Annotated in this window: 39 protein-coding genes and 1 pseudogene; 24 read left to right on the forward strand and 16 right to left on the reverse strand. The window is 46.1% G+C overall.

The features are described from left to right. Positions 1-114: 114 nt before the first annotated feature. Both BUB94_RS13190 and BUB94_RS13195 read left to right on the forward strand, forming a co-directional pair. Complete coding sequence (locus BUB94_RS13190; RefSeq protein ID WP_073237895.1) at positions 115-486, forward strand: tyrosine-type recombinase/integrase; 372 nt, start codon at positions 115-117, stop codon at positions 484-486. Between the two features lie 157 nt (positions 487-643). Continuing rightward, positions 644-976: a hypothetical protein gene (locus BUB94_RS13195; RefSeq protein ID WP_073237808.1), complete on the forward strand. Its 333-nt coding sequence runs from the start codon at positions 644-646 to the stop codon at positions 974-976. A gap of 65 nt (positions 977-1,041) precedes the next feature. Here BUB94_RS13195 and BUB94_RS13200 read toward each other — a convergent pair whose 3' ends face one another. Together BUB94_RS13200 and BUB94_RS13205 are read right to left on the reverse strand one after the other, a co-directional pair. Further along, complete coding sequence (locus BUB94_RS13200; RefSeq protein ID WP_073237811.1) at positions 1,042-7,221, reverse strand: DEAD/DEAH box helicase; 6,180 nt, start codon at positions 7,219-7,221, stop codon at positions 1,042-1,044. A gap of 9 nt (positions 7,222-7,230) precedes the next feature. After that, complete coding sequence (locus BUB94_RS13205; protein WP_139260237.1) at positions 7,231-10,050, reverse strand: hypothetical protein; 2,820 nt, start codon at positions 10,048-10,050, stop codon at positions 7,231-7,233. Positions 10,051-10,625: 575 nt separating this feature from the next. On the opposite strand from BUB94_RS13205, the gene BUB94_RS13210 reads away from it, so the two are divergent. Genes BUB94_RS13210 through BUB94_RS13250 form a run of 9 tightly spaced genes read left to right on the forward strand, consistent with a single transcriptional unit; the run spans position 10,626 to position 20,751 of the window. Further along, a complete protein-coding gene (locus BUB94_RS13210) occupies positions 10,626-11,222 on the forward strand; it encodes a restriction endonuclease subunit S domain-containing protein (protein WP_073237817.1) in 597 nt (198 codons plus the stop codon). Between the two features lie 14 nt (positions 11,223-11,236). Further along, complete coding sequence (locus BUB94_RS13215) at positions 11,237-12,787, forward strand: type I restriction-modification system subunit M (protein ID WP_073237821.1); 1,551 nt, start codon at positions 11,237-11,239, stop codon at positions 12,785-12,787. Between the two features lie 6 nt (positions 12,788-12,793). After that, on the forward strand, positions 12,794-13,792 hold the full coding sequence (locus BUB94_RS13220) for an SMODS domain-containing nucleotidyltransferase (protein ID WP_073237824.1): 999 nt from the start codon (positions 12,794-12,796) through the stop codon (positions 13,790-13,792). After that, positions 13,785-14,657, forward strand: coding sequence for an S-4TM family putative pore-forming effector (locus tag BUB94_RS17525; RefSeq protein ID WP_073237827.1), 873 nt, complete (start codon positions 13,785-13,787; stop codon positions 14,655-14,657). The genes BUB94_RS13220 and BUB94_RS17525 overlap by 8 nt, the downstream gene beginning before the upstream one ends. Before the next feature lie 4 nt (positions 14,658-14,661). Further along, the gene (locus tag BUB94_RS13230; RefSeq protein WP_073237830.1) at positions 14,662-15,954 is read left to right on the forward strand and encodes a restriction endonuclease subunit S; all 1,293 of its coding nucleotides are present in this window, start codon (positions 14,662-14,664) and stop codon (positions 15,952-15,954) included. Between the two features lie 11 nt (positions 15,955-15,965). Beyond that, a complete protein-coding gene (locus BUB94_RS13235; RefSeq protein ID WP_073237833.1) occupies positions 15,966-19,061 on the forward strand; it encodes a type I restriction endonuclease subunit R in 3,096 nt (1,031 codons plus the stop codon). Beyond that, positions 19,061-19,771 (forward strand): M48 family metallopeptidase, encoded by a 711-nt coding sequence (locus BUB94_RS13240; RefSeq protein ID WP_073237836.1) that lies wholly within the window; start codon positions 19,061-19,063, stop codon positions 19,769-19,771. Before BUB94_RS13235 ends, BUB94_RS13240 begins: the two co-directional genes overlap by 1 nt. A gap of 12 nt (positions 19,772-19,783) precedes the next feature. Further along, positions 19,784-20,527, forward strand: coding sequence for a hypothetical protein (locus BUB94_RS13245; RefSeq protein ID WP_073237838.1), 744 nt, complete (start codon positions 19,784-19,786; stop codon positions 20,525-20,527). Between the two features lie 14 nt (positions 20,528-20,541). Then, positions 20,542-20,751: a hypothetical protein gene (locus tag BUB94_RS13250; protein ID WP_073237842.1), complete on the forward strand. Its 210-nt coding sequence runs from the start codon at positions 20,542-20,544 to the stop codon at positions 20,749-20,751. A gap of 2 nt (positions 20,752-20,753) precedes the next feature. Here BUB94_RS13250 and BUB94_RS13255 read toward each other — a convergent pair whose 3' ends face one another. From BUB94_RS13255 to BUB94_RS13280, 6 genes are all read right to left on the reverse strand, one after another. Next, positions 20,754-23,255, reverse strand: coding sequence for an SNF2-related protein (locus tag BUB94_RS13255; protein WP_073237845.1), 2,502 nt, complete (start codon positions 23,253-23,255; stop codon positions 20,754-20,756). Position 23,256: 1 nt separating this feature from the next. Then, a complete protein-coding gene (locus BUB94_RS13260) occupies positions 23,257-25,188 on the reverse strand; it encodes a hypothetical protein (RefSeq protein WP_139260239.1) in 1,932 nt (643 codons plus the stop codon). Further along, the gene (locus BUB94_RS13265) at positions 25,185-26,414 is read right to left on the reverse strand and encodes a hypothetical protein (RefSeq protein ID WP_139260241.1); all 1,230 of its coding nucleotides are present in this window, start codon (positions 26,412-26,414) and stop codon (positions 25,185-25,187) included. The genes BUB94_RS13260 and BUB94_RS13265 overlap by 4 nt, the downstream gene beginning before the upstream one ends. A gap of 153 nt (positions 26,415-26,567) precedes the next feature. Beyond that, positions 26,568-27,170 carry a hypothetical protein gene (locus BUB94_RS13270; RefSeq protein WP_254793742.1) on the reverse strand — a complete coding sequence of 201 codons (603 nt, stop codon included), beginning with the start codon at positions 27,168-27,170 and terminating at the stop codon, positions 26,568-26,570. A 118-nt stretch (positions 27,171-27,288) separates the two neighbouring features. Then, entirely contained in the window at positions 27,289-27,498 is a 210-nt protein-coding gene (locus tag BUB94_RS13275; RefSeq protein ID WP_073237857.1) for a hypothetical protein, read from the reverse strand. A 621-nt stretch (positions 27,499-28,119) separates the two neighbouring features. Next, positions 28,120-29,337 (reverse strand): hypothetical protein, encoded by a 1,218-nt coding sequence (locus BUB94_RS13280; RefSeq protein WP_139260243.1) that lies wholly within the window; start codon positions 29,335-29,337, stop codon positions 28,120-28,122. Positions 29,338-30,260: 923 nt separating this feature from the next. Between BUB94_RS13280 and BUB94_RS17530 the strand changes: the two are divergent. The 6 genes and pseudogenes from BUB94_RS17530 to BUB94_RS13305 all read left to right on the forward strand — a co-directional run. Further along, positions 30,261-31,565 (forward strand): annotated as a pseudogene (locus tag BUB94_RS17530) (glycoside hydrolase family 43 protein); the annotation flags it as partial. A gap of 165 nt (positions 31,566-31,730) precedes the next feature. Next, entirely contained in the window at positions 31,731-32,339 is a 609-nt protein-coding gene (locus BUB94_RS17535) for a carbohydrate-binding protein (RefSeq protein WP_371585965.1), read from the forward strand. A gap of 328 nt (positions 32,340-32,667) precedes the next feature. Further along, positions 32,668-33,327, forward strand: a complete 660-nt coding sequence (gene grpE, locus BUB94_RS13290; RefSeq protein WP_073161490.1) for a nucleotide exchange factor GrpE — start codon at positions 32,668-32,670, stop codon at positions 33,325-33,327. 117 nt (positions 33,328-33,444) lie between these two features. Further along, positions 33,445-35,346: a molecular chaperone DnaK gene (gene dnaK / locus BUB94_RS13295; RefSeq protein ID WP_073237865.1), complete on the forward strand. Its 1,902-nt coding sequence runs from the start codon at positions 33,445-33,447 to the stop codon at positions 35,344-35,346. Positions 35,347-35,567: 221 nt separating this feature from the next. Then, positions 35,568-36,713: a molecular chaperone DnaJ gene (gene dnaJ / locus BUB94_RS13300; protein ID WP_073161492.1), complete on the forward strand. Its 1,146-nt coding sequence runs from the start codon at positions 35,568-35,570 to the stop codon at positions 36,711-36,713. A 158-nt stretch (positions 36,714-36,871) separates the two neighbouring features. Beyond that, positions 36,872-37,447: a flavodoxin family protein gene (locus BUB94_RS13305; protein ID WP_073161493.1), complete on the forward strand. Its 576-nt coding sequence runs from the start codon at positions 36,872-36,874 to the stop codon at positions 37,445-37,447. 382 nt (positions 37,448-37,829) lie between these two features. On the opposite strand, the gene BUB94_RS13310 is transcribed toward BUB94_RS13305, so the two are convergent. Next, positions 37,830-39,863 carry a glycoside hydrolase family 30 protein gene (locus BUB94_RS13310; RefSeq protein ID WP_083538289.1) on the reverse strand — a complete coding sequence of 678 codons (2,034 nt, stop codon included), beginning with the start codon at positions 39,861-39,863 and terminating at the stop codon, positions 37,830-37,832. Positions 39,864-40,024: 161 nt separating this feature from the next. Here BUB94_RS13310 and BUB94_RS16530 point away from each other — a divergent pair, with 161 nt between their 5' ends. Beyond that, entirely contained in the window at positions 40,025-41,881 is a 1,857-nt protein-coding gene (locus tag BUB94_RS16530; RefSeq protein WP_073237868.1) for a glycoside hydrolase family 43 protein, read from the forward strand. A 101-nt stretch (positions 41,882-41,982) separates the two neighbouring features. On the opposite strand, the gene BUB94_RS13320 is transcribed toward BUB94_RS16530, so the two are convergent. Continuing rightward, on the reverse strand, positions 41,983-42,183 hold the full coding sequence (locus tag BUB94_RS13320) for a hypothetical protein (RefSeq protein WP_073237871.1): 201 nt from the start codon (positions 42,181-42,183) through the stop codon (positions 41,983-41,985). 235 nt (positions 42,184-42,418) lie between these two features. Between BUB94_RS13320 and BUB94_RS13325 the strand changes: the two genes are divergently transcribed. From BUB94_RS13325 to BUB94_RS13345, 5 genes are all read left to right on the forward strand, one after another. Beyond that, positions 42,419-43,039, forward strand: coding sequence for a TetR/AcrR family transcriptional regulator (locus BUB94_RS13325; RefSeq protein WP_073237874.1), 621 nt, complete (start codon positions 42,419-42,421; stop codon positions 43,037-43,039). A 2-nt stretch (positions 43,040-43,041) separates the two neighbouring features. Next, the gene (locus tag BUB94_RS13330; protein ID WP_073237877.1) at positions 43,042-43,356 is read left to right on the forward strand and encodes a TfoX/Sxy family protein; all 315 of its coding nucleotides are present in this window, start codon (positions 43,042-43,044) and stop codon (positions 43,354-43,356) included. A 39-nt stretch (positions 43,357-43,395) separates the two neighbouring features. Beyond that, entirely contained in the window at positions 43,396-43,671 is a 276-nt protein-coding gene (locus BUB94_RS13335; protein ID WP_073237880.1) for a zinc ribbon domain-containing protein, read from the forward strand. Positions 43,672-43,698: 27 nt separating this feature from the next. Further along, on the forward strand, positions 43,699-44,043 hold the full coding sequence (locus BUB94_RS13340; protein WP_217653139.1) for a DUF3795 domain-containing protein: 345 nt from the start codon (positions 43,699-43,701) through the stop codon (positions 44,041-44,043). A 64-nt stretch (positions 44,044-44,107) separates the two neighbouring features. Then, positions 44,108-44,662, forward strand: a complete 555-nt coding sequence (locus tag BUB94_RS13345; RefSeq protein ID WP_083538287.1) for a LiaF domain-containing protein — start codon at positions 44,108-44,110, stop codon at positions 44,660-44,662. 23 nt (positions 44,663-44,685) lie between these two features. Here the strand turns inward: BUB94_RS13345 and tgt are convergent, their stop codons facing one another. Genes tgt through BUB94_RS13375 form a run of 6 tightly spaced genes read right to left on the reverse strand, consistent with a single transcriptional unit; the run spans position 44,686 to position 49,573 of the window. Next, positions 44,686-45,825 (reverse strand): tRNA guanosine(34) transglycosylase Tgt, encoded by a 1,140-nt coding sequence (gene tgt / locus BUB94_RS13350; RefSeq protein WP_073237886.1) that lies wholly within the window; start codon positions 45,823-45,825, stop codon positions 44,686-44,688. A 26-nt stretch (positions 45,826-45,851) separates the two neighbouring features. Next, entirely contained in the window at positions 45,852-46,799 is a 948-nt protein-coding gene (locus BUB94_RS17390; protein WP_083538288.1) for a DapH/DapD/GlmU-related protein, read from the reverse strand. Further along, on the reverse strand, positions 46,799-47,761 hold the full coding sequence (locus tag BUB94_RS13360; protein ID WP_073161503.1) for a diacylglycerol/lipid kinase family protein: 963 nt from the start codon (positions 47,759-47,761) through the stop codon (positions 46,799-46,801). The genes BUB94_RS17390 and BUB94_RS13360 overlap by 1 nt, the downstream gene beginning before the upstream one ends. Positions 47,762-47,776: 15 nt before the next feature. Next, the gene (locus BUB94_RS13365; protein ID WP_073161504.1) at positions 47,777-48,295 is read right to left on the reverse strand and encodes a gamma carbonic anhydrase family protein; all 519 of its coding nucleotides are present in this window, start codon (positions 48,293-48,295) and stop codon (positions 47,777-47,779) included. A gap of 1 nt (position 48,296) precedes the next feature. Further along, complete coding sequence (locus tag BUB94_RS13370; RefSeq protein ID WP_249506585.1) at positions 48,297-48,728, reverse strand: acyl-CoA thioesterase; 432 nt, start codon at positions 48,726-48,728, stop codon at positions 48,297-48,299. 14 nt (positions 48,729-48,742) lie between these two features. Then, positions 48,743-49,573, reverse strand: a complete 831-nt coding sequence (locus tag BUB94_RS13375; RefSeq protein ID WP_073237901.1) for a pyridoxamine kinase — start codon at positions 49,571-49,573, stop codon at positions 48,743-48,745. Between the two features lie 157 nt (positions 49,574-49,730). Here BUB94_RS13375 and glgB point away from each other — a divergent pair, with 157 nt between their 5' ends. Next, positions 49,731-51,947, forward strand: coding sequence for a 1,4-alpha-glucan branching protein GlgB (gene glgB / locus BUB94_RS13380; RefSeq protein WP_073237892.1), 2,217 nt, complete (start codon positions 49,731-49,733; stop codon positions 51,945-51,947). Positions 51,948-52,129: the final 182 nt, after the last annotated feature.

Here is a 52,129-nt window from a genome sequence, read left to right on the forward strand (position 1 = left end):
ATTAAATTTTAGAAAATAGCCCATTTTTTGTTTAATTTAGGCGAAAGTCAACAAAAAAGGGTGGCGAAGCCACCCACACATGTTGATGAAGAGCCTAAAAAAATTGATGAATCTGTGGCGGCATTAGTACGCGACCACATTGCCGAGCGCGGCAACGTCAGCGATGACATGCCTATATTTATTTCCACGTCTAATAATAGTTCTGAAGATGGAAGGATTCCGGCCAAGAGCCTCAGCCGATTGATTAAAGGATACTTGGTCAAGGCAGGAATCAATTCTACACGAATCACCGCACACAGTCTGCGACATACTAGCGCGATGCTTAAGCTCAGATCCTGCAACGGCGACCTCAAGGCTACTCAGGAATTTTTAAGACATTCCTCCCCCACCGTCACGATCCGTTACCTTCAGGAATTGGATGCAGCTCGCGACACGTCATCCACCGACGTCATGAGCATGATTCGGAATGCAGGAAGCCACCCTTAACAGGGTGGTTTTATTATTTCACCAATAATTATTTTAATGAGAATAAATAGGTATTAGTTCGCATTGAATATAAGCGGATTGTAAGTTTCACCCGCTTTCACCATATTTTTGATTTTGTCACTAAAGTGTCAAAATATTTAGCTATCTTCACCCCGCTATGCAGATTCTTATCAGCTCACTCAGGAATTATTCCATCAACCCTAACAAGCTTGACCTACAGTTCGTCATGCAGAGACTCGCTGAACTCAGTGTCGCCTACTATACTGAAAAAGCATATCCTCCCAAGCGAAAACTCAAGGTCATGAAGGAACTGTTCACGGAAGCTCTTAAGATTGGATTCTGGCCGTCTGTCCTTCAGGGTGAGCACAATGATAATTTCAAGGTTAAGGTTGACGCTTACCTGGTCAAGGTCAACAAGGATGTATCCAAGGCCGCGGATGCTATGGTGAAGCAAAGCAAGTATTTGATTGATCGGCTTTGCATCAAATAAAACCAAAGCACCCTCGCCATCACTGACGAAGGTGCTCCAGGTAATTGTAAACGATCTATTTTACCCTATACAATTAAGTTTATATTATCGTTTCTATTTTTTTGCCAAGCAACGGTGTACAAAATACCATCATTTCTACGCTTATTAAATAGTTTGAGATCCTGAGTAACATTATCTTCAAACTGTTCAAGTCTTAGATTGGCGTGTAAACGGTCAAGAGACCAACCCCATGCAACACCGGCATCAGGGCGAATCTCACAGGTGTATTCGTTACCCTTTATCTGCAGATAGCGCGGGTGTAAGTTATTGACCATCTCAATATCTGGTTCAAACCCTACGATTTGATCAAAACATTTCTTCAAGAATTCATTTCTGCGTGACGCTAATGTAAAGTCTGCATCGAAGTCGTTGTAGCCATAGACATTAGATCCACGAATCGCAGCAAGATTAAGTTTTAACTTATTGATATTGAGATTCCATTCCTTTGCAATTGACGCAACAAGGTTTGCAAGAATAATACATCCCAGCGGTGTATTCAAATACTTATCCGCATAGGTAATTTCAACGTTCTTATCCTCAGAAAATACAGACTGAGCGTCATTCCATTTATCCTGACGATAGCTGCGCATGACGTCAAATATGGTTGATGCTGAAGCACTATAATCCTTTATTTTTAGGTCGAACATACCTTCGTCGCTGCTATTTAGCTTTGCAAGAATATTTTCAATCTTCAAAGGAGTGAAATCAAGGTTTCCATCGTAATTGGATGAGAATATGACGCCGGTACCCCAATCATCATTAAGCGTGGTCAATACATCCTTGCCGAAGTAAATCCTCTTGCGACCATCATTATGTGTTACCGCGAGTATAGGCTTCAAACCATCTAAATCCAGTTTGCCATATTCGAACTTGCTGCTGTACAGCAGTCCCAATAATGGAGTGATTTCAAAACGGCTTAATCCATTGATGTTTAGTCTCTTCGCTGTAACATAGCAGCAATCAACCATTCTAGCTTTAAGCTGGTCAATGTGATGCTTAAACGTAAATGAATCATAATCCCATTTGCTCAAGTCATCGTCAACAAAAAGCTTCAATGATTTAACGGAACTGTCGCGGCATACGCGATAGAATTCAGTAGCCCAGTCAGAAGTTATTGTTTCTGCATCAGCAAATGCAGAGTTCACTTCTTCAGGCACATTTCTTCTGCTGAATTCCATTTCAAGCCAATCATAGGCTTTCTGTCGGTCCAAATAGTTTAGGTACCATTGAGAGGATCTGTCAACCAAACAGTGAGTACATGCCTTGTTGCAACACTTTTCACGTAAAGCATTTCTTGCTAGGTTGAAGACCTCATTCTTGTAATCACGCAGTAGCGGAGAATATCCTGCACCACCTAGAGCTGTATCGTATATGAAGATAGAATGGTACTGTCTGCTATAGCCAAAATCAATTTCACCGTCATTGACACCTAGGTATTCTGCAAGCTTACGGCTAATAATAACACCCAGAGAATACAAGGTGGTTGCATCATGGATTTCGCGGTCATACTCATCATAGAATTTGACTTCAACGAAATCTGTCTGATAACGACCTACAAGCAGGACATTATGACGGATTCTTGCTCCATCATGATCCGCACCTTCGCAAATTGCGCCTGTTTCAAGATGTTTATGGCTAATAAAGCGCTTTTTCGCAGCATCATCTGTTTCAGATTCCATGCGTCCACAATAAGGACATAGCATAAATCCAGCCTGATGGGTTCCACTGTTATAGAATAGAATTTCAGATTCATCAGTAGAAGCTCTCAATGCAACTTTAACACCCGATTTCTTTTCCGGCCATGGTTCCATCTGAAGCAGCAAAGGCTGAGCAAGAGACATAGCATTGTCGTTGCGAATGGTTCGAGTGGGTCTTACACCTCCAAGCCAGTCTACGGAAAAGCCTGCTGGTTCTACAATTTCTGTGAATTTGGCGGTTTCATCGCCATTTGTTCCCTTCAAGCCAGCCATACTTGTAGCATGGCATTTGGGGCACTTGGTTAATGGAGACCCATATACTATCTGGGAATAGCCGCATTTCTGACAGTTCTGTATGATGTATCGCTTTGCCTCATCAAACTTTGACTTCATCGCGATTCCGCTAGACTGATAACACCATTCATTAATAACAACTTGTTTGCCAGGAGCATACATTGAAATAGCTTGACTCAGGTGCTGCGTGGGTAGCGTTTTCCTTCGTCCACCATTCCTCTTTGCCGTATTATCGCTACATGCGTTATTGAATTCAACAAGTCCTGTAGGGATGCCAGCAGACGGCAAGAAATTCTGTTCTGCCAAGTAACCTAACAAGAATGAATCCTTAAAGTTCTTGATTCTTCCTTCAATAGCAGTACGCGCGGCTTGTGTTCCTGTTCCTGCCTCTGCTGCTTCGCGCGATGCCAATAGAGCGCTCAAACGGTTGTCATATATTGCGTAAACTGTATCAAGCTGCACCAAGCACTTATCTATTGATTCAAGCAAAGATTGTGTGCTAAGACATGATCCAGCAACAAGTATTTTATGATGTTTATCTAATTCATCAAATACTGCATGTGATGTCGGCAATGATTGTAAGAAATCGCTGAATTGAGTATACCCAGAATGTCCTTCTGCAAAGAAGTCCGATACATGGTCTTTGACTCCCATACCACCTTCATTCTGAATGAAGGTTTCAAATAGGAATGCATTAATATGTCGCTGTATAATCTGAGGGCTTGTCAGTTTAACATCAGGAATCTCGGTCGTGTGTTTCAGAGGCCATATTGGATTTCGCCAAGCATGGATTCCAACCGGATTCGGAGTACAGAAAGTCAGCGTTAAAGCCTTGGTTTCTCCACGACGACCTGCACGACCTGCGCGCTGTTGGTAATTGGCAGGCTTAGGCGGTACAGAATTCATCACAACAGCAGAAATACCCTTCAAGTCCACACCCATTTCCATAGTGGTGGAGCAAGAAAGAATGTTCAAATGTCCTTGATTGAATTCCTTTTCATAATTTTCAAGAACCGCTGACTGTTGCTGAGCGGAATGTTCACCGGCCATGAATATGGATGCGGGAGACATAATCTGGTAATGCAGGTTACTAACAACACCAGCTTGCTTCTGTGCAACCCAATTTTCATCTATCCATTGGTAGACTTCATCATTTGTTACGCGCGTTGCTTGACCATCTGCAGATCTTTTCTTACCACCCGCATACGGAAAATAAGGAAATTTCATCGGCTCACTATTGACCTTAAATCTTTCAAAGTTTTCCGGTGTAGCATAGCCTCTCATACGCGGACTGTAGCCTCGGAATAGAGTGTCAACAACTACGCTATCAACAGGACATTGCCATCCTTTTTCAACAATCTGGATTTTAACCTTTGAACGGTCCAGCAGATTGATTCGATACCCCTTCTGATTTGGGTCCGTTTCCTCAAGCAATGAGTCTCGGATAGTTCGCCATGCCTTTAACAATACCGTATTGATCAGAGTTCGTTTTTCATTATTCAATTCTGAAATGTCTTTTATTCCCAAGGCAGCCATCAACAAAAGAACTAGCTTAGGTTGGCGCGACAAAACTTTACCATCTTGGCTAAGCTGAGGCCACTTCTTATTGCTTTCAAATGTTGATTCTGTAACGTCGTAAATATCCTTGGTAAATGAATTTTGCACAAGGAAACTAGTTGAAGACGTGGGAATCATGTAGTATTTGCCACCACGAATCTGGTAATCCACGCATATTTTGAGGTAGTCTCGCCAATCTTCGTCTGTAAATGGATTCTGGCCATCTTCTAGCTTATAGTAACCCAATTCTTCTGGTAACTTAGCATTGGCAAGAGGTGGATATACTACATGAACTAGGCCAAGGTTCTCTAACGTGTTACTACTTCTAGGAATCCATCCGAATTGATCAAGGAATAGCGCGTCAAGATACACATCCTTTTCTGCATTGGATCCATCCTTTGTAGAAGCTTCATTCAACCTAGCGTTTTTAAGGTGTTTATAAAGGTGACCCAAATCTGCATTGGATTCAAAAGATGTCCTAATTTCGGACCAAGCTTCTGGTTCGGCATTCGGAGTAGAGCTTCCCGACATCTTTGCTTGGAGTTCCTCAAAATCTCTTCGTTGACGAGCTGTCAGTGAATCTTTTCTGCTAAGGTAATCATTGTAGTCTTCTAATTCTTCTTCACTTAATCCTTGAGGTACAAACTTATCTTGTCGACTAGTCGCAAGTTTCTGATATATCGCTGAACGAATCCAATTTCGTTCAACGTCATGGTTAATTCCCATGGCTGATTTTGCTGTTCCTTGCCTACTATCAGTAAATGTAATGTACTTTCTACCGCTATAAAGGATGTCTTTATCTTTATTTACGGCATCCTGATTCATTGGCGTTGCATTGTCAAGAACCGTTGTCGCCAAGAATCGTCCTTGAAGGTTTGCGCTGGCGCGCAGGTAGAGCAACTTATTTCTTACAGGAACTCCACAACACGGACATAGGTCGCGACCGGAATTTGTATCGTGAACAGCTTGAAATACCAATGCGCTTGGGTTATCAATACGATCCTTAGAAGACGCTACAACTTTACCGTTTGCGGTGTCAAATTCAAAGTATAGTGGATCAATTTTTCTAGGATTAGTTTTCTGCGGCATTCCGTAGATAAACATTTCCCATCCCTGATCATGAGAAGAAATATTATCGTCAGAATCCTCTTCTAGCTCTTCGCTATCAATATCGAATGGGTTGTCATCAAGGGAGACCTCATTGGTTTTTAAGCGATACCCTTCCTTGACATGATTCTCACCAACAACCAATAATTCGCCACAGTCTGCGCAGCTGGCAACTTCAACCATATTGCTTCCGCAATGCGGGCATTTGGCACTTTGGTAAGTAGTAAATGTGCCTAATTTCAGAGATTTTTCATTCTTGTGGGAGCATTCTGGATTAACGCAGGTGAATACACCATTAATCGCGCGTATGAAGAAGTGCGCGCGCGTAGGAAGCAGTGCTAGTGGTTTGCCTGTTGGCGACAATCCTGGAATTTCGGAGCTTAAATCATCAATCAAGGATAGCCAAGCTCCCCTATCATCAGAGGACATTCCTGTTGCTTGGGCAATATCCTTTGCTGACAATGCAGGTTCATTATTCAATTTTTTGCGCAGTTCATTGACTGATGCGGGCGTCAATCGGCATCCGTGTTTCTTATTGAATTGATCAATGCTCTGCTGTAATTTGGTCTTATCAAGCTCAGGAATGATTCGCTGACCGTTAATAACAAGGATTTGTGAAGGATTCTTGCCAGTAAGTTGAGAAACAATACCAATAAGTTTATTGGTGGAATCCTTGTCACCCATGGTTGCAGAGGTCACGGCAAAGTTAACATCGTCAACAGTTACGCCAAATGCATCTATAACACGACGGAGTTGCAAAGCCAATTCTGTAGCAGAAGAACCGCTATATGTATGAGCTTCGTCTAATAGAATCCAACGTAATCTTCCCTTAGACTTTTCAAGCAAGGACTGATCGCTTGAACGAACCATCATGTAGTTTAACATGGTTGGGTTCGTAAACAGAATCTGAGGCGGGTGTTCTCGCATTTCCCTACGGGTACACACCTGGGGGAATTCACCGGCCGTTTTGCCAGTTTCTTCCATTTCTCCATTGTAAATGGCGTATGTTACGGGCTTAGGAAGAGCCTTACTCCACTGATGAATACGTTCGCGTTGGTTCTTCATGAGAGCGTTCAAAGGATATAGGAAGATTGCTTGCACACCTTCCCTATAATCGGGTTTACAACGCTCCCTGTACAAATCTTGAAGTACCGGGATGATGAAACATTCCGTCTTACCAGAACCCGTTCCTGATGTTACCGCGATGGTTTTACCATCAACAAGCATTCCCTTCCAGCTTTCGGACTGGTGCTTATAAGGGTAGCGATCTGCAGGGAAACAATATTCTTCAGCGTCACCGCTAATACTAGAAAGAGCTTTAACGAACTCTTCGTCCAGCACATGTAGGTTTCTTGCATGTTCTTCAAAGGTAGCCTTTGATGCTTCCCACGGAAAAATGGTTTGAAATACAGGATCTGCAATCAGAGGTTCCTTTTCATCCAATAGCTCACGAAGACATTCTTGTTCCTTAGAATGTCCCGAAGCCCACATAGAAACCAGGCTATCTGTTAAACGGCGTTTCGAGTTCTTATAAAATTCAAAATAGTTCATTACAAGCCCTTACTTGAGCATCTTCACAAGGATGGTGTAATACGTATACTTATAGTGCAAACGATAGAAATTGATAATTCTACGGCGTTTAATTCGTTCTGGAGAGGTTCCCCAAAGCCTATCCTTCCACTTTTGAGTGTATTCATAGACATACAGCGGAGCCTTGATTAGGGTCTCCTGATATGGAAGCATTTGAATCGCGGCAGAATAATAACTGTGAACAAGATTCAGGTGCAATATCGGCAAATCTGAATTGAAATTGCTTTCATCCGTATTCTTGCCAATTGCTCTACGTTTAAAATCGTTTACTTCTGCGTTGGTCAACAAATCAGCGTCAACATTCTCTAAATTACCACATAGGAATCTTGTCATCAAGTCAGCAACGTCAGCATCCAACGTTAATGTCATTATGTTATGAAGAGCATCCTTAAAGTCCTGGAAGAATTTCATTTGCTGACGCTGTGAATAGTCCTTTGTCACCTGTAAAAACTGTTCCATTACGATATCGGTTCGGTTCCAATGGACAGCCATGGCGCATTCTTGTTCAATCTTCAGGATTGCAGAAGACAAAGCATCCATTTTATCGTCCATGAGAAGTCTTAACAGCAACTTGGTCATCAGAACAGGAGATGATACGGACGCGGATATGGCATTAAAGGTTCGAAATGGAAGACGCCATCTATCCGCAATTTCAATATACTGGGGTACAAGACCCCATGTTTTTTCATTTTCGACGCCATAATGCGTAAGTTCGGAAATCCAAACATCAATATTCTGTTTTTTATTTGCAGAGCGAACGGTATACGCCTCATCACCCAAATGACCATTAATGATGTGATATAGGCGTGGAATCAAACGATGTTTGTCATAAACATCTGAGAAAACAATATAATCCCCATCTTCTGTTTCGTTTGGGAACTTGAAGGATCCACAATCCAAATGATCCAGTTGAAACACCGATGGTTCGGTATCTTCCCCGGGTTCAACAATTTTGCAAGCAAATATTTTTCCTTCGTAATTTACAAAGCCTGCACCCGTATCTAGGGAATGAACCTCTATCGTTTCACTGAGAACATTAAGAGCGGAATCCATAGTAAAGTAGCGGATACGATAATCCTTGTCCCCTAGTGTAAGAATTGCCGCCGACGTTCTGTCAAAGGAATTTACACCATTCACATTGAAGAGTCTGTTGATAGAATCCTCAAAATTACTTAATGGGGTTATACCACCCTTAACCTTTTGATAAATGGTAATCGGACGTTCTTGGCCTATCATACCGGTATAGCTGATTCTCATGCTATGCGGCTTTCCTTCAGAACAAAGAATTCGATACTGAGAAAATTCGTTGAACGAAAGAACAGTATCTTCGGAAACTAGTTCATCCTCGTTCTTGACTAGGCATAGCCCCTCATATGGGCTTGGAATGGAAATCTTTAGGGCGGGATTACCAGGATTATGAATTTCAAAACTACAGGTTGAAGGGAACTTTAGTGTATTAGGAGTTCTAACGACATTCCATGTAACGCTATGATTTGTCGTCTGTTCAACCGTATAGGAAACGTTTTCCTGCTTTACCGCATACACATTACCCCAATTCAGATTGCACCTTATACGGGCTGAATTGGCGGCAGCGTCGAAAGCTTCAAAATTCAATTCATCAATATAATAGAACGTCTTTACATCAAAACTTCCATCAGGGAATATTACCTTGATGTCAACAATGCCCGGACGAATAATCTTATCTGAGTATTCCTTCCATTCCAACGAACCGCGTTGGCGGCACATAATACGGCCTGAGCCGGAACGCATGCCTCCTTCATCATACACATCAACAAAAAGTCGTTTCGTTAACAGTGCGTGACTGGACTTTTCAAGCCATGGCAAGTATACACCACCAAATACAACGGAATACTTTGACGTCATGTTTTTCAGTTCAATTTCTTCCCCTGTTTCCATATTAACCATGGGAATGAACTGACTTTCACTTACTTCAGGGAAGATGGCAATGCGATATTCATCGCCTCCGATAGTGATATCCTTGACATCATCAATGCATTCAGATCGCCAGGGTTTACGGTAGAGCGAGATACATTCAACCGATGCATAATCCTTCTGCTGAACGTACCTATTCCCCTTTTTCTGGAGCATTTGAGGGATTGTTAGGTTCGGTGCGCAACTATTTATCACAGACGGGAAAAGTTCATCGTCAGTATCGCATACAAGCTTAACGTCAATGATGCTATCGCCGTTCCATGTGAATTCTTTGTTGTCAGAATTGACTCGCTTGTAAATGGCGCTTTTCTTACCATAATCGTCTGTTTCAAGCTTGACCTTCTTGTAGGTGGCCACATACTGCTGAGAAACAAACAAGTCAAATTGAAAACATTCCTCGGGATTCAAACCGACAATCATATCAGAATAGATTGTCTTGACACTATCAAGGGAATAACGGAACACGCCTTCGGAGCCACATTCAGATTCCTTCACTTCGAAGGTCCAGTTAATTGATAACGGATGCGTTATAATCAACTTTTTGACGCGTTCGCGTTCCTTCTTCAGCATTTCGGTCAGTTTCTTTAGCTCAACTGTATCAGTCTTATAAGGTAGAAGATCGTCACGTTCTTCGTTGATTGCACGAGCAATCTGAAGGCTGACAGCGTATATATTGTCGTTCTTGTATGTTTCCGGTAAATATCGGAGGCAACTTAACCCCTTGACCACATCCACGTCTTCCCAATCCACGGAAAGTCGCGACAATTCGGTGATCATGCTCTTCAGGAATAGCTTGAACCTATTAAATCCGTTGTCTTTTAGCTGGACGTAGGCCATGGGAAGCCCGCCTTGCAGCAGAAGAGTTCTGAAAAATTGGTTGTTGTTTTGACGGATAACGGGAATGTGTAGTGAACTTAACGCTAATTTAGCGTGATGAAACATTTTTTCCGCTTGGTCGTCGGGAACTTTTGCGTAAGACGCTACGATTTCCTTTGAAATCCAACCACCGCAATACTCGCGACGCCATGATTCGGCATAAAAAAGGGCAAATTCCTTCCCGTAATTCCAAAAAGCCTCCCTAGAAACGGCATCTTTAACGGTAAGTTTCAGCTCTTCATATTCATTGTCATCGACATCAAGCTTCCAAAGCGGAATCGGTGCGGAATTCAAACCGCGTTTTTCTAGAAGTTTGTCAAAGAACAAGCCCATGCGAGATCTCCTTCTTGCGTCATCTCTTGTATAACATTAATATAATATCACACCACTGTCATACTATGACATTCCCAAAGGATTTGTAAAGATTTTCAATCATTTTAGTCGAATCTTCCAATCACAAATCAACCAAAACAAAAAAAACACTTGACTGGCAATCCCGAAGGAGGTATATTTAGAATAGAAATCACAAAGAAACCATGACAAAATTTACTTTACTAAGCAATATAGCGACAATTCGCACCGGGGTTGTAACGACCCGAAAGAAGGCTGCCCAAGGCACCGAAGGCGCGCGTCAGTATAATCTACTGAACCTTCGCTGCGTTCGTGATGACGGCAGGCTTGATCTTTTATCGGTTGAGCCTTTCGCCGCCTGTGAAGAGCTGGCCGATAGCTTTATCACACGCGCAGGCGACATCCTTGTTCGCCTAAGCGCACCATATACGTCTGTAATAATAGAAAAAGATGCGGAAAACCTATTGGTTCCTTCCCACTTCGCTATAATCAGGCTTGCCACCAACGATTTTGACCCCCATTTCATCCTCTGGCAGCTACGTCAAAAGAATGTTAAGCAGACGATTTACCAGAATGTCAGCGGAACAACCCAATTCGGAACCATCAATTCAGGCTTATTTGGAAGTATACCCATTGAACACACGTCCCTACAAAATCAACGGATTTTTAGCGAACTGTTCAAGCTTGCGGAAAGAGAACATGACCTGCTGGAAAATCTCGCCGCAGAAAAAATGAAGTTTAACCAGGCCTTGATGGCCTACGCATTCAAGAGTTTTAAGTAAGAAGGAATAATCTCATGACAACAAAACAAGACATCGAAAAAGTACTCTGGAACGCCTGCGATAGCTTCCGCGGCAAAATGAACAGCTCCCTCTATATGGAGTACATTCTCCCCATGCTGTTTGTTAAGTATCTCAGCGACGTTTATGCCGAAACTAAGGCTAAATACGAAGTTCAGTACAAGGGCGACGCCACTCGCGTGGAACGCGCCATGAGCAGAGAACGCTTCGTCATGGACGACAAATCCACCTTTGATTACCTATACGCCAACAAGAACGACGCTCAGATCGGTCAAAAGATCAATATGGCGTTGGCTGCAATTGAAAACAATAACAGCGCCAAACTCCATGGTGTATTCCGCGCCATTGACTTCAACTCATCCATTAACTTTGGTGAAGTCAAGGAAAAGAACGCCACCTTGAAGAACCTCCTGGAGGACATTCAGCAGCTTGACCTTAGACCGTCTCAAATAAGCGACGCTGATATCATCGGTGACGCCTACGAATACATGATTGCCTTCTTTGCTTCTGACGCAGGCAAGAAGGGTGGCGAATTCTACACCCCAAGCGAAGTGTCTGAACTGGTCGCAAGACTCGTGAAGCCTAAGGAAAATGACCGTATTTACGATGGTACCTGCGGTAGCGGCGGCTTGCTCCTAAAGGGATTTAAGCAGGTTCCCAGCAAGAAAATCAGCATTTATGGTCAGGAACAGAACATGCAGACATGGGCTTTGTGCCGTATGAACATGTTCCTTCATGGAGTTGATAACGCGGTTATTTGGCAGGGCGACACCCTTGCTAATCCAGGCAACATTGAAAACGATAGGCTGATGAAGTTCCAGTGTATTGTCGCCAACCCTCCATTCTCTTTAGACAAGTGGGATAGCGGGTTCCTTGGTGAAGTTGCCGAAGGCGACAAGAAGGCAAAGATGACCCCGGAACTAGACCCTTACAAGCGATTTGATTGGGGAATCCCCCCTACATCTAAGGGTGACTACGCTTTTGTAATGCACTTTCTCCATAGTCTTGATGATGCAACTGGACGCATGGGCATTGTCCTCCCCCACGGCGTTTTGTTTAGAGGCGCTAGCGAAGGTAAGATTCGTCAGACTATCATTGAAAAGTTTAATTTCCTAGATGCCGTTATCGGGCTTCCCGCAAATCTGTTCTATGGGGCAAGCATCCCGGCATGTATTCTGATTTTCCGTAAGAATCGTGGTGCAAGTAATCACGTACTGTTTGTGGACGCTAGTGGCGATGGACACTTTGAAAAAGGAAAGAACCAAAATGTCCTGCGTAAGGAAGACATCGAAAAAATCGTAGAAACCTACAACACCTACCTTAGTGATCCAAGCTTCGGCGGTGAAGAGAAGTACAGTCATGTAGCAACGCTGGAAGAAATCAAGGGTAACGACTACAACCTGAACATTCCCCGCTATGTCGACACCTTTGAAGAAGAAGAAATGATTGATATTGAAGAGGTGAAAACAAACATTAAAAATATTGAATCTGAACTGTCTAAAGTCCAGGCTCAAATGGCAAAGTATATGAATGAATTAGGGCTGTAATTAGGTATGGCGAAAAAGGTAGACGATGCATTTGCGGAATTTATGAAAGATGATGTAGACCTCGACCCGACTAAGGTTGATGCAGCAAAATCAAGTAAAAGTAATCTTCTTGACAACATCAAAGATTTTGATGATGGTAAATTTTTTCGACTTTATAGCGATATAAACATTGAATTTGGCTCATTCGCTCGAAAAACGAAGATTAGACCCCTTGACGATATTGACATAATGATCGGTATCGCCGCAGATGGCGCGACTTACAACCAAAATGATGCATGGAATAATGTCAAGGTAACCGCTAGCACGACAAATGCCATCCAAAAGTCGTGTGCAAATTTTGATGGAACGCTAAATAGTACCGCCGTTTTGAATCGTTTTTTGTCCAAGCTTAAACAGCTTCCTGATTACAAGAAATCCGAAATTCATAAAAACGGTGAAGCGGTAACACTTAATCTTACTTCAAGGGAATGGGCTTTTGATATAGTGCCATGTTTTCAGACCGTTGTCGAAGAAGACAACCGTAATTACTACTTAATTCCAAACGGCAGAGGTGGGTGGCAAAAAACCGACCCTCGCGTGGATCGTGATTATGTAAAGTCCGTAAACAGCATGAAGAATGGTAGGGTTCTGTCCCTGGTAAGACTATGTAAAAAATGGTTTGAGGTAAAGCGTTTTGAAACGCCCGCTTCATATTTACTAGAAACGTTAATCGTTCGTTACTGCGACCGCGTAGACGATCTAAATCAGTTTATAGACTGTAGGTTTTCGCATTGCCTTAAAAGTATTGTCGATGATATACAAAAACCAATATATGATATGAAGGGAATTCAGGGAGACATCAATAATATATCCGTTCTTAATAGAATAAAAATTGCTTCCAAGGCTAATTCTGATTACCAGAAATCCCGAGAGGCTATAATCACGGAAACAAAACTTTACGATCAAGAAAGTGCCATCAACATTTGGCATGAAATCTTCGGAGAGGATTTCCCGACCTATGGCTAGCATTTACGAAAAACAAAGTGACGCACTTATCATTCAATGTTTATTCGCTCAACGGCGTAATTACACATATGCAAAATTATGCGCTGGAGCATACTTCGTTATTTGTGTATTGTTTGTCGTTACATTTTCTATTCTAAAAACACTTTACAGGTGCGATTTTATAACAGGATTGTCAATCGGACTCTCTGTCGCAACAATCTTTGCAGCATCATTCACCAATGAGTGTTGTACCGATTTTAAGAAAAAGGCCTCAGGGATTCAACAGTATATGGATTCCGTTCTATTTACCTGTAAAGAAATACCCTGTACAAAATGGTTAACACCGTTCAACAAGCACAAAATCATAGAAATTGTGAGTTCGTTCAAAACCTCTGGCTTCGACGAAAACGATAAATGGTATGAAGATTATTCGTCTAAAGATTATCCTCTACAAATATTATTATCACAAAAGGAAAACATTCGCTGGGATAAAACTCTAAGGAATTATTTTCGTTTATCATGTAACAGCCTGCTTGTATTAGCTGTCATACTGATATTTGCAACAGCACTGTTAATCAACCCTACATTTTCTAGTATAATTGGCATCGTTCCGTGGAGCCTACCTTTTATCAAGTACCTTAGAACATTCAATCAGAGAATGAAAAATGATTGCGCGCGGTTGTGTCAACTGAATGCACTCGCAGATTCCCTTGTGGAGTTCTACCATGCAAATCAAATTAATTATGATGATATAGTCAACCTTCAGAATCAAATCTACGAGCACAGAAAGACTGCAATCCTTATTCCTAATTTCTTTTTTAAACTATTCCACAATAGATTTCAAAACAACGAAAAGTATATAGCCAACAACCTCAGAAAGGAATGATTATATGACCGCTGATATAAACAAAAGAATCAAAGCTATTCGGGCGGGAAAGGTTCCGGCTGGATACAAGAAGACCATTCTTGGTATCATTCCTGAAGATTGGGATGTGGTTCGGTTTCGCGACCGATTTACTCGCGTAACTAGAAAGAACACTGAAGGCAATTCAAACGTCCTTACGATATCTGCTCAATACGGCCTGATCAATCAGAATGAATTCTTTAACAAGACGGTCGCAAGTGACGACAAGTCTAATTATTTCCTATTGAGTAAAGGTGAATTCGCCTATAACAAGAGTTATTCCAATGGTTATCCATTTGGTGCTTTAAAGCGTCTTGAATACTATGACAAGGGTGTTGTTTCTCCCTTATATATTTGTTTTGCCGCAAATGAACTGAACAAACAACCTGACTACTATGTTCAATACTTTGAAGCTGGTTTAATGAATCGCGAAATCCAAGCTTTCGCTCAGGAAGGCGCTCGTAATCATGGGTTGTTAAACATATCCGTAGATGATTTCTTCAATTCTAACCTCATATGTCCACCAATTGATGAGCAACAGAAAATTGCAGATATTTTAACCACTCAGGATAAGATTATTGAACAGAAAGAACGAATTATAGCTGAAAGAAAAATACAGAAGTCTATTTTAACTGAACAATTGATTTCTGGTAAGAAACGACTTTCTGGTTATAACAATCCTTGGAAAAACATTTCATTACGCGATTGTTGTTATACTGACGGCCAGTATGGTTTAAACACTCCTGCTTGCGAATACAAAGATGGTCTTCCTAAATACATTAGAATAACCGACATTACCGAAGATGGACGATACGATCTAAATTCAAAAGCTTACGCCAATGTTGATGGATATGATGATTATATTCTAAAGAATGATGATATCCTTCTAGTAAGAACTGGTAGTACAACTGGAAAATCGTACCTATATAACGAAAAAGATGGCGAGTTAGTGTATGCGGGTTTTTTAATCAGATTTTCAATAAATCCCCAAATTATTGATTCTAAATTTGTTGCATCAGCTTTAAATACCACCGAATATTGGAAATGGGTTAGGGTTATGTCCAAACGAAGTGGACAACCAGGTATCAATTCAACAGAATATTCTCGCTATGAATTTAAGATTCCAGGAGATGTAAAAGAATCCCAAGCAATCGCTAAAGTTCTATCCACTGCTGCTGATGAAATCACCCTATTGCAGAAGGATCTGGAACAGGAAAAGCTGAAAAAGAAGTCCTTAATGCAACTGTTGCTAACAGGTATCGTGCGCGTAAGCGCATAAGCGAGGTTTATATGAGCTTCAAGAACCAGGCCGATTTAACGCACGAAGACAATGTGAGCAAGTACCCTGCCATAGAAGTTCTGTGCAAGCTGGGATTCAAGTACATATCCCCAGAAGATGCCGTAGCCGAGCGCGGTGAATTGCATGATGTACTTCTGAAGAACATTCTTCGCAGGAAGCTTGTTGAAAATAACAAGTACGAATATGAAGGTATAACTTACAAGTTCTCTGCAGAGAACATCGAAAAGGCCATCAAGGATCTTGACGTTCCCTTAGCGGAAGGTTTGATCAAGACTAGCGAACGCATTTACGACTTGCTAATGCTTGGCAAAAGCTACCCTGAAACATTGGTTGATGGCACTACCAAGAGCTTTGACATCAATTATATTGACTGGGAAAACTTTGAAAACAATGAATTCCATGTTACCGAAGAATTTTCCTGCAATAGCTGGGATAAGCACAAGAACGCCCGTCCGGATATTGTCCTGTTCATTAACGGCATCCCATTCGCGGTCATAGAATGCAAAGCTAAAGGTATCTCAGAAGTTCAAGCCATTGAACAGAACATCCGAAACCAGGGTAAGGAATACATCCCCCAGCTATTCAAGTTCGTGCAGATGATTGTTGCAACGAACGTGGATAACATTAAATATGCTACAACAGGTTCAGGAAAGAACTTCTGGAACGTGTGGCGCGAACAGAACATTGATTGGCAGGAAAAGGTTGTAAACCAAATTGTCGCGGATAGAATTCCTACCGAACAGGACAAGGTTCTAGTCTCCCTATTTGACTTGTCCAGGTTGCGCAAGTTCCTGAAATACTTCGTCCTGTACGATGGAACCATCAAGAAGATTTGCCGTTATCAGCAGTTCTTTGCGGTCGAAGCCATCATGGAAACGGTCAACCAAAACGACGAACAGGGTAATCGTCAGAGCGGTGTCATTTGGCATACACAGGGAAGTGGAAAATCACTGACTATGGTTATGGTTGCCAAATACATCCTTGAAGAAATGCAAAACAATAGTCCCCGCGTCATTATCGTTACGGACCGTAAGGAACTTGACAAGCAGATTGCCAAGACTTTTGCCCATACAAGGCTCCACCCTGCCCGCGCTACTAGTGGCAAGAACCTGTATGATTTGATAAGCGGCACCAAGGCTGATATTGTCACGTCCATCATCAACAAGTTTAACACCGTCGAAAATCAGGGCCTACAGAATCGTTCAAGAGACATATTCGTTCTAGTTGACGAAAGCCATCGTTCCAACTATGGTTCCTTGGCTACCAAGATGCGAACAGTCTTCCCCAACGCCTGTTACATCGGATTCACGGGTACTCCCCTACTCAAGGGCGAAAAACTCACCATGCAGAGGTTTGGTAAGCTGATTCACAAGTACACCATCAAGGATGGCGTTGAAGACAAGGCTATCGTTCCATTGATATACGAAGGGCGTTTTGTTGATCAGAAAGTTGACGAAGACAATATTGATTTGTGGTTCCAGACAGTCACCAAGAAGCTTAATAATGCACAGATTGCCGACTTGAAGGCCAAATGGAGTAGCATTCAGAAACTAGCTTCTAGTGACGCAAGAATACGTCGCGTATCCCTGGACATATACCAGCATTACATGGACGGCATCAAGAATACCGGTTTCAAGGCAATGCTGGCTTGTAACTTCAAGCGAGATGCCATCAGGTACAAGGCCATATTTGACAGTTTCTGCGACATCCGTACCGAAGTGGTCATTTCCGCTCCTGACATGCGCGAAGGTCATGACGAAGTGGATGAAAGTTCCGACGATATTGTCATCAACTTCTGGGAAAAGATGATGAAGAAATACGGCAACGCGGATGACTACGAAGATACCCTCAAGAATCAGTTCTATGACGGTGAAATTGACATCCTTATTGTCTGTAGCAAGCTTCTTACAGGCTATGACGCGCCTTTGACCCAGGTTCTCTATATAGACAAGGAACTGAAGGATCACGGTCTGCTTCAGGCTATCGCCAGAACGAATCGCCTCCACGAGGGTAAGGAATACGGTTTTATTGTTGACTACAGAGGTCTCATTGATAAGTTAGATTCCGCTATGGAAATCTATAGCGGTTCTGGGTTGGAAAACTACGACTCTGACGATATCAAGGGTGTTGTCGTTGATGTCATGCAATACGTGGCGCACCTGCGCGAGACGTATTCCCAGTTGGTTGAAATATTCAATCCTGTTTCAAACAAGCAGGATGTTGAAGAAATTGAAGTCCATTTGGGGGACGAAGAGGTTCGCGAGAACTTCTATAATGCGCTCAGTAAGTACGGCAGAGCCTTCAACATGGTCATGAATTCGGAACGCGCCTTTGCCGCTTTCGATCGTGATGAGATCGCTAAATATCGCGATGCATTCATATTCTATTCAAAAATCCGTAAGAGCGTAAAGATTCGCTATGCGGACACTATTGACAATGCTGAATATGAACCTCAGATGCAGAACCTTCTGGACAACTACATGTCTGTTAAGGACGTCCAGGTTATCTATCAGCCCATGGATATCATGGACATAGGTAATTTTGACAAGCATCTTGAAAGTATGACTTCGGACAGATCAAAGGCTGACGCCATTGTTAGCCACCTGACTAGAAGCATTAAGTTGAATCATGACAAGGACCCCGGCTTCTACGACAGTTTCTCCAAGCGTATTAATGATGCTCTGGCAGAATACCGCGATAAGGTGATCAACAGTGCCGCAGCATTCCTTAAGAAAATGAAGGAAATCATGGCTGACTACCGTAAGGGTGACACAAAGACTAAGGTACATCCCAAAATTAAGGGTGATGCCGATGCTCAGGCCTTTTCCGGGGTGATTTCCCCCCTGATTTCGGATATAGTAAATGATGACGATTTGCTAGCCGACATTGTCATTAAAATTACCGCAATTATCAGAAAGCATGACCAGGTTGACTGGAAGAAGGATAATGACATTCATAACAGTATCAGGAAGGAAATAGATAACCTGTTTTACGACGTGGAAGATAATAAGGGAATCAAGGTTGAATACATCACCATAGATAAGGTCTCTGATGCCGTTATAAATGTGGCTTTGAGGCGATTCTAATGATCCGTAATGTTGAAGTAAACGGCAAGGCAATCAGCTATACGCTGGAACGTAAGGATGTCAAGAACATTAACCTGAGAATTCGCGCAGATCAGGGTGTATTTGTTTCTGCATCCAAGGATGTTCCTGCAAAGATGTTGGATTCATTCGTTAAGCAGAAGGCAGACTATATCCTGCGTAGTCTTAAACGATTCAAGGAAAAGGAACACTTCGCCTCCCCTGACAACACCTGTGTTGACGGTGAATCCGTAACCTTATTTGGTCGTAATCTTAGACTATGCATCAAGTATGCTGCCAAGAGTCGCGTAGAATGTGACGAAAGTTTCGTCACCCTGTTCGTGAATGACATCAATGATACAGAACTGAAGAAGAAGACTCTTGATAAGTGGTTAAAGAACCGCTGTCGCGATGAAATTGCGGAAATCTGCAAGAAGGTCTTTCAGAAGGTTCGCAAGTACGGCGTTAGCTACCCCGAAATACAGCTGCGTGAGATGGTTTCCCGTTGGGGAAGCTGCGTACAGAAGAAGGGTCTACTGACCTTCAATACGTCATTAGTCGCGGCACCTGTATCCTGCATAGAATACGTCGTCACCCATGAATTCACCCACCTGCTGTACCCAAGCCACTCCAAGACATTCTACCAGCAGCTGGCAACGTTCATGCCTGATTGGGAAGAACGCAAGGCTAGATTAGAAGCTCTGCATGTGTAGTGAGGTTATGATATGGGAAAGAAGTTACCACCGATTGACACCTTAAACGACGCTGCCAAGGATGTTGTTGAATGCGCCGAGAAGTTTCACAAGACCTTGGTTAGTGATGATTTTGCCCGGTTCAAGTCCTGGGAGCATTGCTACGCAATGTTCCACGATGCGATCCATAACGGTAAGGTTGACGTTGACACTCTTGCTTTACACCTTGCTTTTTACCTGGCAAGCTGGGGCATGTACCGTGGCTCTTCATTCCTTTTATCTCAGGACTACAAGGTTCATAAGAAGGTCGTGGAGATCCTATTAGAGCCTAAATACAGGGATCTTTGCGGAGCAACCTGTAAACAGATTCAGTCCCAGATGGACAACCTTTGGGAACTAACCGATAGAATCAAGGAATACTATCATAGCAGGCGCTATATAGTTGAAAAAGCCCAAATTGCAGCCGGAGAACGCGATAAATTCACCGCATCAGACGTTTCTGATATCTTGATCTCTAAGGTTCTAATGGGAACCATGGGTTGTGTTCCTGCATATGACAGGTTCTTCACGGAAGGGGTCAAGCTTACAGGCGCTACGACAGGTCAGTTTAATAGACCTTCGATTGAACGCCTGATAGAGTTCTATCAGGGATATCACAAACAATTTGATATGGTTCTTGAAAAAATGAGTGTAGAAGGCCGCCTGCCCTACCCTCAAATGAAGTTACTGGATATGGGTTTCTGGCAAATGTGCTATGAGCCAGGAAGCGAAGAATAAAGGTTATTTTTCCAATGATTACAATTACCGAAAAATTAGATCACAAAACAGTGCGCGTTACAAAGTTCAACGATAACGAATCGGAAAAAGCTCGTCAGGAATGGGTAAAGCTACATGACGGTATGCGAGAACGTGGCTACGTCGTTGAATACTGGGATTGCGGCTCGCTCCACGCGAAAGCCGCTAACGGAAGCAAATACCACATCTATTATAACGAAAAGTAGCTTTATCGCCTGGTAACTGGATCAAAATCAAAGGCCGAAATCAGCTTATCCTCGTTCTGATCACGATATTCCTTGGGCACTCGTTTCAAGGTTTCTTCATCAAGTAGTGTACCGAATAATTGGCTCGACAGTTCACGACGGCGGTGTGAAAATACTTCATACTGGTATTGGTCGTAAGTTTCATCAAAAACAACAAAATCAACCTTTATTTTGGGCGCATCCTTACGAGTGGAAGGATTGTCAGCATTCCAAGCATCCATCCTATCGTTCCATAGAGAGCGGATTCTATCTACACGTCCTATTTCCTGTTCCACAACAGCAGGATTCCATTCGGTATTGAAGATAACCACATGGCTACATGCTCTATGGAGATTCAAGCCTTCACGTCCTACACGCGATTGTGCTATCAGCACTTGGGGAAAAGTATTCTGTAGGTTGAAACGTTTGGTTAATAACGGTCTACGGGTATCCATATCATCCTTCCCCGACATCATTGAGCAGAAGGAGTCATGGCGTCCCGTAGTATCATCATACATCAGGGTTTTAATGAAGTCTGTAACTGAAAACACCTTCATATTGATGGGAAGACCGTCATCCTTTCCACAATTCAGATAGACTTCAATTACATTAATAAGTAATGCCGTCAAATTACTTCGCTCTCGCCTTGATGGTTTGCCGCTAAATGAGAACTTATGGCTTGATTGGTAAATTGATTCCAACAAGTCCCAGCGCAATTTTTCCGCGATAGCTTTGCGTTTTTCATCCGAAAGTGATTCCAGTTTTCTCAAAAATTCATTATATGGTTTCTGAGAATAGGTTGGATGCTCATAAAGCATGTCAAACCAAACAGAAGCACCAAAAACATAATCCTTTAGCCAGGTTGTCGCTACACTAAACCTGTCACGTTCTTCTTTAAAACGTTCGCGGAAGGACTTCTTGTTCCCCCATCTTTTCCAGGCTTTCGATACTTTCAGACGGTCATAGACATTCCACAGGGCATCTACGGACATTCTGGTCAGGGCTACAGGTAAACCATCCTCCATACGCTGCAGAACATGTCTGTAGTTTAATTCATCGCGCAAGGCTTTCATTGGTTCAATGAATGTTCCGAAGACAAGGACCTTCTCTCCCGCACTACAGATGGATTCTATATGATCAGCCGTAGTTTGAATACGTGGATGTTCTAGCAGGAACAGCTCGGATTCCTGATACCGTGCTAGCTTATCCTTCCAGTAATCTAATCGACAGGCCTTTGCCGCATTCTGCTTACGTTCCTTTTTAATGGCTTGATTTAAATCGTTGAGAGCTTCACCCTGCTTCATGTTTAGCATACCTGCGGCATAATGGCAACGAAGAAGCTTGTCTCGGTAACTTGCGTCGCTCTTCTTTGCCGCGCAAGAAATACCCTCCATACACATTATAATGGATTTCCAGTCCCCTTTTAGATTGTCGGTTTTGACTCCGATGGATCCAATTTTTCTATGTGGATGACTACCGGTCTTATCAGGGAGCTGAGAAATCAAGTCCTTGTATTCCTGTTGATTGGTTCTACGGCGACGCACCACATACGCTTTCAAGTCTTTATGTAAAGTTTCCGCGGAGCGAATCAGCTTTTCCACGGTTTGAATATTCTCTGGTGAAGCATTTGCCATTTTTAATGCTTCAGAAAAATTTTGGATGTGGTTCAAAACATCAGTCTTGTCGCTTCTATTCTGATCACAACGTTCCAGCAAAGCATGCCATTGATCTACACCCATTTCAACAGGTGTAGCCGTCATGCAGAGGCACCGAGAGTCTTTAGTACGCTGGATTATGTTGGATAGTAAGTATTGAAGCCTTGGCATGCTTTTACTTTCCTCATCAGCATCTTCCAGATGACGGCTCTTGTGCGCTTCGTCTACCACCAGTAAGTCAACCTTACCAATCAGCGCACCGATCAAATGATTTATTTCGTTAGAATATTCGTCACTAATAATACCGCGCTTAATCAAGCCCTTGATCGTTGTCCTGAAGAACGCCTTCTGCTTCTGAGCAGCTTCGTTATTTCTATCACCACCTGATTTTATGTTCTTGTTGCCAACAAGACCAAATTGTTGCGATACGATAGTCCATCGATTTACCGAGCCATCATTATAACACAGGGGATAATCATGTTCCTTGTTCAGCTTGGCGATACTCTGCAGTGAGACTGGTTGAGGTTTAAGTGATTGATTTGCTAGGGTATCCAGGAAGGATTTCGCCTCGTCAGTCCACTGGTGCATCAAATTTGAAGGTGATATTACCGCTACCGTACCACCTGCGCGCGAAACACTCTCCATGAGCATCAAGGCTACACGGGTTTTTCCGAGGCCTACATCATCCGCTAGGATAACCCCATTCTGGGGCAATCGATCCATAACAGCCATGGCTGCGGCATCCTGACCATATACAGGCTTGCCTTCGTCATTCGCTGACATTTCACGAATCACGTCGCATAGATTCTTCCTGACGCGCTTCCAATCCATACTACAAAGCCTCATACTTATCTAGATGCCATTTTCTACACCAATTTTCTATGTAGTTATTCCATAGAGTTCTAGCCTTGCCCTTGCATGGAGGAGCAAAGTTATCCTTGGCTAGTACTGAAATGAAGTCAACCTCAAGCGATTGCCATGTCGCAATAAGCTCTTTTGAAAGATTCCGTAATTTTGACTCGATCATTGAAATCCAGTCCATAACATCTTCTTCAATAACGTCTTCATACTTTTCAAAACGCACCTGGCTGTATTCAGCGATGGTCTCTACCAGGGTCATTGCGGATTGATACTTGTAAGATTTCTCTTCAAGCAGTCTATTTGCATATCCGCTATTTTTTCCTTTGCCATCAGGATCGTCTGGTTCATCAGGGCCTTCATCGTCACCGTCGTCATCACCGGAATCCTTTTCGTTCATAGATGATTCTAACTGCGATAGCAATTCTTCCAGCGATAGCTCAGTCTCTGTTGGAGCAGAAAGCCTTGTAAACATACCATCTAAGACAATTACGGGAATCTGATAACTTTCACCTTTCCACAGAACGGTATCATGTCCAGATGGAATGGACATGGTGGCGACATCCCGTTTACCTAGTTCCTCCCCCGTTCTTTTGAGAACAAGTCCCTTTACGGGATCATCGTCAAGCCAGACTGGTCGCAATACATGCCTGTCTTCCTTGAGAATTAGTTCAAAAGCCAATAATGGGCATGGGTCCTTGTAGCACGCGCCATTATCTTCTAAGTCAGGTCCATCTGCATTTTCGTCCACAGGCTTAATCTCATAGGAGGGTTCATCGCTTCCACAAAGCAAAGTTTTAAAAAGAGCTTCCTGAGATGTTCGTTTCACACCACTGAAGTCAGACTGGGTTATTACCACACCTGCTTCAATATTCTTGCCTTTTCCACAGGCATATCCTAGTAAACCCGTCATAGAAAGGTTCCCTGAACCTAGATACAGTCTTCCATCACCAATCGTTGTACGCTTTTTCACGCCAGCGTAGATGTACTTGGCATGCATAAATGTTCTTTGGGCTATAGGATCCGAAGGTTTATGCAAATTCCAGTCGCGTAAGCAGTTCCCTGACCAAACGGCAACTTTACCTGCTGTGTCCTGATTCGCGACAAGATGTCTATCAGACTTGTGAACATTTGTAAGTTTTAGCTTCTGTTCAATTTTTTCAATCGTTTCGGGCTTACCCTTCTTGCCGTCATCCTGTTCAAAAAAGCCAGAGCCTGCAATCACATAGTTGGGTTTTATTCCGCGAAAACGTTGAGCGATAGATTCCAACATGGTTTCGTCGCTAAACGTTGTAAATACCCTTGATGGTGGCAGACTACTTACCTCTGCTGCGCTTGCGTCGATCCCTTTGAATAGGATTTCGGCAGGAGCCCATATTCGTTCATCAATAGCATAGTTTCGTTGAAGTTTCCTTAAGAAATCAACTATACAAACCATATCCGACAGGGATTTTCGATCCTTAGATTTTACATTACAGTCATAATCTGTGGCCCAGGCCATTTCCATCTGGTGAATTGCGCTTGCTTCTGTCCAATTTCCTGTGCAGATAACAAGACGCCATATCAAATCTTTAGTCTTGCTTTTTGACGGAACTGTATTTGTCTTGCCAAACTGCATCAGGGCGACCTTGGCGTGCATACAGGCAATCTTATCCCACCGTTTTCTTCCGTTAGGTTGCAATTGGATGAAGCCCGAAGCGGCATCCATATCAAGACGAGCGGATTTTGCATCTAGCATCAACAGCAGGCTAACATTTCCACAACTGCGACGTTTGGAATTAGACATTCTTGTAAATTCGGTTAGCATGCTGTCCAGAAAACGTACATCAGCACTCAAGGCGCTGGCGACGCAAATCTGACCGACGTAGCCTTCAGGTGGCGTGAACAACTGGGAAAGAGTCTTCATCGGCATACCCCACAGTCAATACACAAATTTCGCCATTGTCGCAATCTGGATAGAGGCCATTCATTATCATTATCTTTGGAGTTATTCTGTTCGGAGGCCCAATCCTTCGCCGCCACATACAGAGGTCCTTTCATCACCATGTCAGTTTTAACAAGAATCGCCTTATTGTTTGAAATGATCAGATCAAGCATGTCCTTGAATTTGGATCTAATCATGGCCCCAACCGTAGCGTTTCCGTAGGCAAATTCTTTGAATTTAAGGTAGGTTTCACCTTTAGCCTTCACCAGAGCAATCTCTGTTTGAAGTTTCCCCTCAATATCCTTCAACCTGAATATATTGGAATCCATTAAACCGATGCATCCTGAAAAGAGTATCTTGACCGCGTTATGAAAATCGTCAAATGCTTTTGCTGCAAGAATTTCTGTACGGTAGCGAACCTCATTGGAACGTTCCAGACTGTCAAGCAGGTCTTTCTCAGTGTTGCATACTTTCATGAGCGGCAAAAGGATCTGTCGTCCATTGTACCGGACTTTATTATTGAATACGCGAGTATATAGATTTCGTTCAGTTGTCGTCTGACGCTTTGGATTAAGTGAGTTCAGGAACTTCTTCCAAGTAGATGAATTCGCGGGAAGAACCTTTTGGGTGTTACGAATCCATGAGGTCAGGTATGAAATCAGGGCTTTCTCGTCAATTTTTTGCTGTAAAAACTCTAGTGCAATGCTCCGACCTTCTTGGGTCAATCGCATAGAATTGAATCTAGACGATCCCTCAGTCAGTTTCAAGGCGTATATTGCAGCCGAAGCACTCTGCCTGTACGTGTTTTGTACATAATTCTTGGTTTGGCTGAGCCAAGCAAAGGTCCACTTATCTCTTTTTTCAAACACGCCATCAGTACATTCGCGACCGAATACTCTGCTACCGTAGTAAGCAAAGGTATCGCGGGATGCATAGTCATACATCGCCTTACATGCGAGAGCTTCAATAGCATTCGCAACAGCAGTTGCCGAGATGCGCTTGGAACGACGGGTTCTTTCGTCAAAATATTCCGTACAGAGGTATATAGCGGCTAAAGACCATGTCATCTGCCTTAGAAACCGAACAGAACCAATACAAGGAACAACTGCTGTTCTATGTTTCAAAAGAGCCGTTCTCAAACCAAAATCAACAGTTAGCCTGCTATTTTCAAAGGCTTCCGGCGACGGAATTAGGAAAATATCGTTCATACGTTAAATATATACCTAAACCGATGACAGGGTGTGACACTTGACATGATTCAAGGACAAAAAAGAATTATCTCGTTTCTGGTACGAATAAAAAAACGCGTCAATCCAGCTCTGGCAACGACCAATCACCAACGGATACTGACGCGCAGCATATCAAATTAGCATTCCAGTCACGAAGAATGTCAAGAACAACGGTAAAATGAATATCCAGAAGCCCTGAACGTAGTGACCCAGGTCGGTATCGCTCATGGTAGCGTGATTGATCATGGAAACAAGCAAATAACCCAGGCCGATATAACCCCATACAGAATGCTGTTCAACGATGATGTATTGCAGCAGGAGGTAGCCAAGAACGCATCCAATGACCGTAGGCGCGCATGCTACAAGGGTATGCTGGATGGCCTGAAGGAACCAAGGACCGCGTGTATAGTAGCTGACGTGTCCTAATCGTTCATCATCAGATTCCAACAGTACGATTTCATCTATTTCCGCACCACACAGTACCCCAAACAGGGCGTGAGACAGTTCATGCATGGCCAGGCCAGGGAATGTCCCAAAGTTTGCGACGCAGTACGCAAAATCCACGTTTATGCACTTAAGCAGGGCAATCTCAATGCGCTGAATGCAGTACAAAACTAGACCCACCACAACAGGCGCAAGAAGAACCGCGATAGACACGATACCGCTAATAGCTGCTATAGCGCCAACCCCATCACCCCACCCAAACCAAGCTATCACAGTATTCATCATTTCCATAGGCATCCTCCCTGAAAAGGGTAATATACATCGAAACCGATGCCGAAAAATGACATTTTGAAAAAAAAGAACCCGACCCATTTCTAGGTCGGGCAAGAATCATAATAGAAGGAAAAAACTACCATTTGTCCAACTCAGGTAAATCCGGTTCTACAGGATCCTCCCACTTTTCTGCTCCATCAGTTTCAACGTAGTGTCTCAAATTGATTGCTTTTATATGTAAGTAATCTCTGTATTCTGAATTTAAATTCAACCACGAATCAGCCATTTCCTCGAAACTCAAGGCAATTTCGTTATAGAAAGCACGATCTTCTTTACTTAAAGCCATAGCATGTCCTACTTTGCTAACAGTCTATCTATAGTTTATACGATCCTATTCTCATTTTTTCAAGGCGTTAGGATAACAGCGTAGTCAATTGTCATAATGGTTTTATCAAGTCTGACTGTTTCATGACAGATATAACGCTGAAAGCGTATGGTAGTCAATGATTCCGTCAGAGTGATAATCTGTCTACTGGAGTGTAGATTCACTTGAAGGAATCCTTCAAGGAAGACATCCCGACAGGGATACTTGATCTGTCGCGTTGAGGAACGGACGCATAGTCGCAGCGTAGCGGAGACTGATGCGGGAGTTCCTGAACAATGACTAAATCTTCGTCCCTGGGACGGAGACTCAGGGCGATAGCTATTTATTACGTCCACGCTCCCATCTGTCCTATACCTATCTGTAATCATCCTCTCCCTCATGCAACTACGTGCATTCTCTGAGACATTCTGGTACAAAGTGGACAGTAATATGTCTATATAAATACACTCTGTGTTTGTCCATTCTGTACTATAATCCTGGGTACATGTACCACTCCCTTAAATGTCCATCTTGTACCATCTTCCTTAAAAAAAAAGAGCAACTCGCTTTCGCCCGTTGCTCATGCATTAGAAACATCTACCGCTACGAAGTACGTTTCTTTATGGTAATCCTTTGCTCTGTATATTTCCGATTATATCTCCCAATGGCAACCTTGGTAGCATTGTCAAGTTTACCATCATACTCATATACGCGGTTTTCGTCAAGGGCGTCAAGGACGCCGTCAATGACGGATTTCCTTGCAACCCCATCACGTTTTCGCGCTCTCTGGATGGTCTTTGACGAGCATCCGATCTCCTGAGCCAAAGTCTTATTTGACTTGAACGAAGACAAAGCACCCTGCTTTACTATACCCTTTCGTTGTTTGAATGGCTTGTAATGCTTTCCATGGAACTGGATGAATTTCTGTAAATCCATTGGTTTCCTGTATGCAGGCTTTCCATCCTGTTTCTGATTGTCCATATACTTTTTTGTAATTTCGATGGCTACAGGAAAATGCATGCCGAATGTAATTAACGAATAACGCAGAAGTTGAGCTCGCGCGCTAAAGGATGAGTACCCACATCCTAGAGTGACATTCAATAGAAATAATCCGCACATGCTGTACGCCCAGCGTTCTATGACCTTTTCTGCATACTGATAGTTTCTAAGCTGCAGGTTTATACTGAAATTGGGACCTGCATAGTTCTTGCATCCGACTATACGCAGTAAACCGCTTACTGTATGCGGAAACTCCTCCTCTACGCAGCTTTTTAGAATGTGCGGATCAACTTCGTGATACACCGTGCCTATAAAACCGGGCAAACAATATTGCCTGAATCCTTCAAGGCTACTGAAGTCAACCCATTCGCTTTTCTGTTGCGGACATCCGTGAATGGTATACTTATACGCAGTTCGTCCGTCACTGTAAGTAGTTGTTGCTTTGACACCTGATGCATTACAGTCGTTGTACAGGGCAATCGCGGCATGGCTATACTCGCTTGCACTCAGAATTTCGCGATCCATTTCGCGGATGACATATCGGTTTCCGACAACGACTGTAAAGTCATCAATCCGTTGTAAGTCGGTTGGTTGCTTAAGACGCACAAGTACAAAACGGCTCTCCGTCCCAAGCACAACGTTATGTCCATGTTCTAGGACGTCTTTTAGGAAGAACAGATCAGCAACGATGGTGGCCATGGCGTACTTTATGTCTCGACGCGAACGGCTACCGATTTTATCCATGTCATCATCCGATGTTCCGGTCCACGGTTGGACCAGCATTTCTTCAGTATAATCTGCTGGGAGTTCATCTTCTTCCATACAAATACCTTAAAAGAAAAACCCCATGTGCGAAGGCTCCGATTTCTCGGGTAAGACACCACCTTGCACAAAGGGTAAAATTCCAGCTATGGTTCCGTCTTACTTGAACCATTCTTCATGTAGTTTATAACTACTTCCGTATTTTTAGGTATTTGCTCGGGAGGCCTGCCGAGGCTTCGCGGATCACATCCGCATGGATTCACATGGCATATCATACACCGCTAGAGGCCACTAACCTGAGCGGCATCGCGGCTACAGCACTTTGGCGACTGTATCAACCGTCGGGATTACCCGACAAGACAATTATAGCATTCCGGTTTTGCAATGTCAATAAGGTTTAATTTTTATTTGGTAAGCCCCCAGCCAAATACCAATCTTATAGCTATATTGGTCTTAGCTTCAGTAGATCACTATGTAGTGGTGCGACAAATTTTTCCACGTAGTGCGAAGGATTTTTCCACGCTTCCCCATGATTTTACAGGAGCCAGCCGCTAACGCGCTGGCCTATTTCATGTCTAGACTTTCGGTAAGATCCTGACAAGGATTCCTGGGCTAGTCATAAGTGAAAATTGCCGAATCCAAGCAAATTTCGGCAATTCTAGGCCTCCGCGCCAATATCTGCCAAGGTCTTGCAAGACCTCTGAGAAGGCTCCTGACAGAGTCTTTCGAGGATCCTGTGAAGGTCTTGTAGGATGGTTTTTAAGCCGGCTGTACCGACGGTGCAAAGGTTTTTCCACGTTTTTGAACTGTTTTGGCCAGTTTCCCGTGGAATTCGTCCGCGCTCACCGTGGAAATTCCCCCTGCATTGAAAATAAAATATGGCTTTTGAATTTTTTGCAAAAGGGATTGTATTCTGGAGAGTTTTATACACCTGTAAAGGAAATATCTTTGTCTCGTGGTGATAACGATGTTTGGAGATAAAGATGTTTGGAAAACTCTTGTCGGTTTCTTCCCTGTTGGCTCTGTCTTGTGCAGCTTTTGCACAGCAACCAATAATCACGACTAACTACACGGCAGACCCGGCTCCCATGGTGCATGGGGACACGGTGTACCTTTACACGACCCACGACGAAGATGACGCCGAAGGGTTCGTGATGTACGATTGGCTGTTGCATACTTCTACGGACATGGTCAACTGGACGAGCCATGGGGCTGTGGCCTCCCTAAACGATATCAAGTGGAGCACCAGGACCAATGGCGCTTGGGCCGAGCAGGTTGTATTCCGCAATGGCAAATGGTACATGTACGTCCCCATTCATGGTAACGGAATTTCTGTCCTTGTGGCAGATAATCCCTACGGCCCCTTTAAGGAACCTCTGAACAAGGCCTTGGTTTGGCAGCGCGAACATTGGAACGATATCGACCCCACCGTATGGGTTGACGATGACGGTCAGGCCTACATGTACTGGGGCAATCCGGATCTCTACATGATCAAGCTTAACGAAGATATGATCAGCACTTCCGGCAATATTGTTACCCACCCCAAGGTCAAAGATTACCAGGAAGGCCCTTGGTTCTACAAGCACGACAGCCATTATTACATGGCCTTTGCTTCCACTTGTTGTGCCGAAGGTATCGGTTACGCCATGAGCGACTCCCCCACGGGTCCCTGGACCTACAAGGGCGACATTATGCCCCACTCCTCCCGCAGCAACGGAAACCATCCGGGTATTATTGATTATAAGGGAAAATCCTACGTCTTTGGCCATCATTATCAACTTTGGCATCAAAAATCCGACAAAATGGGCCTAAAATTCCAGCATAAGGAACGCCGTTCTGTTGGCGTTGCCGAAATGAAGTATAATGCCGACGGTACTATCCAGAAGATCGACTGGTGGCCGGATAATGGCGTGGCCCAGCTGGAAGATTTCAACCCCTACAAGCGCGTAGAAGCTGAAACCATGTCCTGGGGCGAAGAAGTGAAGGTCCGTAAGAGCGGTGCCGCCGGCAATACGGTTCTTACCAATCTTACCGACGGCAAGTACACAAAGATCAGCGGCGTGGAATTCGGTGACGCCGGTGCAGAATCTTTCTCAGCCTCTGTCTTGACGGTAAAGAAGGCGTCCTCCGTTACGGTTCGCCTGGACAAGGTGGATGGTCCCGTAATTGCTAAGGCTGAATTCTCCAAGGACGGCCTTGTGACTGTGCCTGCCGAAGGAGCCGTTGGCAAGCATGACGTATTCTTCATGTTCGCTGGAGATTTCGAGGCTGATTACTGGGAATTTGAAGACAGCAAGGCTGCGGTTCCCCAGGGCCCATTCTGCGAAGCTTTGCTGAAGGATCCCGAAGCCGAGTGCGAATTGCCGGTTATCGGGGCTACGGTCGAAGGCAAGAAGAACATCATCGAATTCGAAAACTACGATGTGGGCGGCGCCGGCAAGGCCTACTACGACATGGATACAGAAAACAAGGGTGGAAAGTACCGCGAAGACCGGGTTGACGTGGTTGCCATCAAGAGCGAAAATGGCGATGGCTATGCCATCGGTTACACCCAGAGGGGTGAATGGCTGGAATACACCGTGAATGTGGAAGTTGACGAAGCCCTCCCCTACGAGATTTCCTACGCGACCGGCATGGAGCGCGCCGGTATCCAGCTCTTCATGGATGATGAACCTATCACCGATGAACTGGAACTGGTGGGAACCGGAGATTTCGACGTGTACACCACATTCAAGGGCAAGACTACCAAGGAACTGGCCAAGGGCGAGCATGTGCTCAAGGTTCTAATGACGACCGACTATGTCAATCTTGACAAGATTGCTTTTGGCACTGCGGAACTCCATACAGACTTTTTGATGGAATCCCCTAGACTGGCAAAGAGGGGATTGCATGAATTCAAGGTCTTTGACCTGATGGGACATCAGCTTGGAAAGTTCAAGCTGAACGATGCATCCCTGGTTGTTGATTTTAAGACGGAACTGAGAAACGCCGGATTCAATAATGGAGTTTACATAGTCCGATACGCCTCGGGACGGGCTTTAAGAATCAACTTGGAACGATAATTTAACCTTTCCGTTATTTATCCCACTGGGGCTGCGCACTTCCCCGGTGGGACTTTTTTTACTGAAAACACTACTATCATGTTTGATTGTAATGTGCCGGATTTTCCGGCGGCATGAATTTAGCAAGGTTGACGTCTTTTGAGGGCGTTTTTGGGGGTTGGACGTTCACTTTGCAAACAGTTGTTTGCAAAATTCTTCATTTTTTTTATAAAAAATCCCATTCCTAGCTTGATTTCGTCATTGTTTCAAATAGAAACATTTCTTTCTGATAATCCATTTGGCACGTTTTTTGCAAAATATGGATGAAATTTAAACACAAGGAATTAATATGGCCGACGAAAATTTGCAGGAACCCTCCGCTGAAGAACGCGCAAAGTTTGAAGAAGATGTACTTAAGGCAGCCCAGGACGCCATGAAAATGGAAGCCGAGGCCAATGCCGAAGCCAGTTCCGAAGAAGCATCTGCAACCCAGGACTCCCCTGCCGACGCCCAGGCTTCTGAAACGGCTGAACCTGCCGCAGAACAGGCTCCCTCCGCCGAGGATTCCCTGAAGGCTGAACTTGCTGCCGCCAACGACCGCAACCTGCGTCTGATGGCCGAATTTGACAATTTCCGCCGCCGCAGCGCCCGCGAACAGCTTGAAATCATTGAAACCGCCAACGGCAAGCTCCTGGAAAAGCTTTCTGAAGTTCTGGATAACTTCGAACGCGCCTTTGCCGCCGAAAACAAGGCCAAGGACCTGGATACCTTCGAAAAGGGCATGCAGATGATCCACGATCAGTTTGCAAAGGTTCTCACCGACGCAGGTCTCGAACAGCTGGACCCCACCGGCCAGGAATTCGACCCCAACTGCCACGAAGCCCTGATGCAGCAGCCTTCCGAAGAAATCCCCGAAAATCACGTGGTGACGGTCTTTATGAAGGGTTACAAACTGAAAAATAAAATCCTGAAGCCCGCCAAGGTGATTGTTTCATCTGGCAAGGCATAATAAGGAATTGTTTCAAATTAAAACGTTTTGCTGTTTGGCACGGAATTTGCATTTAGTTCGGCGAAACAGATTGGTTCGCAAAATGAACCACAAGAGATTTAAATAGGAGACTCAAAAATGAGCAAGATTATTGGTATCGACCTTGGTACAACCAACAGCTGCGTTTCCGTTATGGAAGGTGGCAAGCCCGTAGTGATCGCAAACGCAGAAGGTTTCCGCACTACCCCGTCTATCGTCGCATTCGGCAAGACTGGCGAACGTCTGGTTGGCCACGTTGCTAAGCGTCAGGCAATCACCAACCCCGAAAAGACCATTTACTCCATCAAGCGCTTCATGGGCCGTTCCGCTGGCGAATGCTCCGCTGTGGAAAAGAACATGCCTTACAAGCTCGTTGGTTCCGGTTCCGATCCTATCCGCGTGCAGATCGACGACAAGCAGTTCGCTCCTCCCGAAATTTCCGCTGCAGTTCTTCAGACCATGAAGAAGATTGCAGAAGACTACCTGGGCGAAACCGTTTCCCAGGCTGTGATTACCGTTCCGGCATACTTCAACGACGCTCAGCGCCAGGCTACTAAGGACGCTGGTAAGATCGCTGGCCTCGAAGTTCTCCGTATCGTGAACGAACCGACTGCTGCTGCCCTCGCCTACGGCCTTGACTCCAAGAAGAGCGAAAAGGTTGCCGTGTATGACCTCGGTGGTGGTACCTTCGATATCTCCATTTTGGAAATCGACGACGGTATGTTCTCCGTGAAGTCCACCAACGGTGACACCATGCTGGGCGGTGACAACTTCGACGAAGTCATCATCGACTGGATCAACGACGAATTCAAGAAGGAAAATCCCTCCATCGACCTGAAGAAGGACAAGATGGCTCTCCAGCGTTTGAAGGACGCTGCTGAAAAGGCAAAGATTGACCTTTCTGCAACTACTTCTACCAACATCAACCTCCCCTTCATCACCGCTGACGCCACTGGCCCGAAGCACTTGGACCTGACCCTCAGCCGTGCAAAGTTTGACCAGCTGACCGCTCACCTGGTGGAACGTTCCATGGAACCCTGCCGCAAGGCTATTGCAGACTCTGGCCTCAGCCTGTCTGAAATCGACGAAGTGATCCTGGTTGGTGGTTCTACCCGTATCCCGGCCGTTCAGGAAGCTGTTAAGAAGTACTTCGGCAAGGAACCCAACAAGACTGTGAACCCCGACGAAGTTGTGGCAATCGGTGCTGCTGTCCAGGGTGCAGTTCTTAGCGGCGACTCCGCTGTGAAGGACGTGCTCCTCCTCGACGTGACCCCGCTTTCTCTGGGTATCGAAACTCTCGGTGGCGTCATGACCAAGCTCATCGACCGTAACACCACCATCCCCACCAAGAAGAGCCAGGTGTTCTCTACCGCCGAAGACAACCAGCCGGCAGTGACCATCCACGTTCTCCAGGGTGAACGTGAATTTGCTCGCGACAACCGTACCCTCGGTAAGTTCGACCTCACCGACCTCCCGAAGAAGCCCCGCGGCGTTCCTCAGATCGAAGTGACCTTCGACATCGACGCCAACGGTATCGTCCACGTTTCCGCTAAGGATAAGGAAACCGGCAAGGAACAGTCCATCAAGATTACTTCCTCCAGTGGCCTCTCCGAAGACGAAATCAACAAGATGGTGAAGGACGCTGAAGCTAACGCTGCCAAGGATAAGGAACAGCGCGAACTGGTGGACGTCAAGAACCAGGCCGAACAGATGGCTTACCAGGTCGAAGCTCAGCTCAAGGAAGTTGGCGACAAGCTGCCGGCCGACACCAAGGCTCAGATTGAAACTGCTATCCAGGAAATCAAGGACAAGAAGGACAACGGCACCAAGGAAGAAATCAAGGCCGCTATGGACAAGCTCCAGAACATGATGAACTCCATGGCTCAGGCTGCTGGCGCTGCCGGTGCACAGCCGGGTCCTCAGCCGGGTGCTTCTGAACAGCCGAAGTCCGACAAGAAGAACGACGGTCCGGAAGTTGTCGACGCTGAAGTTGTTGACTAATTAACAGGTACGAGGTCGCTCGCAAGCTCGCTTTCAGGGCGCTACGCTTTGAGGTATGAGTTGTGAGCAGGCCTTGCAAATGGTGTTTTCCTGTCTTTTTGAGGCAGGAACACCTTTTTGCTATAAAGTTCTAAATAACCTCAAAGCACCGTAAGGTGCGACCTCATTGCTCAAAGGGAGCCGAAGGTGACCGACCTGAAAGCTCCGAAGGAGCGAGCTATATGGCAGATAAAAGAGATTATTACGAAGTTCTAGGCGTCGGTAAGGACGCAAGTGCTGACGAAATCAAGCACGCTTATAAGAAGCTTGCCATTAAGTACCATCCGGATAAGAACCCGGGTGACAAGGAAGCTGAAGAAAAGTTCAAGGAAGCTGCTGAAGCTTACGACGTGCTCTCTAATCCGGAAAAGCGCAAGAACTACGACCAGTTCGGCTTTAACGCTCCTGGTGGCGGTTTCGGCGGTGGCGGATTTGGCGGCGGTGGCTTCGGAAGCTTCGAAGACATCTTCAGCCAGTTTGGCGATATCTTTGGCGGTGGCTTTGGTTTTGGCGGCGGTGGCCGTGGTCGTAGCCGTAAGGCAGGCCCTCCCCGCGGAAACGATTTGCAGATCAAGGTTGCTTTGAGCTACAAGGAAATCTTCGAAGGTTGCACCAAGAAGGTTCGCCTGAAGCGCTATACTCCCTGTACCGAATGTAACGGCAAGGGTGGCGAAAATGTTACTGAATGTAGCACTTGCCACGGCACCGGCCGAGTACGTCGTGCAACGGGCGGTTTCTTCCAGATGATTTCTGAAAGTGCCTGCCCCACTTGTAACGGTATGGGCGAAGTCATTGCAAAGCCTTGTTCCAACTGCCGTGGCGAAGGCCGTGTGCAGGAAACCGAAGAAATCTCCATCAAGATTCCGGCTGGCGTTTCCGAAGGACAGTACCTGAACCTCCGTGGCGAAGGTAACTGCGGTCCTCGTGGCGGTGCCTGCGGCGACTTGCTTGCCGTAGTGACGGAAAAGCCCGATGACTTCTACACCCGCGAAGGCGATGACCTGCACTGTGAAGTGAAGGTTCCCGTACATCGCCTGGTTCTTGGCGGTACCCAGCGCATTCCTACTCTGGAAGGCGACGAAGTGCAGATCAAGATTGCAGCCGGCACTCAGGCTGGCAGCATCCTACGTCTCCGTGAACAGGGACTGTACCCGCTGAACAAGCGTGGAGACCGCGGAAGCCTCTACGTCGAAATCGGCGTTGAAATTCCCAAGGATCTTTCCAAGGAAGAAAAGGAACTCTACCAGAAGCTGGCCGAACTCCGCAAGGACAAGGAAACCGCCCAGGAAGAGAGCTTCCTCGAAAAGATGAAGAATCTGTTCAAGTAACACTTTTAGGTGTCATCCTGAGCGAAGTCGAAGGATCTAGTTATAAAGTCCCCGAGGCAATAAAAGCCCCGGGGATTTTTTATGGTTAGATTTTATTTTTATGAGTAACACATCTCTTACCTATTGGTGTTTAATAGAGGTAAGTGAGCAGGATTGTTATGAAAATTTTGATTTTGAATGCTAGCCCCCGCCCAAAGGGAAACATCAGCTCCATGCTTCGCGTCATGGAAGACATGCTTGTCGCCAGCGGTGCAGAAGTGGAATTTATTGATGTCTGCAAGTTGCAGGTTCGCCCCTGCATCGGTTGCATGAAATGCCGCAGTGAGCGCAAATGCGTTCTGGCAGAAGATGATTCCCAAAAAGTTCTATGCAAGATTCAGGAATGCGATGGACTGATTGTGGGATCTCCTTGCTATTGGGGGAATATGACGGGGCAGCTGAAGGTGTTGTTTGACCGAATGGCCTACGGCATGTTGGATGACAGCGGGCATGGATTCCCCAAACCTTTATTGAAAGGTAAGAAGGCTGTTATTGTAAGCACCAGTACTACCCCGTGGCCCTTTAACGTTTTGTTTAAGCAGACCTCTGGCGCGGTGCGGGCCATCAAGGAAGTGATCGGCTGGAGCGGTTTCAAGATTGTGGGCTCCGTGCAGAAAGGCGGCACCCATATGCGCCAGGGCTTGACTGATAGCGAGATTATGAAATGCCGGAAGGCGGCAAGAAAACTACTTTGATTGAAGATGCCATCCTACCCCCTGTATTGGGGGGAAGGTGCTAGAATGTTGATGGCGGTCTAAATGTGCGAAAGTTCTATTTGGACCGCCGTTTTTTTTCACTTTTTAAACATGTTGGCTGTCTAAAAACGAAATTTAAGGGGTTAGACAGCCATTTTCCCTTCTGAAGTATTTCTGTAAAGTGTAAAATGATGTTTTTTCTGGTTTGTAAGTGAGTAAATGGCGGTCCATATTTCATTTTTTTTGGTTTGGACCGCCACCCTTCAAAATTTTAGCTGAAAAATTGGCGGTCTAAATGGGCAAAACGTATTGTTTGGACCGCCAGAATCAGCGTTTGAACGAATTAGAAGTAACGATTTAAAATAGAAATGTGTGAATTAAATTAGCGAACAACCTTCAAGTACATGCTGCGGCCGGATTGGTTCCGGAGTTGTACGATGTAGCCTTTGCGAGGGGCGTTGCCCAAGGGTATAGTGGCAGGGCCGTTAATCTGGCGACGGGTCAGCAGAACACCTTGCAGGTCATGGATTGTCAATTGCATGGGCTGAACTGGAGCAGTGATATGCAGGTCTCCCCCGCTTCTTGATACATGAATGAATTGCGGTGTAGCTTGCAGAACGATGATTGAATTCGTGGTGTCGCGACCAGTCGTATCGACAACGGAGGTGTCGGCGGTACTTGTATCCACCACACTTGTATCGGGTTCCACAAACGGGTGTTCCGGATCGTTCACCACCAGCTTGAAGGTCATCTTGCTTTCGCAACCGGAGCCATTGACGAATGTGGTCTTGTAGTAACCGCTGTTCTGCCACTGTAAATTCTTGAAGCGGACTTCGCGACCCAAGTAATAGAAGTTATCAGGGCCACTCCAAGTCCAGCGGCCACCATCCCAAGGATGAGGGCCAATAACCAGAGAATCACCGGGATTGACTGTAATTTCTGTAGTTTCGTTCCAGCTGCCATCGTGAATCTTGACGTAAGGAATAATGGTATCTGCAGCACATTTTCCTTCGCCCTTCACACCATCAATAATCATGGTAACCATGGATTGGGCCGCGGCGGTAACATTCAGCGAACCACCCGAGATAGCGATGTCAGCATCTGCCTTCAATGCGGCAGGCAAGGTAAAGCGATTGACTTTTGCCTTGGTTCCTACGGCGTCAAACTTGCTCAAATCAAAGGTGTATTTCGCATCGGTGCTGCCAGTATTCAATACCACCAGCACCAAGGAACCGTCTTCGCGGATAGCTGCCAGGGTGTTGCTGTTGTCGCTATCGATAAAGCGGGAGCCTGGGCGAATGGCGCGGCTAAAGGCGGCGTGCATGTAATAACGGGGTGCATAGCTAAAAGTTTGGCTCTTGTGATTTGCTGTAATGGTGCGCCAGTTCTCCGCCGGGTCAGAAAGCTGCCAATCCACCCAAGCGCTGGCGTGCATGTCTCGCAAGTCGTGGAGAATCACGTCCGCCATCCAGAGGGTAATATCCAAGTCGCCGCTACGATGGAGTGGGCCGGATTCAGACTGCCAAATACGCTTGTCGTTGGCAAAGGCGGCGTTATACAGCTTGCCGCGGGAATCGTAGCCGGAATAGCTGTGAGTGTTCACCTGGAACATATAGGATTTTGCTTCGTCGCTATAGCTGTTGAAGCGGGCCAAGGCGTCACCGATGTTGGATTCGTCGGCGGCACTGACGGAAGTTTCCGGGAAGAGTCCCTTTTTCTTGAGGGCCTTCCCCAGTTCCACAATCATTTCGGACTGTTTGTTCTTGAAGCCACAGCCTTCCTGGTCGCCGTTGGCCTTCCACCAGCCTGCACTAGGTTCGTTGAAAGGTTCCACCGTGCGGAAAGTAATGCCCCATTCTTCCTTGAAGTGTTTTGCCACTTCCGAAAGGTAGTCGGCGAAATCGTCAAAGTAATCGGACTTCAGGTTGTCTGCGCCGTTGACACCACCAGAAACGCAGCCGCTGTTGGTCATCCACCAGGGAGGGGAATTGGAGAAAGCTTCGAAAATGGGATTCTTTACCTTCTTGGCTAGGCCGAAAAGGATGTTTCGTTGGGTGGGGTCTGCGGTCCAGTCGAAATCGCCTTTTTCAGTGGGCTTGTACCCGGGAATTGCGGCTCCTCCGTCGCCCTTGGTCAGGTGATTATGTCCCGGCTGGTCTCCCCCGCCGATATTGTAACGGAAAATGTTGTAGCCCAGGCCCGAATCCGGGTCTGCAATGGCTCCCAAAAGTTTGGTGTAATTGGCTTCGCTCCAGCCGCCGGCCAGTTCCGCCCACCAGCAAAGACTGGTGCCCCAGCCTTCGAAATGCTGGTACTTTTTGCCAGGATCCACCACAACCTTGGTCTGTGCGTTTGCCCCGCCAAAAGCGAGAGCCGTAAACACAGCCGCCCCAATAAACTTTTTACCCAATCTCATGAACATAAAAATCTATTATTTTCTTCTAAAACGGATAAAAAATATGCCTCCCCCATGGACAAATTATCCTATCAAAATGTTCTTTTGGTTTACTAGAGCGCCTTATAAAACATATATTCCCATTAAGCAAGGCATTTGCCGCGCAGATAGGTTGGGTTTTTATGAATTTTAAGAGGTTTTTGATTGTTTTTGGCGTGTGTGCCTCGGTTTTTGGAGTTGCTAGCGCTGCCAGCGTCTCGGATTGTGCGTCCAATTTGAAAATTGACGGTGTTCTGACCAATCTTTATAAGGATTTGAAGTTGCCGGCCAACGGTTCGGGGATTTCTGGCTGCGAGAACATGCGTTTTTACTGGACCTCCAGCGATACCACCTTTTTGAAGAACGACGGAACCATTGCAGCCCGCCTCGTCAACCAGAATAAGACGGTACAGCTGTCTGTGAACGTGACCGACGGAACCCAGTTTGAAACCAAGAAGTTCGACGTTTCCATTCACGGTTACGAACCCTATTCCAACTATCTTTTCATTTATTTCCCGGCCAACGACAACGAGAATATCTATTACGCCATCAGTAACGACGGTTACAATTTTGCTGCCATGAATGGTGGCAAGCGAGTGGTGGCCGCCGATACGGTCGCCCTGAAGAAGGGACTTCGTGATCCCCATATTTTGCGCGCACCCGACGGCTATTTCTACATGGTAAATACCGACATGAAGAGTGCCGAAGGTTGGTCGAGCAATCGCGGCATGGTGCTGATGCGCTCCAAGGATCTGGTCAGCTGGACTCACAGTACGGTTCATTTCCCGGACAAGTACAAGGGTACTAATTTTGCCAACGTGACTCGCGTGTGGGCTCCCGAAACTATCTGGGACAAGGATTATCAAAATGCCGACGGCAGCAAGGGCCGCCTGATGATTTATTTCTCCTTGCTGACCAACGACGGGACCATTCCCTACGATAAGGTTTATTACCTGTACGCCAACGACGACTTTACCGATGTGCTGGGCAAGCCCACCTATTTCTTTGACCGCGGTTCCGCCACCATCGATATGGACATCGTCTACAACGATAACGACGGACTTTACCATGCCTTCTTCAAGAACGAGGGCGACGGCGGCATTTGCAAGACTACAGCCAAGACTTTGACGGCCCCCGCTGGCAAGGAAGGCTCCCAGTGGAGCAAGCCCAGCGGCACTCTGCAGCAGACCAAGGAAGCGGTGGAAGGCGCTGGCGTCTTTAAGCTGATCAATCAGGATTCCTGGATCTTGATGTACGACTGCTACATGAACGGCCACTATCAGTTCACCAGCAGCCCCGACCTGACCAACTTTACCTTTGTGCAGGATACCAAGATGGCCGGGGCATTTACGCCTCGCCACGGCACCGTGCTGCCCATTACCGCCAAAGAAACGGCTGCCCTGATGAAGGCCTTCCCCACTGCGGATTTCGAGCCCAAGGTGATTGATATTCCTGAAACTGTTGCCAAGTTGGATGACGGCCAGGTGGCTGTGAAGCCTTGTTCTGGAACAAAGATTGTGCCTTATGTAAAGGTTGGGGATAGTTGGACAGAGACTACAGACCTTTTGGTGGAACCGGGTAGCAGCATTACCTTTGGCCCCCATCCTTGGGACGGGAAGATTTGGAGTTGGAGCGGTCCTGCGGAATTTGGTGCAACCACCCGCGAAGTCGCCCTGAATGATTTGCAGTGGCAGAATAGCGGCATTTACACCGTAGAATATACCAATGAAACGGGCTGCAAGAGCTACGAGAAAATCAAGGTGGTGGTAAACGATCCGGAACACCCCTATGTGGAACCGGAGGAACCTGACACAACGCTCGCCGATACAACGGAAAGTATTGGCCGCTGGAACGTAGAATTCTCCGCAGTTCCTGTTCGTGTCCAATATTTCAACATGAACGGAAAACTGCTGCCCGGAAAGCCCAGGCAGCCTGGTATGTACCTTCGCAGGGAATTCTTGAATAACGGACAAGTTCATACTCAAAGAATCCGTCAATAAGGTACATTTAGAAAACGCAATAAAACCGCTCGCGAGTTCAGCTGAATTCGCGGGCTTTTTGTTGCCTCGTGGGAGGCGTCAAAAACGAATCGTTTTACGATCTACTTTTCTTCTGCGGCGTCCTTAGACTTTGTTACAGACGCTGATGCTACATGCTTTCGCCTGGGAACGAGGTGCCGCTTGACGGGACCATTCCCTGCATGGGTTGGCATCGCTTTCGCCTTTGCCGAGAGAGTGTTCGTGACGTGGGTTTCACCCACGGATTCGCATTGACCGGTAAATAGGTGATGGTTCATTGCCATATGTATTTAAAAGATACTACACATTTTCCAGATGTCAACTTTTGAAGGACATTTTTTTGCCGCAATAGCACGAAGAATTCAAAAAACACCTTTTTTCGGACATATCCCTTGCGTGGCTAACGAACGTTAGCTAGATTTTAGCTAACGTTCGTTAGTCAAAAGGAGGATAGAATGTTTATTTACTGTTTTTTTTATATATCTTTCGGTAAAAATCTTCAATGGAGTTTGAACATTCATGAGTGAAACGCTTTCTACGAAGGAAAAGATTCTTGCCACGTCTCTGGATTTATTTGCAGAGAGGGGTTTTGAAGGTACGTCGGTGGATATGATTGCTGCCACCATAGGAATTAAAGGTCCTTCGTTGTATAAGCATTTCAAGGGCAAGGCCGAAATTTTAGACGCCCTCATTACAAAGGTGAGTGGCTATTACACGACAAAGTTTGAAGACTCCGGTCATTTGGCACACCTTGATCATAGAACAGATGATCTCCCCCGCTCCATAGAAGAATTGATCCATTCCACATTCGCAAGGATCAACTTTACTATGCACGATGAGACCGTCCAGAAAATGAGAAGGTTTCTGACTATTGAGCAATTTCGAAATTCAAGAATTGCAGAACTTGCAAACTTTCACAGCTATGAAGGATTGCTTCAGAGATTCTCAAAGCTGTTTACGGCACTGATGAAGACAGGGCTGCTTGTGGAAGGTGACGCTAACATTATGGCTTTGGAATTTATCGCTCCCGTTTCCTTGATGATCCAGTCATACGACCGCGACCCGTCCAAGGAAAAAGAAATCGTAAAGAAAATCAAGGCACATTTAAAGCACTTTGGCGATACTTACGGAAAGCAGTAATTATGTCCTGCAGCAATGAATTTATCGATTTCATTCTAGATGTCTTAAGTGATGTTGGCGATGTTCGTGCAAAGAAAATGTTCGGCGACTGGATGATTTATGTAGACGAAAAGCCTGTGGTTCTTGCATGCGATGACATGGCCTACGTGAAAAAATTGCCGGAAATCACAGACCTTATGGAAGAAGCGGAATGCGGAGTCCCTTATGAGGGAGCCAGGGAACATTACATCCTGGAAATGGAACAGCAGTCCCATGTTCGTGATGTAGTTCAAAAACTGGTGGAAGTCATACCAACACCGAAGAAGAAGAGAAAGTAACGAATTTCCGTTTGATAAGTGTTTAAAAGGAGAATTACAATGGATCAGAATCAGAAATTTTGTCAGAGCTGCGGCATGCCTCTCACTGCAGAAGTGATGGGTTCCAACGCTGATGGCCGCAAGAACGAAGACTACTGCGTTTACTGCTACAAGGATGGCGCATTCCTTCAGAATTGCACCATGGAAGAAATGGTAGAACATTGCGCCCAGTTTGTGGACGAAGTGAACAAGCACATGCCCAAGCCCATGACCAAGGAAGAATACAAGCAGATGATGATGAATTACTTCCCCATGCTGAAGCGCTGGAAGAAATAAGGATTCTTTATGTGCAACTGTTCCAAAATGATTGCAATTTGCGGTTTAAACTGCGAAACTTGTGACGCCTATATCGCCACCAAAAACAACGACAATGAACTTCGCGCCCAGACCGCAAAGAAGTGGGCGGAGATGAATAACGCTCCGGAAATCACGCCGGAAACAATCAACTGCGCAGGATGCCGCGGCAATGGTGTCAAGTTCTATTTCTGTAGTCTCCTCTGCCCCATCCGAAAATGCTGTACCGAAAAGGGCTTGGAACATTGTGGCCAATGTGCTGAAATGGACCGCTGTGAAACGGTCCAGATGATTCACGGCAACAATGCCGATGCAAAAAGCAATCTTTGCGGATTGAAAAAAAATCTAAAATGAGGTGGCATTTTTTCTTTGGTCAGGTGTTTCAACAGTAAAAAGAAACATCCTCTCAGGAGAAAAAATGAAACGAGTATTTTTTGGATTGTTGGTTCTAGCTATTGGCGTAATGATGTTATTGCGAGCCATGGGAATTGAATCTTTTGACTGGTTCTTTAACATGGAATGGAAACCCTATATTTGGCCCATTGCTGTAATCCTTATCGGCATTGGCATCATTTTCCATAAGGCCCGCCATAAGCATTGCGACCACATGCGCGTTAAGGATTCTTCAGATGCCATGGACGAAAAAGGCTTCATGAAGATTGAAGCAACTCTTTCTGGTCATAAGTACAACTTGAAGGGTGAAGATTTTTCTGGAGCAAAGATTAATGCATTCCTGGGAGGAGTGTCCCTTGACCTTCGCAATGCAAACTTTGCAGACGAATCTGAAATTAAGATTGACGCCTTTATGGGTGGTGCAGAAATTTTCGTTCCCCAAGACATTCAAGTAAAGATTTACTCTTCCTGCATTTGCGGCGGCGTAAAGAATGATAAACCTGCTACCGTCACAGATTCAAGCAAGACCTTGCATATTCATGCCGAATGCCTCTTCGGCGGCGTAGACATCAAGCGTTAACGCTCAGCGGTAAAGCAGTCAAGCTAAAGATTGGTTTGCAGGATTTTCACCTGTTCGTCGGCCCATTCCTCGAAGGTGTCGTCGGCGATGTGGGCCTTGGCCTGCTGCATCAGGTGAATGTAGAAATGCAGATTATGAATCACCGAAAGAGTCCACCCCAGGGGCTCTTTTGCTTTATGCAGATGACGCATGTAGCCGCGGCTGTAGTTGCGGCAGCAATAGCAATCGCAGTTGGGGTCCAGGGGTGTTTTAAAGTCGTGGGCGAACTTCTGGTTCTTGTAGCGAAGAACGCCCTGGCTGGTGTAAACCAGACCATCCTGGGCGTTTTTGGCGGGCAGAATGCAGTCGCACATATCTACCCCGCGCTTGATCAATTCCAGAAGATTCCAGGGAGTGCCTACACCCATGACATAACGGGCGCGGTCTTCGGGCAAATGGTCGGTGCAGAAGTCCGCAATCTCGTACATGGTTTCCACTGGTTCGCCTACAGAGAGGCCGCCCATGGCATAACCGTCGGGACCCACTTCCTTAAGCGCCTCGATAGACTTCAGTCGCAGATCCTTGTGCATGCCGCCTTGGACAATGCCGAAAAAGTACTGCGGATAACCGTGGATAGGCGGATTCGCCTCCAGCCATTCCTTGGCCTCGCGAGTCCATTTGAGGGTCAGTCGCAAGGATTCGTCGGCTTCATCCACTGTGCTGGGGTACGGTGTACATTCGTCAAAGGCCATGATGATATCCGCACCGATTTCCCGCTGGGCCTGCATGACGCTTGCGGGCGTGAACATGTGCATGGAACCATCCAGCAGGCTCTTGAAGCGGACGCCCTCTTCGGTAATCTTGCGGAACTGCTTGAGACTCCAAACCTGGAATCCGCCGCTATCCGTAAGCATGGGACCGTCAAAACCCATGAACTTCTGGACGCCACCAGCCTCTGCCACGGTCTTTGTGCCCGGACGCAGGTAAAGGTGGTATGTGTTGGCCAGAATGATTTCCGCTTCCATCTCCTTGATGTCGCGGGAGGTAATCCCCTTGACGGTGGCGTTGGTGCCTACCGGCATAAAGATGGGCGTTGTCACGTCGCCGTGGGCGGTGTGAATCACCCCAAGGCGGGCCTTGGATTTCTTGGACGTCTTCTTCAATTCAAAGGGATTAGCGTTCATCAAGTAGAAAGGTAGAAAAAGAACATCTACTTCTTCAAGTTTTTCTTGGCCATGAGGCGAAGCTCCACCATTTGCCTGCGCCAGATGTCGGCATCGATGGCGGGGAATCCTGCCACGGTGCGACCTGCGGGAACGCTCTTGGTAACGCCGGCTTTCGCGGTGATAATAGCCCCGCGGCCAATGGTAAGATGACCTGCCGCTTTTGCACCACCGGCAATGTTCACATCATCTTCTACGATGGTGGTGCCGCCTAATGCTGTTTGGGCGGCCATAAAGATATTGTTACCTAGAACGCAGTTGTGCCCGATTTGAACCATGGCGTCAAAGTGACAATCGTTGCCGATGGTGGTGGGCGAAATAAAGCCTGCGGCCACTACGGTGTTTGCGCCGAAGCTGCAATTGTTTCCGATGTGGACTCCTGCCAGGTGCGGTACCATACGGCGCTTGCCCTGATATTCGTAGAAACCGAAACCGCGGCTACCGATTACTACTCCGGCCTGAAAGATGCAACCCTCCCCTATGACCACATTGGGGTAAACGACAACGTTGGCTTCTAGCTTACAGCCAGGACCTATGACGGCCCCCGGCATAATTACACAGCCTGGACCGATTTCTGCGGAAGGGGCAATATGAGCGGCTGCATCACCTGATATTCCAGCCACTAAAGCGGAACCGTATTTTTCTAAAAAGCAGACCATGGAGTGGTAAGGATTTTCCACCGGAACCAGGCTGCGAACCTTTGGAAAAATTTTACGGAGGTCGGCCGCGGTGCTATCCTGGGAGGCGGCTTGCTGCATATTGGCGGGTACATAAAGCACACCGGCTTCGCACTTGCTTAAATCGTCTGCAGAAAAACCGTTTGCCCCTGTAATGCTCTTGACGTTCCCGGTCCAGAAACTGATATCTGTTGCTGTCGCTTTTTCCAGAGACGCGAATCCGTTGATTTCAACGCCTTCTACAATCACGGGTTTCATTAGGACCCCAGTGAGAGAATTTTGACTTTGCAGGCGTAATCGATCTTTACCTGATTTCCCAATTTACCGGTTAGATCTTCTCCGTCCAGCTGTAAAAATTCATCTTCCGCAAAATCAAGTGTCAGAGACTTCGCTTTCTTTGAAACGAGGAAAAACTTCTTGACGAAATTTCCTAAAAGCGGGACGGACCCAATGGCGATTGCTGCGAGGAACATGAACATGTTCGGCACGCAGACGACTTCTAATAGGCCGTCAGCCATGTCCGACTTGTAGAACGGTTGGGACCCGCCTGCAAAACTGGGAATGTTTCCTACGATGACTGTCCGATGCCCTGAAACATCCTGAGAATGTTCGACGTTTTCGGCGTCTATAAAACTGATTTTTCCCTGTTTTAGAGTGTAGTTCCTGTCGGCAAAGAAACGGTCTACGTAATGAATTCTGTTGGCGATAACGGAATTGGAATTGAATGCGCCCTGGGAGCGGTCTCTGTTAAAGTCGTGGGCGATTCGTGCGTCGATGCCGCCCGAAAAATAGTTGGCGAAGGCAATCTTCCCGTTCACCTTCCAGATGTCGAAAGGGCGAGCCTTGGATTGGAGAAGACGGCGGACCAGGAACAGCAAACCTTTATCGACGTACGGCTTGTAAAGGTTCAGAACTCGGGCAAGGTCGTTTCCGGTTCCCAGGGGAATCAAACCGATTTTTACGGTTTTTGCATATTCCGAAGACACCAGCACAGACAGCACCGAAGAAACGGTTCCGTCACCGCCTACGGCAATCAAGGTCTCTGTATTTTCAAGAGCATCTGTAATCTGCTTTTCCATACCCTCGTGAACGGTGAATTCAGCCTTCCACTGGTCATCCTTGTAATTCATGGATGCCATGATTTCGGGCAGGAACTTATAGATTTCCTTGCCCTGGCCACCGCCGCTAATTGGGTTTATAAGAAAAACAAACTTGTACACTAAAAATCCTCAGAATTAATACTGGTCTTGACGGAGTGCTTCCTTGATTTCGATGTAATGTTCTACGCCTTCGTTAAATTTACGAATTTCGTCATCGGTTAGTTGGCGGGCCACTCGTGCGGGGGATCCGACAATAAGACTTCCCTCGGGATATTCCTTGTTTTGAGGGACCAGGGACCCGGCGGCCACCACGGAATTCTTGCGGATGCGAGAACCATCCATCACGATGGCTCCCATTCCCACCAGCACATTGTCTTCGATGGTGCAGGCGTGGAGAACCGCATTGTGGCCCACGGTTACATTGTTGCCGACATGAACGCCCACATCTGTAGAAAGGTGGATGGTCACATTATCCTGGATGTTGGTTCGCTTGCCAATTCGGATCTCGGCCAGGTCGGCTCGTATGACGGAGTTGTAAAATACAGAGGAATCATCCCCGATTTCCACATCACCAATTAGACGCGCTCCTTCTGCCAGGAATACGCGCTCTCCAATGACGGGCTTCTTGCCCTTGTACTCGATAATATTTGCCATACTATTTCAAGGTCCCGTAATGTGCCACCATTTCTGGTGTGATTGCCTTGGGGCGTCCGCGGTTCAAGTCCACCAACACCCATTGGGTCTCAGATTCAAAAATAATCTTACCGTCGCTGATTCGTTCAAAGCGACACTTTCGTTTGCTAACTACCGTTGTAAAAGAATCAACCCAGGTGGTTCCCTTGATTTCGTCGCCAAGGAAGGCCTGGTTCCTGTATTCGATATGCTGTACGCGAATCATCCAGCCGCAGTTCATTTCGCGCATGAGGGCTGTGCCGCCGCATTGCTCGGAGTGATTCTTCGAAATGTCCTGGATCCACTGGACAGACCATACATTGTTAAAATGATGGTTGTCGTCGATCATCTCGGGAGTGACCTTGAAAGTTTCAGTATGAACCAGAGGTTCCCAGTTGCTATTTTCTTCGGCCATCTTTTCCTCGACTGCTATTCGAATGATTTTACCAGGGTGGGTATCGCTAATTCAAATTTAACACCATACCAGTGATTTTCTGCGTCGTCAACCGTATTTTCTATGGCTTTTAGGGTAAAGTCTGCCGCAATTTTTACGGCTTCCATGGTGCTCTTGCCTCGCATCTTGGCTCCGGTAAAGGCCGAGGCATAGATGTCGCCGGTTCCATGGCACCACATTGAGACTTTTTTGTGCTCGTAATGGTTCAGCTCACCGTTTTCGTAAACGGCAATACCGGTGTAGCCTTCCCTGAAGCCGATGCCGGTCATGATGACGCTCTTTGTACCCAGGTCGCAGAGGCGCTTGCATAGTTCCGTAATGTAGGGGCGGTCATACTCTTCGGTATATTCCATGCCGGTCAGGTAGCTTGCCTCTGAAATGTTAGGGAGCAGTACGTCCGCTTCGGCGCAAAGGCGCTTCATGGCTTCAACGAAGTTCATGTCGAAACCGGCATAAAGCTTGCCTGCGTCGGCGAGAACCGGGTCTACAATGCGGAGAGCGCCCTCATTGCCGGTTGTGGCCATGATTTCGCGGACAATGTCTACCTGGCGTACACTTCCCAAATAACCGGTATAAAAGGCGTCAAACTTAATGCCTTCCTTCACCCAGTGATCTCGAATGGGCAGTAAATCGTCGGTCAGGTCCCTGAAGGTGTACCCCTTGAAACGTCCTGTATGGGTGCTAAGTACGGCCGACGGAAGCACGGCACACTCGATACCGCAGGCGGAAACGATAGGCAGGGCCACCGTAGAGGAACACTGGCCAAAGCAGGAAATATCCTGGATCGTAAGGACTCGCTTATACATGCGTCCAAATGTAGTAATTAAAGGGGCGAAGACGGATTTTCCAAGCGAATCCATAGGTTTAACGTGATAGGGCTAATATTTTTTAAAATATTTAAACCGTAATCTCATTGTAAAGAAAGTTTAAGTTATATTTCTCTCAAAAATATGGAGTATTTGTATGGATTGGAATCAGTTTACTAGCCTCACTTCCGATGATATGCAGGCTATTTGGAATTTCGGTACCAAAGATCCGTTCTCGATCCTCGGTATCCATCCGCTGAATACCGATAAGGGTGTTAAGACTGTTATCCGCACTTACCAGCCCCAGGCCAGCTACATCCGTGGCGAATCCTGCGACGGCGAGTTCGAGTTTGATTTTGTAAAGCTGGGCGATACCGGTTTCTTCGAAGCAGTCCTCGACAAGGATTACGAACCGTTCTTCTACAACCTGATTATCCGTCAGGGCGACGGTATTGAATATACCCTTACCGACCCTTACGCATTCCTCCCTGTGCTGTCTGACTTTGACCGCCACCTGATTGCCAGCGGAACCCATTACGAACTGTATCGTAAGCTGGGTGCCAATATTGTTGAACATCAGGGCTTCAAGGGCATCCATTTTGCTGTGTGGGCTCCCAATGCCCGCGCCGTTTCCGTCATCGGCAACTTCAACAGTTGGGATGGCCGCCGCCACCAGATGCGCATGCTTGGCGGATCCGGCATTTGGGAAATCTTCATCCCGAACTTGGGTGAAGGCGAACTGTACCGTTTCGAAATCCATGGTGCCGACGGCAACATCCACGTGAAGGTAGACCCTCTGGCAAAGCTTTCCGAAGTGCGTCCGGCAACCGCTTCCATTACCACCCATCTGGATGGTTACGAATGGGGCGACGACCTGTACATGTACACCCATTACGCTACCAAGGTCTTTGGTAGCCCCATGAACGTTTACGAAGTCCACGCCGGTTCCTGGCGTCGCGACCCCGCAGATCCGGATCGTTTCCTGAACTGGGAAGAGTTGGCTGAAACCCTTATTCCTTACCTGAAGGAAATGGGTTATACTCATGTGGAATTCCTGCCCCTGGCAGAACACCCGCTGGATGAATCCTGGGGTTACCAGGTCACCGGTTACTACTCCCCCACCAGCCGCTACGGTACTCCCGACCAGTTCCGTAAGTTCGTGGACCTTTGCCACCAGAACGAAATCGGCGTGATTATCGACTGGGTCCCCGCCCACTTCCCCAAGGACGCTCATGCACTGGGCCGCTTCGACGGTACCGCCTGCTATGAACACGCTGACCCCCGCCAGGGCGAACACCCCCACTGGGGCACCTATATCTTTAACCTGGGCCGCAACGAAGTCAAGAACTTCCTCATTGCAAACGCAATGTACTGGCTCAAGGAATTCCACTGCGACGGCCTCCGCGTAGACGCCGTTGCAAGTATGCTGTACCTTGACTACGGTAAGGGCCCCGGCGAATGGGTTCCCAACAAGGACGGCGGAAACATCAACTACGATACTCTTGAATTCCTGAAGCACCTGAATAGCATCATGGGCCGCTTGACTCCCCATGCCATTCTCATTGCCGAAGAATCCACCAGCTTCCCCAGCATCACCCGTCCTCCCGAACAGGGCGGCCTGGGCTTCCACTACAAGTGGAACATGGGTTGGATGAACGACTTCCTCTCCTACATCCAGCACGAGCCCATCCATCGTAAGTATCATCACAACAGCCTCACCTTCAGCATGGTGTACGCCTACTCCGAAAACTTCATCCAGGTATTCAGCCACGACGAAGTTGTTCACGGCAAGGGCTCCATGCTGGGCAAGATGCCTGGCGACAACTGGCAGAAGTTTGCAAACCTCCGTTTGACCTACGCCTTCCAGTACGCACATCCGGGCAAGAAGCTGAACTTTATGGGCAACGAATTCGGTCAGTTCCGTGAATGGTGCGAAAAGCGCTCCCTGGACTGGCACCTTGTCAGCTGGGATAGCCACGGCAAGATTCTCGCCATGATGAAGGACTTGAACCACGTCTATAAGGAAAACGCACCGTTCTGGGAAATCGACCATTACCATACCGGTTTCGAATGGATCTGGTGCGACGACGCCGACAACTCCATCGTCAGCTTCGTCCGTAAGGATGACCACGGCAACGAAATCCTCTGCGTATTCAACTTCACTCCGGTGGTCCGCAACGACTACCGCCTGGGTGCACCTACCGCCGGCAAGTGGAAGGAAATCTTCAACACCGACGCTAGTATCTATGGCGGCTCCAACGTGGGCAACATGGGCGAAGTCTGGACCGAACAGATTCCTTGGCAGAATCGCGCACAGAGCATGAACGTACAGGTCCCGCCCCTGGGCGCCGTATTCTTCAAGCTGGAGAAGTAACCATAAACGTCATCCTGAGTGCCGTAGGCGCGAAGGATCCAAGCATTTAAAAAGACCTCACGCATGTGAGGTCTCTTTTTTATGAAAGGCGAATTTAAGTCGCCAAGTAAATTTGTTTAACTTGCCTAGAAATATACTCTAATGGGGTGAGAAATCCAAGTCGTTTTCTCGGCCGATTGTTC

This window comes from Fibrobacter sp. UWH9 (genome assembly GCF_900129715.1).
Taxonomy (GTDB): domain Bacteria; phylum Fibrobacterota; class Fibrobacteria; order Fibrobacterales; family Fibrobacteraceae; genus Fibrobacter.

Excerpts from the sequence above, each read along its gene's own strand:
- BUB94_RS13195 (WP_073237808.1), top strand. The coding sequence starts at position 644 with ATGCAGATTCTTATCAGCTCACTCAGGAATTATTCCATCAACCCTAAC.
- BUB94_RS13200 (WP_073237811.1), bottom strand. The coding sequence starts at position 7,221 with ATGAACTATTTTGAATTTTATAAGAACTCGAAACGCCGTTTAACAGAT.
- BUB94_RS13205 (WP_139260237.1), bottom strand. The coding sequence starts at position 10,050 with ATGGCCTACGTCCAGCTAAAAGACAACGGATTTAATAGGTTCAAGCTA.
- BUB94_RS13210 (WP_073237817.1), top strand. The coding sequence starts at position 10,626 with ATGACAAAATTTACTTTACTAAGCAATATAGCGACAATTCGCACCGGG.
- BUB94_RS13215 (WP_073237821.1), top strand. The coding sequence starts at position 11,237 with ATGACAACAAAACAAGACATCGAAAAAGTACTCTGGAACGCCTGCGAT.
- BUB94_RS13220 (WP_073237824.1), top strand. The coding sequence starts at position 12,794 with ATGGCGAAAAAGGTAGACGATGCATTTGCGGAATTTATGAAAGATGAT.
- BUB94_RS17525 (WP_073237827.1), top strand. The coding sequence starts at position 13,785 with ATGGCTAGCATTTACGAAAAACAAAGTGACGCACTTATCATTCAATGT.
- BUB94_RS13230 (WP_073237830.1), top strand. The coding sequence starts at position 14,662 with ATGACCGCTGATATAAACAAAAGAATCAAAGCTATTCGGGCGGGAAAG.
- BUB94_RS13235 (WP_073237833.1), top strand. The coding sequence starts at position 15,966 with ATGAGCTTCAAGAACCAGGCCGATTTAACGCACGAAGACAATGTGAGC.
- BUB94_RS13240 (WP_073237836.1), top strand. The coding sequence starts at position 19,061 with ATGATCCGTAATGTTGAAGTAAACGGCAAGGCAATCAGCTATACGCTG.
- BUB94_RS13245 (WP_073237838.1), top strand. The coding sequence starts at position 19,784 with ATGGGAAAGAAGTTACCACCGATTGACACCTTAAACGACGCTGCCAAG.
- BUB94_RS13250 (WP_073237842.1), top strand. The coding sequence starts at position 20,542 with ATGATTACAATTACCGAAAAATTAGATCACAAAACAGTGCGCGTTACA.
- BUB94_RS13255 (WP_073237845.1), bottom strand. The coding sequence starts at position 23,255 with ATGGATTGGAAGCGCGTCAGGAAGAATCTATGCGACGTGATTCGTGAA.
- BUB94_RS13260 (WP_139260239.1), bottom strand. The coding sequence starts at position 25,188 with ATGAAGACTCTTTCCCAGTTGTTCACGCCACCTGAAGGCTACGTCGGT.
- BUB94_RS13265 (WP_139260241.1), bottom strand. The coding sequence starts at position 26,414 with ATGAACGATATTTTCCTAATTCCGTCGCCGGAAGCCTTTGAAAATAGC.
- BUB94_RS13270 (WP_254793742.1), bottom strand. The coding sequence starts at position 27,170 with ATGGAAATGATGAATACTGTGATAGCTTGGTTTGGGTGGGGTGATGGG.
- BUB94_RS13275 (WP_073237857.1), bottom strand. The coding sequence starts at position 27,498 with ATGGCTTTAAGTAAAGAAGATCGTGCTTTCTATAACGAAATTGCCTTG.
- BUB94_RS13280 (WP_139260243.1), bottom strand. The coding sequence starts at position 29,337 with ATGGAAGAAGATGAACTCCCAGCAGATTATACTGAAGAAATGCTGGTC.
- BUB94_RS17535 (WP_371585965.1), top strand. The coding sequence starts at position 31,731 with ATGGATACAGAAAACAAGGGTGGAAAGTACCGCGAAGACCGGGTTGAC.
- grpE (WP_073161490.1), top strand. The coding sequence starts at position 32,668 with ATGGCCGACGAAAATTTGCAGGAACCCTCCGCTGAAGAACGCGCAAAG.
- dnaK (WP_073237865.1), top strand. The coding sequence starts at position 33,445 with ATGAGCAAGATTATTGGTATCGACCTTGGTACAACCAACAGCTGCGTT.
- dnaJ (WP_073161492.1), top strand. The coding sequence starts at position 35,568 with ATGGCAGATAAAAGAGATTATTACGAAGTTCTAGGCGTCGGTAAGGAC.
- BUB94_RS13305 (WP_073161493.1), top strand. The coding sequence starts at position 36,872 with ATGAAAATTTTGATTTTGAATGCTAGCCCCCGCCCAAAGGGAAACATC.
- BUB94_RS13310 (WP_083538289.1), bottom strand. The coding sequence starts at position 39,863 with ATGAGATTGGGTAAAAAGTTTATTGGGGCGGCTGTGTTTACGGCTCTC.
- BUB94_RS16530 (WP_073237868.1), top strand. The coding sequence starts at position 40,025 with ATGAATTTTAAGAGGTTTTTGATTGTTTTTGGCGTGTGTGCCTCGGTT.
- BUB94_RS13320 (WP_073237871.1), bottom strand. The coding sequence starts at position 42,183 with ATGGCAATGAACCATCACCTATTTACCGGTCAATGCGAATCCGTGGGT.
- BUB94_RS13325 (WP_073237874.1), top strand. The coding sequence starts at position 42,419 with ATGAGTGAAACGCTTTCTACGAAGGAAAAGATTCTTGCCACGTCTCTG.
- BUB94_RS13330 (WP_073237877.1), top strand. The coding sequence starts at position 43,042 with ATGTCCTGCAGCAATGAATTTATCGATTTCATTCTAGATGTCTTAAGT.
- BUB94_RS13335 (WP_073237880.1), top strand. The coding sequence starts at position 43,396 with ATGGATCAGAATCAGAAATTTTGTCAGAGCTGCGGCATGCCTCTCACT.
- BUB94_RS13340 (WP_217653139.1), top strand. The coding sequence starts at position 43,699 with ATGATTGCAATTTGCGGTTTAAACTGCGAAACTTGTGACGCCTATATC.
- BUB94_RS13345 (WP_083538287.1), top strand. The coding sequence starts at position 44,108 with ATGAAACGAGTATTTTTTGGATTGTTGGTTCTAGCTATTGGCGTAATG.
- tgt (WP_073237886.1), bottom strand. The coding sequence starts at position 45,825 with ATGAACGCTAATCCCTTTGAATTGAAGAAGACGTCCAAGAAATCCAAG.
- BUB94_RS17390 (WP_083538288.1), bottom strand. The coding sequence starts at position 46,799 with ATGAAACCCGTGATTGTAGAAGGCGTTGAAATCAACGGATTCGCGTCT.
- BUB94_RS13365 (WP_073161504.1), bottom strand. The coding sequence starts at position 48,295 with ATGGCAAATATTATCGAGTACAAGGGCAAGAAGCCCGTCATTGGAGAG.
- BUB94_RS13370 (WP_249506585.1), bottom strand. The coding sequence starts at position 48,728 with ATGGCCGAAGAAAATAGCAACTGGGAACCTCTGGTTCATACTGAAACT.
- BUB94_RS13375 (WP_073237901.1), bottom strand. The coding sequence starts at position 49,573 with ATGTATAAGCGAGTCCTTACGATCCAGGATATTTCCTGCTTTGGCCAG.
- glgB (WP_073237892.1), top strand. The coding sequence starts at position 49,731 with ATGGATTGGAATCAGTTTACTAGCCTCACTTCCGATGATATGCAGGCT.